General features: G+C 68.6%; 36 protein-coding genes (2 of these 36 running past the window's edge). 23 read left to right on the top strand and 13 right to left on the bottom strand.

Annotation, left to right across the window (positions count from 1 at the left end):
* Positions 1-2,755: the 3' portion of a BREX system serine/threonine kinase PglW gene (pglW, locus tag ACFXJL_RS16775; RefSeq protein ID WP_384693020.1), read on the top strand. The gene continues 1,907 nt to the left of window position 1, outside the view; 2,755 of the gene's 4,662 nt are visible here — the last part of the coding sequence; the start codon falls outside the window, past its left edge; it ends in the stop codon at positions 2,753-2,755.
* Between the two features lie 30 nt (positions 2,756-2,785).
* Positions 2,786-6,409 (top strand): BREX-2 system adenine-specific DNA-methyltransferase PglX, encoded by a 3,624-nt coding sequence (gene pglX, locus ACFXJL_RS16770; protein WP_384693017.1) that lies wholly within the window; start codon positions 2,786-2,788, stop codon positions 6,407-6,409.
* An 86-nt stretch (positions 6,410-6,495) separates the two neighbouring features.
* Here pglX and ACFXJL_RS16765 read toward each other — a convergent pair whose 3' ends face one another.
* Together ACFXJL_RS16765 and ACFXJL_RS16760 are read right to left on the bottom strand one after the other, a co-directional pair.
* Positions 6,496-6,705, bottom strand: a complete 210-nt coding sequence (locus ACFXJL_RS16765) for a DUF397 domain-containing protein (RefSeq protein ID WP_384693014.1) — start codon at positions 6,703-6,705, stop codon at positions 6,496-6,498.
* Positions 6,687-7,529, bottom strand: coding sequence for a helix-turn-helix domain-containing protein (locus tag ACFXJL_RS16760; RefSeq protein ID WP_384693011.1), 843 nt, complete (start codon positions 7,527-7,529; stop codon positions 6,687-6,689). Before ACFXJL_RS16760 ends, ACFXJL_RS16765 begins: the two co-directional genes overlap by 19 nt.
* Positions 7,530-7,717: 188 nt before the next feature.
* Between ACFXJL_RS16760 and ACFXJL_RS16755 the strand changes: the two genes are divergently transcribed.
* From ACFXJL_RS16755 to ACFXJL_RS16730, 6 genes are all read left to right on the top strand, one after another.
* A complete protein-coding gene (locus ACFXJL_RS16755; protein WP_384693008.1) occupies positions 7,718-7,984 on the top strand; it encodes a hypothetical protein in 267 nt (88 codons plus the stop codon).
* Positions 7,981-8,208: a hypothetical protein gene (locus ACFXJL_RS16750; protein WP_384693005.1), complete on the top strand. Its 228-nt coding sequence runs from the start codon at positions 7,981-7,983 to the stop codon at positions 8,206-8,208. Before ACFXJL_RS16755 ends, ACFXJL_RS16750 begins: the two co-directional genes overlap by 4 nt.
* A gap of 211 nt (positions 8,209-8,419) precedes the next feature.
* Positions 8,420-12,349, top strand: coding sequence for a phage resistance protein (locus ACFXJL_RS16745; RefSeq protein WP_384693002.1), 3,930 nt, complete (start codon positions 8,420-8,422; stop codon positions 12,347-12,349).
* Positions 12,346-15,333, top strand: a complete 2,988-nt coding sequence (gene pglZ / locus ACFXJL_RS16740) for a BREX-2 system phosphatase PglZ (RefSeq protein WP_384692999.1) — start codon at positions 12,346-12,348, stop codon at positions 15,331-15,333. Before ACFXJL_RS16745 ends, pglZ begins: the two co-directional genes overlap by 4 nt.
* Positions 15,334-15,457: 124 nt before the next feature.
* Positions 15,458-16,801: a BREX system ATP-binding protein BrxD gene (brxD, locus tag ACFXJL_RS16735; RefSeq protein ID WP_384692996.1), complete on the top strand. Its 1,344-nt coding sequence runs from the start codon at positions 15,458-15,460 to the stop codon at positions 16,799-16,801.
* Positions 16,802-16,911: 110 nt separating this feature from the next.
* Entirely contained in the window at positions 16,912-19,041 is a 2,130-nt protein-coding gene (locus tag ACFXJL_RS16730; RefSeq protein ID WP_384693275.1) for a DEAD/DEAH box helicase, read from the top strand.
* Between the two features lie 101 nt (positions 19,042-19,142).
* On the opposite strand, the gene ACFXJL_RS16725 is transcribed toward ACFXJL_RS16730, so the two are convergent.
* Positions 19,143-19,778: a DUF1772 domain-containing protein gene (locus ACFXJL_RS16725; protein ID WP_384692993.1), complete on the bottom strand. Its 636-nt coding sequence runs from the start codon at positions 19,776-19,778 to the stop codon at positions 19,143-19,145.
* Between the two features lie 1,205 nt (positions 19,779-20,983).
* Here ACFXJL_RS16725 and ACFXJL_RS16720 point away from each other — a divergent pair.
* The 7 genes from ACFXJL_RS16720 to ACFXJL_RS16690 are packed head-to-tail and all read left to right on the top strand — an operon-like array spanning position 20,984 to position 29,425.
* Positions 20,984-22,261 carry a YcaO-like family protein gene (locus ACFXJL_RS16720; RefSeq protein ID WP_384692990.1) on the top strand — a complete coding sequence of 426 codons (1,278 nt, stop codon included), beginning with the start codon at positions 20,984-20,986 and terminating at the stop codon, positions 22,259-22,261.
* Positions 22,240-22,980 carry a TOMM precursor leader peptide-binding protein gene (locus tag ACFXJL_RS16715; protein ID WP_384692987.1) on the top strand — a complete coding sequence of 247 codons (741 nt, stop codon included), beginning with the start codon at positions 22,240-22,242 and terminating at the stop codon, positions 22,978-22,980. Before ACFXJL_RS16720 ends, ACFXJL_RS16715 begins: the two co-directional genes overlap by 22 nt.
* Entirely contained in the window at positions 22,964-24,721 is a 1,758-nt protein-coding gene (locus ACFXJL_RS16710; RefSeq protein ID WP_384692984.1) for a hypothetical protein, read from the top strand. Before ACFXJL_RS16715 ends, ACFXJL_RS16710 begins: the two co-directional genes overlap by 17 nt.
* The gene (locus tag ACFXJL_RS16705; protein WP_384692981.1) at positions 24,705-25,478 is read left to right on the top strand and encodes a nitroreductase family protein; all 774 of its coding nucleotides are present in this window, start codon (positions 24,705-24,707) and stop codon (positions 25,476-25,478) included. Before ACFXJL_RS16710 ends, ACFXJL_RS16705 begins: the two co-directional genes overlap by 17 nt.
* Positions 25,471-27,237 carry an ABC transporter ATP-binding protein gene (locus ACFXJL_RS16700; protein ID WP_384692978.1) on the top strand — a complete coding sequence of 589 codons (1,767 nt, stop codon included), beginning with the start codon at positions 25,471-25,473 and terminating at the stop codon, positions 27,235-27,237. Before ACFXJL_RS16705 ends, ACFXJL_RS16700 begins: the two co-directional genes overlap by 8 nt.
* The gene (locus ACFXJL_RS16695; protein ID WP_384692975.1) at positions 27,234-28,358 is read left to right on the top strand and encodes a hypothetical protein; all 1,125 of its coding nucleotides are present in this window, start codon (positions 27,234-27,236) and stop codon (positions 28,356-28,358) included. The genes ACFXJL_RS16700 and ACFXJL_RS16695 overlap by 4 nt, the downstream gene beginning before the upstream one ends.
* Positions 28,359-28,372: 14 nt before the next feature.
* The gene (locus ACFXJL_RS16690; RefSeq protein ID WP_384692972.1) at positions 28,373-29,425 is read left to right on the top strand and encodes a glycosyl transferase; all 1,053 of its coding nucleotides are present in this window, start codon (positions 28,373-28,375) and stop codon (positions 29,423-29,425) included.
* 587 nt (positions 29,426-30,012) lie between these two features.
* Here ACFXJL_RS16690 and ACFXJL_RS16685 read toward each other — a convergent pair.
* From ACFXJL_RS16685 to ACFXJL_RS16670, 4 genes are read right to left on the bottom strand one after another with little or no spacing between them, the layout of a single operon-like run.
* Positions 30,013-32,778 (bottom strand): pPIWI_RE module domain-containing protein, encoded by a 2,766-nt coding sequence (locus ACFXJL_RS16685; protein ID WP_384692969.1) that lies wholly within the window; start codon positions 32,776-32,778, stop codon positions 30,013-30,015.
* A gap of 32 nt (positions 32,779-32,810) precedes the next feature.
* Positions 32,811-36,320: a hypothetical protein gene (locus tag ACFXJL_RS16680; RefSeq protein WP_384692966.1), complete on the bottom strand. Its 3,510-nt coding sequence runs from the start codon at positions 36,318-36,320 to the stop codon at positions 32,811-32,813.
* Positions 36,313-37,458 carry a hypothetical protein gene (locus tag ACFXJL_RS16675; RefSeq protein WP_384692963.1) on the bottom strand — a complete coding sequence of 382 codons (1,146 nt, stop codon included), beginning with the start codon at positions 37,456-37,458 and terminating at the stop codon, positions 36,313-36,315. The genes ACFXJL_RS16680 and ACFXJL_RS16675 overlap by 8 nt, the downstream gene beginning before the upstream one ends.
* Positions 37,455-39,020: a PD-(D/E)XK nuclease family protein gene (locus tag ACFXJL_RS16670; protein ID WP_384692960.1), complete on the bottom strand. Its 1,566-nt coding sequence runs from the start codon at positions 39,018-39,020 to the stop codon at positions 37,455-37,457. Before ACFXJL_RS16670 ends, ACFXJL_RS16675 begins: the two co-directional genes overlap by 4 nt.
* Here ACFXJL_RS16670 and ACFXJL_RS16665 point away from each other — a divergent pair.
* Positions 39,008-39,970 carry a serine/threonine protein kinase gene (locus ACFXJL_RS16665; protein WP_384692957.1) on the top strand — a complete coding sequence of 321 codons (963 nt, stop codon included), beginning with the start codon at positions 39,008-39,010 and terminating at the stop codon, positions 39,968-39,970. The two genes, ACFXJL_RS16670 and ACFXJL_RS16665, sit on opposite strands and share 13 nt — an antisense overlap.
* A 21-nt stretch (positions 39,971-39,991) precedes the next feature.
* Here the strand turns inward: ACFXJL_RS16665 and ACFXJL_RS16660 are convergent, their stop codons facing one another.
* Positions 39,992-42,571 (bottom strand): tetratricopeptide repeat protein, encoded by a 2,580-nt coding sequence (locus tag ACFXJL_RS16660; protein WP_384692954.1) that lies wholly within the window; start codon positions 42,569-42,571, stop codon positions 39,992-39,994.
* A gap of 416 nt (positions 42,572-42,987) precedes the next feature.
* On the opposite strand from ACFXJL_RS16660, the gene ACFXJL_RS16655 reads away from it, so the two are divergent.
* The 5 genes from ACFXJL_RS16655 (at position 42,988) to ACFXJL_RS16635 (ending at position 46,823) form a co-directional block, all read left to right on the top strand.
* Positions 42,988-43,146, top strand: a complete 159-nt coding sequence (locus ACFXJL_RS16655; RefSeq protein WP_384692951.1) for a hypothetical protein — start codon at positions 42,988-42,990, stop codon at positions 43,144-43,146.
* A 317-nt stretch (positions 43,147-43,463) separates the two neighbouring features.
* Entirely contained in the window at positions 43,464-44,195 is a 732-nt protein-coding gene (locus ACFXJL_RS16650) for a hypothetical protein (RefSeq protein ID WP_384692948.1), read from the top strand.
* Positions 44,192-44,461, top strand: coding sequence for a helix-turn-helix domain-containing protein (locus tag ACFXJL_RS16645; protein WP_384692945.1), 270 nt, complete (start codon positions 44,192-44,194; stop codon positions 44,459-44,461). Before ACFXJL_RS16650 ends, ACFXJL_RS16645 begins: the two co-directional genes overlap by 4 nt.
* Before the next feature lie 594 nt (positions 44,462-45,055).
* Entirely contained in the window at positions 45,056-46,294 is a 1,239-nt protein-coding gene (locus tag ACFXJL_RS16640) for a cytochrome P450 (RefSeq protein WP_358880349.1), read from the top strand.
* Between the two features lie 151 nt (positions 46,295-46,445).
* Positions 46,446-46,823: a glycerol-3-phosphate dehydrogenase C-terminal domain-containing protein gene (locus ACFXJL_RS16635; RefSeq protein WP_384693272.1), complete on the top strand. Its 378-nt coding sequence runs from the start codon at positions 46,446-46,448 to the stop codon at positions 46,821-46,823.
* 330 nt (positions 46,824-47,153) lie between these two features.
* Here the strand turns inward: ACFXJL_RS16635 and ACFXJL_RS16630 are convergent, their stop codons facing one another.
* A complete protein-coding gene (locus tag ACFXJL_RS16630) occupies positions 47,154-48,482 on the bottom strand; it encodes a class I SAM-dependent RNA methyltransferase (RefSeq protein ID WP_358880341.1) in 1,329 nt (442 codons plus the stop codon).
* Positions 48,483-48,611: 129 nt separating this feature from the next.
* The gene (locus ACFXJL_RS16625; RefSeq protein WP_358880340.1) at positions 48,612-50,669 is read right to left on the bottom strand and encodes an APC family permease; all 2,058 of its coding nucleotides are present in this window, start codon (positions 50,667-50,669) and stop codon (positions 48,612-48,614) included.
* 214 nt (positions 50,670-50,883) lie between these two features.
* On the opposite strand from ACFXJL_RS16625, the gene ACFXJL_RS16620 reads away from it, so the two are divergent.
* Both ACFXJL_RS16620 and ACFXJL_RS16615 read left to right on the top strand, forming a co-directional pair.
* Positions 50,884-51,552, top strand: coding sequence for a TrkA family potassium uptake protein (locus tag ACFXJL_RS16620; RefSeq protein WP_329024254.1), 669 nt, complete (start codon positions 50,884-50,886; stop codon positions 51,550-51,552).
* Positions 51,552-52,220, top strand: a complete 669-nt coding sequence (locus ACFXJL_RS16615; protein ID WP_329024256.1) for a TrkA family potassium uptake protein — start codon at positions 51,552-51,554, stop codon at positions 52,218-52,220. The genes ACFXJL_RS16620 and ACFXJL_RS16615 overlap by 1 nt, the downstream gene beginning before the upstream one ends.
* A 103-nt stretch (positions 52,221-52,323) precedes the next feature.
* Here ACFXJL_RS16615 and ACFXJL_RS16610 read toward each other — a convergent pair whose 3' ends face one another.
* From ACFXJL_RS16610 to ACFXJL_RS16600, 3 genes are all read right to left on the bottom strand, one after another.
* Positions 52,324-53,337, bottom strand: coding sequence for an ABC transporter ATP-binding protein (locus tag ACFXJL_RS16610; protein WP_384692940.1), 1,014 nt, complete (start codon positions 53,335-53,337; stop codon positions 52,324-52,326).
* Positions 53,334-56,039, bottom strand: a complete 2,706-nt coding sequence (locus ACFXJL_RS16605) for an FtsX-like permease family protein (protein ID WP_384692937.1) — start codon at positions 56,037-56,039, stop codon at positions 53,334-53,336. Before ACFXJL_RS16605 ends, ACFXJL_RS16610 begins: the two co-directional genes overlap by 4 nt.
* 262 nt (positions 56,040-56,301) lie before the next feature.
* Positions 56,302-57,671, bottom strand: partial view of an FtsX-like permease family protein gene (locus ACFXJL_RS16600; protein WP_384692935.1) — the end only. 1,996 nt of this gene lie beyond the right edge of the window; the window shows 1,370 of its 3,366 coding nt (coding positions 1,997-3,366); its start codon lies beyond the right edge, outside the window; the stop codon is at positions 56,302-56,304.

Raw genomic sequence — 57,671 nt, 5'->3', positions numbered from 1 at the left:
TGAGGAGACCGTCGCCAGGCAGCTCCGGGAGAGCGGGCGGCTCCAGATCGACCAACTGGAGGCGTACGGTGACTACCTCTTCGGCGCCGTCGACTTCCTGGAGGGCGAGAGCGTCTGGCACCGCGACATCAAGCCCGACAACATCGCGATACGCATCCGCCCCAACCGCACCCGCGAACTGGTCCTCATCGACTTCTCCCTCGCCGGATACCCGGCCAAGGACTACGAGGCGGGCACCGAGGGCTATCTCGACCCGTTCATCGGCACCCTCACCCGCACCGCGTACGACGCCCACGCCGAGCGGTACGCGGTCGCCGTCACCCTCCACCAGATGGCCTCGGGCGAACTGCCCAAGTGGGGCGACGGATCCGTCCTGCCCCGGATGACCGACCAGAAGAAGCACCCACACCCCACCCTCGCCGCGGACGCCTTCGAGCCCGCCGTACGGGACGGCCTGGTCGCCTTCTTCCGAAAGGCCCTCCACCGGGACGCAGCCCGACGCTTCCCCGAGCTCAAACCGATGCGGGACGCCTGGAAGCGAATATTCCTGGACGCCACGCAGATCGTGCCCTCCAGCCACCGGTCCCGACACCCGGAGACCACCGAGCCACTGAAGCCCGGCCAGCCTGGACAGTCAGGTCCTGCCGCCATCGCGGACGCCGAGCCCATCACCGCGGAGGAACAGCGCGAGCGGCTCGCCGCGGACGTCACCCGCGACACCCATCTGTCGGCCGCCGGACTCACCCCGGCCGCCGAAGCGTTCCTCTACGGACTAGGGATCACCGCTGTCGGAGGGCTCCTGGACTACAGCCGCCGCAAGCTCCTCAACGCACCCGGCCTGGGCGCGAAGACCCGTGGTGAGGTACAGCGCCGTCAACGTGAGTGGGGCGACCGCCTGCACGGCACACCGGTCTCGCCACTGACCGCGCGCGGCCGGGCAGAGGCGAAGGAGGAACTGGCCCAGCTCACCGCCACCGAATCCGCACTGCTCGGCAAGATCGCCACCGGCGTGGACCCGGGCCTGACCGCCTCCGCCCTGCGTTCGGTCAGCCTGGACACCCTCGCCACCATCTTCGTCCCGGAGCTCAACAACAACCGCTCCAACCACAACAAGGTCGAGATGGTCCGGCTGTTGCTGCGCCTCCCCGACGAGCGCGGTGAACTCCCCGGCATCGGCGTCTGGCCCAAGCAGAAGGACGTCGCCGATGCGCTCGCCCTGTCGGCCGGCCGTATCCCCCAGCTGCTGAAGGAGGAGCGCAAGCGCTGGAAGAAACACCCTGCCGTGCAGGCGCTGCGCGCGGAGATCGTGGATCTCCTGGTGGGCCTGGGCCGCGTCGCCTCCGCCGCCGAGATCGCCGACGCCCTCGCGGTTCGGCGCGGTACGCAGCTCTCCGAGCGCGAACAGCGGCGGGCGCTGGCGCTGGCCGCGGTACGGGCGGTGGTGGAGGTGGAGCAACTGGTGCCGGAGGAGGCCGAGCTGCGACACCAGCCCAACCGCAAGGCCACCGAAGAGGCCCTGGGCGCTGGGCTCCTCGCCCTGGACGTCCGCGAGGACGACGCCCCCGACACCCCGACCGCTCCCGGTCTGCTCGACTACGCGGTCCGGCTGGGGCGCCGGGCCGACCGTCTCGCCAAGCTGGACACCCTGCCCACCGCGACCACGGTCCTCGGCGAACTGAGCACGCTGACCCCGCCACCGGGCACGGTCGAGTGGGACGAACGCCGACTGGTGGAACTGGCCGCCGCCGCCTCCCTCAACGCGGCGGCGACCCCGCGCCTGGAGATCTACCCCCGTGATCTGCCGCTGGTACGGGCCCTGCGACTGACCCAGGCGGGGCTGGTGCGACTGATCCCGGGGGTGCCGGAGGGCAGGCAGCCAGGTGTGACCGGTGAGGACGTGCACGAGCGGGTACGAGCGCGCTTCCCCGAACTCGTCCTGCGCGACCCTCGCGGCACGGCCACCCATGAGCTGCCCACGGGCGGTCCGCTGACGAAGGCGCTGCGGGACGCGGGCTTCGACCTCACCCTCTCCACCCGTGAGGACACCCGGACCCTGCGCTATCTGCCCGCGCGGATGGACGGTGCGTCCAGCTATCTGACCACCGGAGCCTGGCGACAGGCCACCGAGGTGGGCTTGGTGACGCGCTACTCCGACGATCCGCTCATGGCGGGCGCGGTACGGGCCGAGGAACGACTGATCGCGTCCGCCCGACGCGACGGATACCGCATCCTGACGGTGCACCAGCACCGCTCGCGCCATGCCGTACGAGGGCTGTGCGACGCCCGTATCGGTGCGCAGGCGGTCTCGGTCACGGACCTCTTCCTGGACGCCCTGCACGCCCTGGTTCCCGAGGGCACGAAGCCCACTTGGGAGACCCTGCTCAAGGCGGACGCGGCCGAGCCCGGCACCCGGGGCGCGGTGAAGTTCGCCGAGTACGCGCGGACGGCGTGGGGCTCGGTGGAACCCCGGATACGTGAACTCCTCGGCACGGGTACGGGTCCGGTCCTGCTGACGGACGCCGCGGTGTTCGCCCGGTACGACGCCATGGGGGTCCTGGACCGGCTAGCTGAGGCTTCCCGACAGGGCGCCCGCGGCCTGTGGCTCCTGGTCCCCCAGGCGGACCCGTCACGCGAACCGCGGCTCGGTCAGGCGGCGGTGGCGTATCAGGCCGGGCTGGGGGAGTGGATCGAACTCCCTGATTCATGGGTGAACAACACCCACCGCGGCGCCAACCTTCGTGTGAACATGGGCTAAACGTCCGATAGCACCGAGGGGGGACCTCAAGTGGTCGACCGCACAGCCCTGTTGAATGACCTGAAGAAGCAGGTCAAGGCAGTTGAGACGGATCTGTCGCAGCAGGTGAAAGCGGTCGGGGAGGTCGGCGCGCGACTGCGCGCCGAGTACGACCAGGCACGCAAGCTCGGTCGTACGGGCGGCACATGGAACTCCTGGCTGGACGAGCGGGTCACCCAGGTCGCGGTGGCCTGGGTGCTGGGCACGGTGTTCGTCCGCTTCTGCGAGGACAACCGACTGATCCCGGACCCGTATGTGACGGCCCCGGAGCCCGATCGTCGGGACCTGGCGCTGGCCCGCTTCGAGGAGTACTTGTCGACGGCCGACGACCCGACGTTCCGCGGCTGGCTGGAGCAGGCGTTCGCGGAACTGGGCCAGGGGCAGGCGGGGCGGCTGCTGTTCAACCGCAAGCACAACCCGTTGTTCCAGATCCCGTTGTCACATGATGGTGCGCGGGAACTGGTGACGTTCTGGCGTGAGCGGGACGAGGCGGGCGTCCTGATCCATGACTTCACGGACCTCCTGAACGACGACGGCACGGAGGGCTGGGACACCCGCTTCTTGGGCGACCTGTACCAGGACCTGAGCGAGGCGGCCCGGAAGACGTATGCACTGCTCCAGACGCCCGAGTTCGTGGAGGAGTTCATCCTCGACCGGACGATGACTCCTGCGGTCCGGGAGTTCGGCTACGAGGGCCTGAAGATGATCGACCCGACGTGCGGGTCGGGGCACTTTGTGCTGGGGGCGTTCCGGCGGTTGGTGCGGCTGTGGGGGGAAGGGCAGCCCGGGCGGGATCTGCATGAGCGCGTGCGGGCCGCGCTGGACTCGGTCCACGGGGTGGACCTGAACCCGTTCGCGGTGGCGGTGGCGCGGTTCCGGCTGCTGGTGGCGGCGATGGCGGCTAGTGGGGTACGGACGCTGGGGGAGGCGGCGAGGTACGAGTGGCCGATTCATCTGGCGGTGGGGGATTCGCTGATCAAGCACCGGCACCGGCAGGGGAACCTGTTCGAGGGCTCGGAAGTCGAGGGCGCGGATGAGCTGGCTGAGTTCAAGTACGTGACGGAGGATGTGCACGAGTATCCGGATATTCTGAAGCAGGGGCAGTATCACGTGGTAGTAGGGAACCCGCCCTACATCACAGTGAAGGATAAAAAGCTCAACGAGTTGTATCGGGGACTTTATAGCGCTTGCGCGGGGAAGTATGCGCTGTCGGTTCCGTTCGCTCAGCGATTCTTTGAACTAGCTAGGACTGGGGATGAAGACGGGCACGGCTACGGAATGGTCGGCCAAATTACGGCAAACTCGTTCATGAAGCGAGAGTTCGGGACGCGACTAATCGAGGTGTACTTCGGCCACGAGGTGGAATTGACTGAAGTAATTGACACCTCAGGAGCATACATCCCTGGGCACGGGACACCGACGGTGATCCTCATCGGTAGGCCGTTTAATGGAAAAGGGCGTTCGCTAAGCATTCGCACAGTACGCAGTGTTCAGGGCGAGCCATCTGCGCCGGAACACGGCGAGGATGGCCTGGTTTGGTCCGCGATCGTGGACCAAATCGATAGGGTGGGCTCGGTAAGTCAATGGGTGTCAGTCGATGACCTTGATCGAATTCAGTACTTTGGCAAACAGCCGTGGATGCTAGCTGCGGGCGGTCAGGAGATGGTGGCGAAAATCGCCGAGGGTAATGTGGCGACTCTGTCTTCAATTGCGAGTTCGGTAGGGATTACCTGTTTCACTCTTGGGGATGATCTCTATCTTTTGCCTGCTCACAGCGCTCGGCGTCATGCTCTGCCCGATGCTTTCACGCGACCCATGGTTACGGGCGACACATTGCGTGACTGGCAAAAAGGTGAGATGGATTCGGCGGTATTTCCATACAGCTCAGAATTCGAGCCGATCAAGGTAGAAGATCACCGTGAAGTTCATGGCTATATGTGGCCTGGACGGGCAGAGATCTCTCGATCTGTCCTATTCGGGGGAAAGTCGAAAATTCAAGCTGGATTGCGTTGGGCGGAGTATGGGCGTCTCACGGCTGCCAAGCTTCGCGTGCCGCTCTCTATTGCTTTTGCTTTTGTTGGGACGCACAATCATTTTGTTCTCGATCGTGGGGGAAAGCTCTTTAATAGGACTGCGCCGGTCATAAAGCTGAGAGATGAGGCGAGCGAGGATGAACACCTGAGGTTGCTCGGATTGCTCAACAGTTCTACTGCGGGGTTCTGGCTCAAGATGGCCAGCCACAATAAGGGAGGAGGGGGAATTGGAGGGGGGATCGCGGAAGAGCATTGGGAGCAGTTCTATGAGTTCACCGGTACTAAGCTCCAGGATTTTCCTCTTCCTGCCATCTATTCTGCTGATCTGGCTGCCGCCCTGGATTCTCTCGCTAGTCAACTCAGTGCTACTACCCCCTCGGCTGTAGCTGCCGAATTCGCGCCAACCGCTGGCGCATTCCGTGCCGCAAAGGAAAAGTGGGATTCCGTTCGAGCCCGCATGGTTGCTCTTCAGGAGGAGCTGGACTGGCAGGTCTACTCCCTCTACAACCTGCACCCTGAGGACCTGCGAGTCTCCGACGACTCCGAATCACCCAACATCCCCGAACTAGCCCTCGGTGAGCGGGCCTTCGAAATCGTCCTAGCTCGCCGAGTCGCCGCAGGCGAAGCCAGCGGCGAGTGGTTCAAGCGGCACGGCTCCACGCCCATCACAGAGATCCCCACCCACTGGCCCGCCCCCTACCGCGAGATCGTCCAGAAGCGGATCGACGCCATCGAGTCATCCCGCGCCATCGGTATGGTCGAGCGGCCCGAGTACAAGCGGCGGTGGGCCACCGAAGGGTGGGACTCTCTCCAGGAGAAGGCCCTCCGGTCCTGGTTGCTCGACCGAATCGAGAACCGTGATCACTGGTTCGACGAGAACGACAAGCCCGCCCTCGCCACGCTCTCCCGGCTCACGGACGCACTCTCCCGCGACGATGACTTCGTCTCCGTCGCCAAGATCTACGCACCTCGCGAGGAACTCCACGCCGTCGTCGCCGAGCTGATGACCGGTGAGCACGTTCCCTTCCTCCCCGCACTGCGCTACAAGCCCTCCGGACTGAAGAAGCGTCTGGACTGGGAGGACGTCTGGGACCGCCAGCGGCAGGAGGATGCCGCGTCTGACGAGCTGGAGAAGCGGAAGATCCGGGACGCTATCCCCGTGCCGCCGAAGTACACCTTGGCCGACTTCCTGCGGCCTTCCTACTGGAAGGCACGTGGAAAGCTCGACGTGCCCAAGGAGCGGTTCATCTCGTATGGCCAGACCAACTCCGCGACGCCCGAGCTGTATGGCTGGGCCGGCTGGGATCATCAGGAGCAGGCGTATGCGCTCGATGTATACATCGCCGCAAACGAGGGGCTGACCTCCGAGGAGCTGACGCCGTTCCTCGCCGGGTTGTTGGAGCTTCAGCCATGGCTTGAGCAGTGGCACGACGAGTTCGACCCGGACTTCGGTGCTTCGCCGGCCGAGTTCTTCCGGGGGGATCGGCAGATGGTGCAGGGACAGCACGGCCTGACTGATGCCGATCTGCGTGCCTGGCGTCCGGTCCCCGCCACCCGTGGGCGTCGTACCACCAAGAAGTAGGCCCGCCTGGGACAAAAACGGCCCCCGTGAAGCGCAGGACGTAAGTCCCGCCCCGGGGGCCGTTCGCTGGGGCGCTCAAGCAGTGTTCAGGCGAGCAGCTGACCATCCTTCACAGCGGCCACGAAGGACGACCACTCACCCGCTGGGAAGACGAGAACGGGACCGTGCGGGTTCTTGCTGTCCCGTACTGGGATGGCGCTGGCGAAGTTGTCCGAGACCTCAACGCACGCGCCGCCATTCGAATTGCTGTGAGAGCTTTTGCGCCAGGTTGCGTCGGTCAGGTCGATGGGTCGCACGGTGCTTCCTCCAACATGCGCAGGATGAACTTCCGCGACTCGGCCGGGGACAGCGCTAGGTCGCGCACTACATCGTAGGCACGCTGCAATTGCTCCACCGACTGGCACTCCTCGATGAGTTCGCCCCGGTACGCGTTCTCCGTGTATGCCACCGTTCGGGCGTCCGGCAGCCGCAGAAACCACACGTCGGTACCGTCCAACCCGTGTGGCCCGGCGCTGAACGGCAGTACATGAATCGTCAGGTTCCAGCGCGCGGACATTTCCGCCAGGTGCTCCAACTGCTCTCGCCAAGCCGACCCATCCCGCAATGCCGTGCGTAACACCGTCTCCGACAGGATTGTCCGGAAGTGCGGTGCGTCCTTCCCCTCCAGCAGATCCTGCCGCCCTATCCGAGCGTCCACCTGCTGAGTGAGTTCCTCATCCTTCAGCCCGCCCGCGCTCAGCACCTCACGCGCGTACCCCGCCGTCTGAAGCAACCCAGGCAGCACGCTCACCGCAAAGTGCCACAAGCTCACCGCCTCCGCCTCCAGCGCCATGTACCGCCGATACCGCTCCCGGAACTGCGTGTGGTCCCTCGCCGCCAGTTCCCACAGGGCCAGCAGCATCCCGGATGTCCCGTAGTGCGTGTCGAGTGCCTGGACGACATCCGGGCTGCTCAGCGTCTCGCCCTTCTCCATCTTGCCGAACAGTGAGTAGTCCCAGCCCAGTCGTTCGCCGAGTTGGCGCAGGCTCGTTCCGCTGGCTGTCCGCAGTTTTCGTACCTCCTCCGCGAAGCGCTGTCGTGGCTCCTGGCTTCGGCCGCTGATCGCCCGACGTGGTGGCATGGTCGGCTCCCTTCCGTGACGGTCCGTGGAAGGTGTGGAAGCAACACCGCATAGCAGGGCAGCGGCGGCCCATCCGCGACATCGGCGGCCTTCTCCGGATACATCCTCGTAATGACCGGACTACGCACGGTAATCCACGGTGCGTGATCCGGTCAGGGAAGTCCGTAGAACGGCTGAAGGAGCCCCCCATGACCACGGAACAACGAACTGTCGACTCCATCCCCGCTATCCCCGCCACCCTTGTCCCCTTGGCCCCGCGCAAGATCCAAGAGGCCGTCGAAGCCCGGGACGCACTCGCCCGGGCCCTCAGCCGCGCCGGTATCCAACTGCCCGCCATGGACATCCGCAGCCCCTGGTCCGACGAGGCCCGGGGCGCCCTGGTTCATCTCGGCGTCTGCTCCGCGCCCGTGGCGCTCGCCCTGGCGGCCGTGATCGAGCAGGGCATCCCACAGTGACGGACGAACTCGACATCGGACAGGCCGTCCGGGACGTCCAGCGCAACCGCGTCGGCGTCGTGATGGCCCGCCTCGGCCCGTACGTACAACTCCGCCCCCTTGGCGGCGGTCGTGAGTGGGACGCCGATCCCGTGCACCTTGAGCGGTTGAACGACTTGGAGGAGTTGAGCGCACGCATCGCTGAGATCACCGCCCGGAGCCGTAGATGGCATCCGGACGAGTGAGCGGAGTCTGATCCTCCGGTAGGCCGCTCACGTGATGAGCAACAGATGGTCAGATGTTGCTGACATGCTGTGAGATAGGAGATCGACGTCAGGGGGTTGCAACCAACGACGTTGACGGACAATGTCCGTTAATACGGTCCTTGGTACGTCGGCCAGAGCCCGGCGCGGACAGCGGGCGGCGGGTGCCGTCAGAAGGTGAGCGACACAGACAATGGCCCAGCAGCCGCCCCTGCTCCGCGATGTCATCGACATCAGGGAGTCGATCTCCACGTCCGACTTCGTTCTCCAGCTCTCCGAGGCGACGACCCCGGAAGGTGCCGAACGCGCGCTCAGGGACTATGTGGTCACGGAACGTCTGCTGGAGAACTACGACGAGGCGCTCGGCCTGATCAAGGCGTCGCTCGACGGACGGGCGTCGAAGGCCGCGTACCTACACGGATCGTTCGGTTCCGGTAAGTCGCACTTCATGGCGGTGCTGCACGCGCTCCTCAGCGGCAGTCCGGCCGCCCATGGGCGCGAGGACTTCGACCCCGTACTGACCAAGCATCAGTGGCTGAGCACCGATGGGAAGAAGTTCCTGCTCGTGCCGTACCACATGCTCGGGGCGAAGGCCCTGGAACAGCGGGTCCTCGGGACATACGTCAGCCATGTCAAGAAGCTCCACCCCGATGCCCCCACCCCGCAGGTCTACCGGACCGACGCGCTCTTCGCCGACATCCGGGCCATGCGCGCCCGGATGGGCGATGAGTCCGTCATCAAGGGGCTCGCGACACTCACCCCGCTCGACGAGTCCGCTATCGAGGTCGCCGACGAGGACGACGAGTGGGGCGAGCCCTTCGCCTGGACCCCCGCTCTCCTCGACACCGCCCTCGCTGCCGAGGAGAACCATGAGGTGGTGGAGGGGTTCAACACCGTCCACCCCACCACCCCCATGGAGTTGCGGGCGCGCCTCGTCCAGGACGCCATCACCAACCTCCGCCCCGGCTTCGCCCAGCACGCCACCGAGAGCGAGAACGGATTCATCTCGCTCGACGCGGGTCTCTCCGTCATCGCCGCCCACGCCAAGGAACTCGGCTACGACGGCCTGATCCTCTTCCTCGACGAACTGATCCTCTGGCTCGCCACCCTCATCCACGAGACGAAGACGGTGGGGCGCGAGGCAGGCAAGATCACCAACTTTGTGGAGGGCGCGGACGCCCGCCGGGCCATCCCCATCGTCTCCTTCATCGCACGGCAGCGCGATCTTCGTGAACTGGTCGGCGAGGAACTGTCCGGGGCGGCCGAGTCCGCCATCCAGGACACCCTCAATCAGGCGTCCGGCCGCTTCGACAAGATCACGCTGGAGGACCGCAACCTCCCCCAGATCGCCCAGGCCCGCCTTCTGCGGCCCAAGAGCCCCGAGGCCGCCGCCCTCGTCAACAGCGAGTTCGAGAAGACCCGCAAGGTCCGCCAGGAGGTATGGGACACCCTCCTCGGCTCCGACAGGGGCAGCGGCGGTGTCGGAGCCGACGAAGACAGCTTCCGGCTCACCTACCCCTTCTCGCCGGCGTTCATGGACACCCTCGTCCATGTCTCCTCCGCGCTCCAGCGCAACCGGACCGGCATGAAGCTCATGGGTCAACTCCTCGCCGATCACCGCGACCAACTGCGCTTGGGCGATCTGATTCCGGTCGGCGAGTTGTACCCGCTGATAACCGCGGGTGGCGACAAGCCGTTCAGCGACAGCATGCGCGTCGTCTTCGAGGCCGCCGACAAGCTCTACCGGACCAAGCTGCGCCCGTACCTCCTCGCCACGTACAACGTGTCCGAGGAGGACGTCGAGCAGTACACCCACCGCCCCGACAGCATCACCGACCGGAGTCTGAAGGGCCGGGTGAAGACCTTCACCGGTGACAACCGGATCATCGGCACCCTGCTGCTCTCCGCGCTCGCCCCCAGCGTGCCCGCCCTCGCCGATCTAACGATCCGACGGCTCTCCGCGCTGAACTACGGCTCCGTGGTCGCCCCGATCCCCGGCCGCGAGTACGGCATCCTCAAGAACAAGGTCGCCGAGTGGGCCGGCCGCTTCCCGGAGATCAAGGAGACCGGCACCGACGCCAACCCGGGTGTCCGACTGGAGCTTTCCGGTGTCGACGTCGACTCGGTCATCGCCAACGCCAACGTCAACGACAACCCGGGCAACCGCCTGGCGCTCGCCAAACGGCTGCTCGCCGCCGAACTCGGCATCGAACAGGGCCGGCTGACCGATGAGCTGAACCTCGTCTGGCGGGGCACGGAACGCACCGTCGAGGTGATCTTCGGGAACATCGCGGACGAGGACGAACTCCCCGACCACGACCTGATACCCCAGGAGGAGGGCCGCTGGCGCCTCGCCATCGACCTGCCCTTCGACGACGGCGAGTACGGACCCGTCGAGGACGCCAACCGCGTACGTCGGCTCCGCGAGAAGCAGCAGGGCGAACGGTCCCGTACCGTCGCCTGGCTCCCCACCCACCTCGCCGCCCAGCGGTACGGGGACTTCCGCAGGCTCGTCGTGATCGACCGCGCACTCGCGGACGGCCAGCGCTTCGACACCCAGTACGCAGCCCATCTCAACGCCGACAACCGAGCCCGGGCCAAGGGCCTCCTGGAGACCCAGCGCGAATCCCTGCTGAAGAACGTCAAGGCGGCCTTCAAGCAGGCGTACGGACTCGCCGAGAAGAAGCCCGCCGACGTCGAGGTCGGCTTTAGCGACCACCTTGAATCGCTCCGCGAGGTCGACGGCCTCACCCTCTCCATCGGCCAGACCCTGCACGACGGAATCCGGCACATCGCGGGCAAGCTCCTCGCCTCCCAGTACCCCGACCATCCGGAACTCGACCCCGAGAACAGCGGGACGGCCGTCAAGACCGGTGACGCCCGCAAGGTGTTCACCCATGTCCGGGCCGCCGCCGAGGCCCGCGACGGCCGTACCGAAGTCCCGGCCGGTGACCGGGCGCTGATGCGGCGCATCGCCGGGCCGCTGGGGCTGGGGCGGCAGAAGGAGGCGTACTTCGAGCTCTCCACCTACTGGGCCGACCACTTCCGGCAACTCGCCCGTGAGAAGGGCGTCACCGGGGACCTCACCCTGATCACGCTCACCGACTGGACGGACCGGCCCAGCCCGCGTGGACTGCCCGAGCACCTGGCCCGGCTCGTCGTCGCGTCCTTCGCCGAGATGGACGACCGGGTGTGGGTGCGGGCGGGCATGCCGCTCGACCCGGCACCCGAGCTGTCGCAGGTCAAGGACCGTGATGCGTTGCGCAGCCAGCCGCTGCCCGGCGAGGAGGAGTGGGAGACGGCCCGCCAGCGCTATATGGCGATCTTCGGCGAGCCGGCGCCCGCCCTGCGGCGAGGGCGCATGGTCAACCAGTTCGCCCGGCAGATAGCCCAGCAGGCGGGCGCCCACCAGGAGTCCGCCGCAGAACTGGTCGCGAAGCTGGAGGAGCACGCCGGATTCCTCCAACTCGACGAGACGGACGAGACCGGACGACTCGCCCTCGCCCGCAGGTCAGCCGCCCTGCTGAAGGAGCTCACCCAGGGCGCGGGCCAAGGCGCGGCCGGAGCGAAGAAGAGGGTGGAGGCCCTGGCGGGGTTCGATCTCGGCCAGGTCGGCGCGGACCGCTACGGGGTGTCGGTCAAGCAGGCGGGCAGGGTGGTCCAGGCGCTGGACGCGGCCTCCTGGACCACCCTCGACCTTGCCTCGGCCGAAGGACCCGAAGGGCAGGCCCTCCTCGACTCCCTGCGTGAGGTGGCCCGCCGCGACCAGCGGACCAGTGATCTGAAGGAAGCCCTGGCCCGCACCCAGCGGGAGGTTCTCGCGCTGGTGAAGCGCAACCGGGCGGCAGCCACCCCACCGCCCGTGACTGTGACCCCCGAACCGGTCGCCCCCACTCCCGGGGCCGGGACGGTGTCGCTGAACACGGGCACCAGCGACCCCCGTATCGGCGGGCCCCTGTCGCTGCCCTCCGACCCCTCCCCGCTGAAGCGGACCCCCCGCTCGGGCGGCGGACGCACCACCGCAGCCCGAGCGGCGGCCGAACTCCAGGCCGAGCTCGCCGAACTGGCCGCCAGGGAACCGGGAGCCACCATCGAAATCACCTGGAAGGTGGTCGAGCGATGAGCGCACAAGCCACCACATCGGCTGCCGTACGGCTGAACCTCGCGACCGTCACCCAGTACCTGTCGTCCCAGCGCTCCCTCGCCGAGTCCCTCACCCGGCCTCCTGCCGGAACTCGGGATGGGTCGTCGACGGTCTCTCCGGCCGAAACCCCGGCGGGAGAGGGCAAGCGCAGGGCGGTACTGTTGCGGTCCGCCCCACAGTGGGACGGCCCCGCGGAACCCGTATGGGGGGACGGGCTCACCGCCCGGATCGTGGCCGCGCCCTCCCCGCTCGCCATCCATGAACTGCTCCTCGGCCACCTGGGCAGCGGACCGGCCGAAGCCACCGGTCCCGCGGTGCTCGTCATCCTCACCGACCGCGAACAGAGCGAACTCGACCCGGCGATCCTCGCCCGCGCACACAAACCCCGCATCGAGAACGTCGACAGCTGGGACGTGGTCCGCGAGGCGTTCGGCGCCGAACAGGTCGACCCACGCCTCAAGGACGTCAACTGGGCCGCCGAAGCCCTCCTCGGCGCCACCCCGCCCGGTGGCTGGCCCCCGCTGGCGGGCGGCATGCTCTCCCGACGCACCGCACTCTCCGCCCTGGCACTGCGCCGCTTGCGCCTCGGCCGCTACAACACCGACACCGACACCGCTGGCACGGGCCGCGCCCCCGCGGGCGACAGCCTCGACACCCACGCCCTGCTCGCCTGGTCCCTGGCCCCCGGTGGTCCGGAACGCCTGCTGGAACTGCGCGGCCCCGAACGCTCGGGGCTCGCCGCCTTCCTCGGCGAGGAGGACCAGGCCGGTCCGGCCGGACGGGCCCTGCTCGCCCTGGTCGACGCCGAACACGGGCCAGAGGCCGTGGCCTTCGGCCTCGTCTGCGCGGCCCTGTGGCTGCACGGCGAGCCGGATGCCGACGGCTACCGTGCTCGGGGCCGCGCCGAACGCTGGTTCGGCGAACGGCCCCCAGCATCCGGCGAGGAACTCGACGCCCTGGTGACCCGTTTCGCATCGGCCACCGAGGAGTACGTGTCCACCCTGCTCGCCACCGCCGCCCGCGGCACGGCAGGGGACAGGGAAGAAGCCCGGCAGGCCAGACGAACCGGCGAAACCGTCCTGGACCGGGCGTCCGCACTCGTCCGCCAGTTCGGTGCCGAAGCCGCCGCCGCGGCCAGCCCTCTCCTCGCAGCCGGTCTGGAGGCCCGGTTCGCCACCGTCGGACGTTCACTTGCCTCTGGAGGGCCCGAAGCGATCTCGGAGGCCGTACGCGCACTCGGCGACCACCTCCGCGCCGACGGGCCCGAGACCCGGGCCCGGCTGGAACGGGCCCGGATGGGCCAGCGGCTCGCCCAGTGGCTGGCCGGCGAACCGGACATCTGCTCCGAGACGGTGGCCGCTGCCATGGACCGTCAGATCGCCGAGACCGGCTGGGTGGATCGGGCACTGGAGCACATCGAGGCGGGCGGCGACCCGGACCCGGTCCTCAAGTCCGCGTACGACGTGCTCGGCACCCGGGTACGCCGTAAGCGCCATGAGATCGACCGCTCCTTCGCCGCAGACCTCGCGAACTGGACCTCCGACGGGACCGGGCCCGGAGCGATGCTGACAGTGGAGACCTTCCTCGAACGGGTCGTCAAGCCCGTCGTCAGGGACGGGAGCGGACGCCGTGTCCTGCTGCTCGTGCTCGACGGGATGAGCTCGGCCATCGCCACCGAACTCGGCGAGGAACTGCGTGCCTCCTGGGCCGAGTTCGACCCGCTCACCCCGGACCGGGGCGGAGCGCCGGGCCGACGGGCGATGGCTGCCGCCCTGCCCACACTGACGGCGGTCTGCCGCACCTCCCTCTTCGCGGGACGCCTGATGAAGGGGAACCAGGCCGATGAGAAGCGGCTCTTCGCCACTCATGCGTTCTGGGGCGGTGCACCGGCTGCCGTCTTCCACAAGGACGATCTGCGAGCCGAGGGCTCCGGCGACATCTTCGGCCCGGCCCTCACCGAAGCACTCGGCGACGATCGGACCCATGTCGCTGTCGTCCTCAACACCATCGACGACCGTCTCGGCAAGGAACAGAAACTCGGCGACGGCGCCTGGCGCATCGACGAGATAGGGCGGCTGCGCGATCTGCTCCGGGTGGCCGCCGCCCAGGGCATGGCGGTCATCCTCACCAGCGACCACGGGCACGTCGTCGACCGGCACGGCGTCCGGGTGGAGACGGCAATGCCGGAATCCGCTCGCCACCGGGTCCCCGGTGGGCCACTGGCCGCCTCGGAGGTCGCGCTCTCCGGCCCGCGTGTCGTCTGGCCCGAGCCCGGTGCCGCGATCGTCGCTCTGTGGGACACGGACTCGCGGTACACCGCCCTCAAGGCGGGCTACCACGGTGGTTCGTCCCTCCGTGAGTTCACCATCCCCGTCCTCGCCTTCCTCCCCTTCGGTGCCACCCCGCCCGCGAATTGGCGCGAGTTGGGCGATCCGAGTCCGCCTTGGTGGTCCTCGGACGGCCGGTCCCGGCCGCCGACCGCTGTCGCTCCCGTACGGGCGACGGCTCCCGCCGCACCCGAGAAGCCGGGACGGGCGAAACCGACCAAGGCACAGGCCCAGCTCGCCCAGACGCACGACTCGCTCTTCGACGTCGCCCTGGTGCCGTCCGACGAGGACGGACAGAGCCTCGTCACACCCGTCCTGGTCTCACCGGACGACGCGCTGATCGAGGGGCTCCTCGCCTCGGCCACCCTCCGGGACCAGGTTGACGTCCTCGCCCGCAAACCACCCATGGACAAGGTGGAGAAGGCGGTCCGCGCACTCCTCGACGCCGGGGGCACCCTGCCCGTCACCGCCCTGGCGCAGCGAGTCGACTACCCGGTCGGGCGGGCGGACGGCTTCGCCGCCGTACTGCGCCAACTCCTCAACTACGACGGCGTACAGGTCCTGGAGACCCTTCCCGACGGGCGAACCCTTCGGCTACACGCGTCCTTGCTGCGCACCCAGTTCGGACTTGGATGACGCACTGTCACACCCTCGGGTACGGATGGGCCGTGCGGCCCATCCGTACCCCTGCCGGACCGACTGAGGGGAAACGGAACACTTGGACGACGCCGCAATCCGGCACGGATGGGAGACTGGCCGGGTGATCGCGCCCCGTCCCACCACCGCCACCGGCACGTCCGTATCCGCCGGCCGCCGCCGAACCGTCCTGGACGCGCTGCGGCGTGGTGCCGTACCCGAAAGCGGACTGGACCTGCTGGCCACCGGCCTGGACCGGTACGAGGCCGCTCTCAACTCCGAACTGGACGCGGTCGCCTCCGGGGCATCCGTGTTCAAGGCCGTACGCGGCGAATACGGATCGGGCAAGACGTTCTTCACCCGCTGGCTGGGGGAGCGGGCCAAGCGGCGGGGCCTCGCCGTGGCCGAGATCCAGGTCTCGGAGACCGAGACACCGCTGCACCGACTGGAGACCGTTTACCGGCGACTCACCGAGCGCCTGGCCACCGCGAGCTTCCCGCCGAGCGCGCTACGCCCCGTCGTGGATGCCTGGTTCTACGCGCTGGAGGAGGACTCCCTCGCGGCCGGGGCCAGCGAGGACGAACTCCCTGCCGAGGTCGAGAAGCTGCTGACCGCCCGGCTGGCCGAGGTCTCCCGGCACGCCCCGTCCTTCGCGACCGCACTCCGCGGTTACCGGGCTGCCCTCGCCGCGGGCGACGAGACCACGGCCGCTGCCGTCCTCGCCTGGCTCGGCGGCCAACCCCATGTGGCCGCGGCGGCACGACGCTCCGCCGGGGTGCGCGGCGAACTCGACCACTTCGGCGCCCTTGGTTTCCTCCAGGGGCTGTTGACCGTCCTGCGCGACTCCGGGCACCGGGGACTGTTCGTCGTGCTGGACGAGGTGGAGACCCTTCAGCGCGTCCGCTCGGACGCCCGCGACAAGGCACTGAACGCGCTGCGGCAACTCATCGACGAGGTCCACTCCGGACGCTTCCCCGGGCTCTATCTGGTGATCACCGGCACCCCGGCGTTCTACGACGGCCCGCAGGGCGTCCAACGCCTCGCCCCACTCGCCCAGCGCCTCGCCACCGACTTCACCACCGACCCGCGCTTTGACAACCCGCGCGCCGTCCAACTGCGCCTGCCCGGCTTCACCCAGGAGTCACTGATCGGCCTCGGCGCGACCATCCGGGACCTGTACGCGGAAGGGGCCGGCGCCCCCGACCGGATCAAGGCACTCGTGGACGACGCGTACGTTGCCGACCTCGCCCGCGCGGTCGGCGGAGCCCTCGGCGGGAAGACCGGAGTCGCACCCCGCCTCTTCCTGAAGAAGCTCGTCGGCGATGTCCTGGACCGGGTCGACCAGTTCGACGATTTCGACCCCCGCCTCCACTACCGCCTCACGGTCACCAGCAGCGAACTCACCGACGTAGAACGGAACCTCGCCACCGCTGTGACGGCCGGCGACATCGACCTGGACGATGTGTGACGGCCGGCCCCGGAGCGAACGACAACCACCCCAGGGACGACTTCGACAAGCCAGCAGGAACGCCCCCGAGCGACCCCGTCGACCGGCTCGATCCCGTCGTACTCCACCATGTGGTGAACACCCTCGGCTGGCCGGACCTACGCCCACTCCAGCGAGCCGCGATCCAGCCGCTGATGGACGGCGAGGACGCGGTACTGCTCGCACCCACCGCGGGCGGCAAGACCGAGGCGGCCTGTCTGCCGATCCTCTCAGCGATGTCCGAACAGCGCTGGTCCGGCACCTCCGTGCTCTATCTGTGCCCCCTCAAGGCGCTCCTCAACAACCTGGTGACCCGTGTCGACTCCTATGCCCAGTGGCTCGGTCGCCGCGCGGAACTGTGGCACGGGGACACGAAGGAATCACAGCGGCAGCGCATCCGTACCAACGGGCCCGACATCCTCCTCACCACCCCCGAGTCCCTGGAAGCCATGCTCATCGGGGTGAAGACCGACCACGCTCGGCTGCTCGGCGGGGTCCGGGCGGTCGTCGTCGACGAGGTGCACGCCTTCGCGGGTGATGACCGCGGCTGGCATTTGCTCGCCGTACTGGAACGACTGGAACAGGTCACCGGACGTCCCATCCAGCGCATCGGCCTCTCGGCGACCGTCGGAAATCCACAGCAGCTCCTCAACTGGCTCCAGGGAGCGAGTGTGGGGAAGCGTCCGGCCCGCGTTGTTGCCCCGGACCTCGACCCGGGCCGTTCCAAGGCTCCGGGCGCGGCTCCTGCCTCTCCTGCCTCTCCCGCCTTGGTGAGCACACCGCCACCAGGCCGGGTGGAACTGGACTACGTGGGTTCCCTCGGCAACGCGGCCAAACTCATAGCCGCCCTGCACCGGGGCGAGAAGCGGCTGGTGTTCTGCGAATCGAGACGCCAGGTCGAAGAACTCGGTGCGGCACTGCGGGCCCGCGAGGTGACGGCCTTCCTCTCCCACGCCTCGCTCTCCACCGACGAGAGGGCCAGATCCGAGCAGGCGTTCGCCGAGGCGCGCGACTGCGTCATCGTCTCCACGTCCACTCTGGAACTCGGCATCGACGTCGGAGACCTGGACCGCGTGATCCAGATCGACTCGCCCCGTACCGTGGCCTCCTTCCTCCAGCGCATCGGCCGCACCGGGCGACGGCCGGGCAGCACCCGCAACTGCCTCCTTCTCGCCGCCCGCAAGGACACCCTGCTCCAGGCCGCAGCGCTGCTGCTGCTCTGGGGGAGGGGGTGGGTCGAAGCGGTCACCCCACCGCCGGAGCCCCGTCACCTCGTGGCACAGCAACTCCTCGCCGCCACCCTCCAACAGCACAAGGTGGGAGACCGGTTGTGGCCGGAGTTGTGGAACGGCCTCGCGCCCTTCGACCGCTCGGCGACTCCCATCCTTCGGCATCTGGTCGGCGAGGGCTTCCTCGACGAGGACGGTGGAATGCTGTTCATCGGCCCCGAGGCGGAACGCCGCTTCGGTCGCCGCCACTTCATCGAACTGACCGCCTCGTTCACCGCGCCCCCGCAGTTCACCGTCCTGTCGGGACGCACGGAGATCGGACAGACCGACCCTTCCGTACTGACCGAGGAACGGCCGGGACCACGCCGGCTGCTCCTCGGCGGGCGCAGTTGGCAAGTGACGTTCATCGACTGGGGCCGCCGACGGGTCTTCGTCGAGCCCGCCGACGGTGGCGGCGTCGCCAAGTGGACGGGCAGCGGCATCGCCGGACTCTCCCACACCCTGACCCGGGCGATGCGAGAGGTGCTCCTCGGCGCCGATCCGCCGGTAGCGCTCACCACCCGGGCACAGGCATGTCTGGCGGAGTGGCGGCAGGACGAAGCCCCGGACATGGTCCACCCCGGTGGCACCCTGGTGACCCGCCTGGGCAGTGATGTCCTCTGGTGGACCTGGGCGGGATACCGTGCCAACGCGACCCTCGGCGCCACCCTCCCGTCGATCGCGGACCCTGTCCAACACCCGACCGACTGCTGTCTGAGACTGCGTGAGGACCTGACGCACGACCTCTGGCGTTCGGCCCTCGAAGGAGCCGGCGCAGGCGCCGCCCTCGTACTCCCGGATGTCGACCACCGTGCGGTGAGGGGGCTGAAGTTCTCGGCCGCCCTGCCGCAGCGCCTCGCGGTGGCCACCCTCGCCGCGCGCATGGCCGACTTCGAGGGAGCACGCGCGGCGCTGGAGGAACCGGTGCGTTTCCAGGTCGGACGGTCCATCTGACGTTGATCGCTGGTTCGCTTCTCTGGAGGGCTCCGCGGGGGCGTGGCCCGGCACCGGTCGAGAGAAGATGCACCTGGACCCGTGGTGGAGAACAAGTCCGGTCAGCTGGTCGGGGACGGGTCAGCGCCGACCGTTGCGGCCGTGCTTCTGCCGTGCAGCACCAAGGCGCGGGTCAGACAGCCGAGAGCCACCGCGCAGAGCGCCGCGCGTAGCGCGTTGGCCGCCACCCAGGAGGTCTTGAACCTGTCCACGATGGCGAAGTCCGTCATCGTGGAGGGGCTTCCGGCCGCAGCGAGGTCGCTGTTCATGGGGATGTTGAAGCCGGCAGTGACCAGGAGGGCGACCAGATAGAGGACGGCTGCGTACGCGGCCCATCGGGCGGCGGCGCCACGGCCGCTGCGATGGTCCAGGACCGCCGCGGCCACGGTGGCCGGCAGCACCCCGACGAAGAGCGCGGCGAGAGCCCAATTGCTCTGGATGGTGTCGTTGAAGCTCTGCATTGCGGTCACATAGGTGTGGTCGTCGGTCGCCGCCAGCCCAGGCATCACGGCCATGCCGAAGGTGAAGAGCAGCCCCGCCGTCAGCCCCAGCGCGACCGTGGAGATCATCAACAGCATCCCCGCGACCGCACCGCCCGGAAGAGTGCGCTTCGCCGGGGAGACCTGCCCCTCGGGTGGTTCGGGGTGTGCGCCGGAGGTCGGAAGCTCGTTGCGACGGCCGGACGAGTCGGTTCTCATGCCGGTTCCTTCCCAGTTCATCGGAGTGAGGCGAGCACGGGCCCGACCCGTGCGTTGCGCACGACCAGCCAAACTCACCGGGATGGGCCGGGCCATGGCCGAGGAACTCAGGCGCATACTCCTGCGTCCATCCGATGCGCGACCGAGCGCTGCGCCCCCACCCTGACGATCGTGTGTTCACCCCGAGGGTTCTCCGGAGCCGCCCGGGTTCTGACGTCCCATCGCGGCGGTCACCAGCACGGATACCTGGAGTGCGCCCGCGGAACGACGAAGCCGGACCGGGCTCCGTCCAGTCGGCCGACCACGGCCGGATCGCCGCCCGTCCGCGTGGGTCAAGGGCAGCCGAACCCGTGCGGCCCGCCCTGGCGAGCGCCCGGAATGAATGCATTGGCGCGAGCTGATGGTTTGTCAAAAACCTTACGAATTTGATGAGTTGATGAGCACATCATGCACGTACACGCAATTTCTTAACACTTACTTGAGCTTTCGAAGTGATCGGCGACCTTAGGTTGAGCCTGACTCCGGGACAGTGATGGTTTAGGCCATCTAAGTGTCTGGAATGGCTTGTTTTCGCCTAAGAGGGGAACGAAGATGATTGACACCGATCTCACGTCACGAGTAGCGGTCGACCTGGTGGTCGATGATGCCGAGGCGTCCTGGGAGGACCTGGTCCTCGATCTGATCGCGGGCCCCTCGGACCCCTCGCGCATCCTCACGGACTGCGGCGCTTGCCAGAGCCTGTGTGGCGGTAGCCCCGGTTGTCTCAGCGGCGGCGGTTGCGGCCTGAGCTGCAACACCGGCGGCTGGAGGTGTTCCCCCTGTGACTCTGCATGCCGGTAGTCATGGCCGGCACATCCCGTCCGGCATGTGACGCCCTGCACCCCTCTCCTCTGCCTAGCGGTATGGGAGGTACCCGCCTGCGCTGCGTGGTCGGGAGTCACCCGCGTACATCCGGTACGAGGGTGAGTCTCCGTATCGCGATCTGAGAGGGCGCCCTCCCAGGTCGCAGCCGATGGGGAGCACCGGCCGCCGCAGACCCCGCCCTTCGGGCGGACGACGCCAGTCAGCACGTCCTAGTGCCACTCCCGGCGAACACCGCCGGTCGAGGCAGTGGGTAGCGAATCGGCCCGCCGGCGGTCGCCCCGCCGGCGGGTTCCGCCCGGACAAGGAACCGGTGTTCTTTGCCTGACCTGAATGACGTGAACATGAAACAGCTTGATCCGCTGCTCTCGCGCTACGGCGTGGTCGGGGACGTCTTCTCCCTTTCCCGCTATCGCGGTCTGCCGGGGCTGAGCTCCTACGGGGTCGATCTCGGCAGCGCGTTCCCGGGCGTTGCGGTACCCCAGGACAACCGGGTGGTGGCAGGAGGGCATGCACTGGAGGACCAGGACAAGGCACGCCTGCTCGCGATCGCCGAGGGATGCGAGCGCTACTCGGGGGCGCAGTTCGGTACGGACGGCGTCGTGACCGCCGCCGCGCACGATCTCGACGGCAGGGTGCTCGACTGGTCGCGCATTCCACGGCTGTCGGACGCGGAGTACGCGCATCCGCGGTGCCCCCTCGTTCCGTTCGATCCGGCCGCGCCGATCAGATGGGTGTCCGGGGTGGATCTCCGGGACGGAGAACCCATCTGGTTGCCGCTCGCCATGGCGGCCTACCGGTCAGGGCACCTTGCACCGGCGGAGCGCTTCGTGGCAGGCATTTCGACGGGCTACGCCGTGCACACCGATCCCGCGAGTGCTGTCTTCGGCGCCTTGAGCGAGGTCGTCGAGCGGGACGTGATCGCCGTCCTGTGGCTACAGAAGCTCCCGCTGCCGCACATCCCCTTCGACTTTCTGGATGAGCGCGAGATCACCCTGATCGAGTGGGCGCACGATCACTTCCTCGAAACCGTACTGCTGGATGCCACCAGCGACATCGGTCTGCCCACGGTGTACTGCCTTCAGACCGCTCCGCACGACTCGACGATACGCACCATGGTCGGGTGCGGCACCGGGCTCACCATCCAGGACGCCGCGTACAAGGCGCTGTTGGAGGCCACCTGCTTCCGCGACTCCCTGCACATGGAATGGGAGGAACCCGAGTCCTTCGCCGACTACACCGATATCTCGGACGGCGCGAAGTACATGGGCAAGCCGGAGAACGCCGGGCACTTCGCCTTCCTCATCGATGACCACCCCGATCGGCCCTCCTTCCAGGACCGGGGCCGTTTTGCCACCGATACCGCTGAGGGATTGATCCGGGCAGTCCGGAGGTTCGCCGAACTGGACATGCCGGTGATCGCCGTGGACCGGACCACGACGGAGCTGGCTTCGGTCGGACTGCACTCGGTGAATGTGGTCATCCCCGACCTCCAGCCCATGTCCCTGGTGCCGCTCGCCCAGTACCACGCGCACCCTCGGCTCTACTCCGCGCCCGCGGCAATGGGCTATCGCGTACTGCCTGTTGAGGAGTTGAACCCGTGTCCGCAACCCTTCGCCTGACCCGTCTGGCACGTCTGTCCCGCGTGTCCGTCTTCGGTACCGGGGCGTTCGGTGCTCGGGTGTCCGAACTGCTCCCGAAGTCCTCGGGCCTGGACGTCACCCGCGTCGGCCCTGAGATCACCGACGGCCTGCTTGCCGATGCCGATGCCGATGCCGCGGTGCTGGTACTGGACCGTCCCGCCCGACCGTTGGCACGCCGATTCCGGCAGGCGGCCTCCGATGCGGGAAAGCCCTGGCTCCTGGTGGAGTTCGACCACCCCGTCATCAGAGTGGGACCGTACTTCGATCCGGTGGGCGGGCCGTGCCTGGACTGTTTCTACGCACGGGAGGACCAGCACGCCGACAAGCCGGCGCCCGTACGGAACCACGGCCACGGCCACGGCCACGAGCGCGAGCACGGTCACCGGCACGGCGCCGACTGTTCGCATGCGCCGGTGCCAGCGGCCGAGCAGGAGCAACCCGGTATTGCGGCGGCAGCCGGAGTCCTGCCGCATCAGGCCCGTATCGCGGTGGGACTGCTGAGCCTGTCGCTGGCCGAACCGGTACGTGGACGGGTGGTCACCGTGGACCTCCGCACGGCGGCGATTCGCTCGGACCAGGTGATCGGCTGCCACGGCTGCCCGCACTGCGGCGACGAGACGGAACGCCTGAACCAGTCGCGACAGCTCGATCACCTGTTCCGCACCGTGGGAGGCGTCACTCATGACGAGCACAACTAGTTTTCCCGCCGATGGGCTCCGGCCCCGGTTGCGCGGTGGGGTGGCGGTCTCGGCCGTCGACGGTCAGGTCGTGTTCTCCGCCGGCCAGATCCGCAAGCGGATCGGCGGAGGAGACGCCCTTCGGCTCCTGCTGCCGGTCGCGTCGGCGATGGACGGACGCCGCACGGTCGGCGATCTGGCCGAGGAGACGGACCTACCGTACGAGGCAGTGGCCCAGGCCGTGGCACTGCTGGTGAAGCAGGGACTCGTCCTCTCCGGCGAGGTCTCGTCGACGAGGCCGCTGGCAGCCGGCGTCATGGACTACCTCGAACTGACCGCAGGCACTTCGGCGTCCTACCGCAATGCCTCCGCGGTACTGGAACGACTGTCTCGGTGCGCGGTGCTGATCGTCGCCCCACCGGAGCATGCGGAAGGGATCCGCGACGACCTGGTGATGAGCGGCGTCGGAGCCGTTCACAGCGCGCCCACCCCGGCCGGGGTAGGGAACGAACTGCTCGACAGCCTGCGGGAGGCGGCGGGCAGTCTCGTCGTACTGCACGGACCGCCCCGCCTCGACGACGGCACGGACAGCCTCACCGAAGCCTGCGTGGCCCGTGACATCGCGGTGCTGCACTTTGCGGCGCACCAGGAGCAGATTGACCTCGGCCCGCTGATGCATCCGCGGGCGACGCTGTGCTGGGGGTGTTTCACCAGCGGCTACCTCGCGGAGTTCGGGAACGAACAGCCGGCCCCGGCCGGCGCCGCGATGGGAACGGTCGCCGCCGGACTGGTGGTGGGCGAAGTGCTCGCCTATCTGGCCGACATCGACAGCATGCGCACCAACCAGGCCCTCGTCCGCTGGAACCTGCCGGACTCCACCGCGGTGCGGTACGGGGTGACCGCCGAGGCCGGCTGTACCTCGTGTGCCACAGGCGAGATTGTCGAGGTACTGGAGGCGTACGAGGACACCGTCGCCGCGTATCCCCTTGCCGACCGGCCCCAGCCGCCGATCACCTCCAGCCGGGAGAAGCACCTGACGGCGTTGGGCAAGGGGCGTGAGTCGTTCGCCACCGCACCGGTGATACCCCTGCCTCCCGTAGCGGCGACCGCGTCCGGCACCCCGACCGGTGCCGAGGCGCTGGCCGGGTCCGATACCGCGGGCGCACCCGATGCGGCATTCGTCGCCGGTCTGGCGGCGATGGTGGCGGGGCTCCGCGGGGACGGCTCACACCGCAGGTGGACCGCGTCCGGGGGAGACCTCGCATCGGTCGAGCTCTACTTGATGTGCGCGGACACCGTCTCCGGCCTGCCCGCGCACACCCTGCTGAAGTACGACGACATCGGACACCGGCTCCTCGTCACCCGCCGCACCCACGGGCCCGGCATATGGCAGTCCATGCTCGACGCGACCGGTACCGCGATCGCGACTGGTACCGCGATCGCGACCGGTACCGCGACCCGAACCGCGACCGCGACCGGTACCGCCACCACGGGCAGTCCGGACCTCGTTGTGGTCCTCGTCGGCGCGCTCTGGAGGCTGAAGCTCAAGTACGGCACGTTCGCGCTCCGGTTGGGGCACCTCGACGCGGGATGCGCCCTCGCGCAACTACACGCGGTGGCCACCGATCAAGGAGTGCGCGTCACCCTGAACGACCGCTGGCAGCCGACGCTGCCGAAGCTGCTGGAACTCAAGGAAGACGAACAGGTCATGGCCGTGGCCGGCCTGTGGACCCCGGGAGCGCGCAATGCCACTGATCAATGAGACCGACCTGTGGCCACGGACGAAGCGTGCTCTCGTCCCCGCCGACAGCCCCGACGAGCGCACCACTCCTGACCGGCCGTCGGCCCAGGACACCTCCCGGACCGCACAGAGGTCGCCGATCCCCGAGAACACACCGATACCGCAGAGCACACCGATCCCTGAGAACGCAGCGATCTCCCAGAGCAGGGCGCTCCACGCTGTGCTGACGGCCCGTCGTTCGGTCCGCCGGTTCCGCGCGGACTCGGTCCCCGACACGGACCTCGCCGGCATCCTGAGTCTTGCCACGTCGACCGATCGGCAGATGTGGCCTCACGGTACGGCCGAATCCACCCCGCAGGCATGGCTGGTCAGCGGTCTGACGGGCACCTCGGAAGTACGACTGCGCCGGTACGCCCCGGGGCAGTCCACGGCGGGGGAGCACCCCGCGGGGGAGTTCACCGACCACGGAGACCGTGCCGAGCTCGCCCCACTCGCCAAGCGGTACGTTCCGGCCCCGGTCGCGGTGCTGATCTGCGCGGAGATCACCGACGGCAGCGGCGCCAACTACACCCAGGCGCTCCTTCGGGCATCCGCGTTCGGATACAACGCTTGGCTGGCGGCGGTGGCCGCGGGTCTCGGCGGCAGTGTGCACGGCCGTTCATCGTCCGAGGTGACCCGCATCGTGCGCCGACACACCAGCACACCGGCGAGGCACCTGTTCACCCTGGTGCTGGGGCACCCGGCCGAAGCCCCGGACAGAGGTCCGGACCGTGCGTGACACCGAACGGACGCAGGTACGCGCTCTCGGCCAGCGTGTACTGCGGCGGTTCGCCGAGCACAAGGCGGGCTTCGCCCTGTCCCTGCTGACCGTCGTACTGTCCACGGGACTCGGGATCACCGGGCCGCTGTTCCTCCGCGTCATCGTCGATGAGGCCGTGCCCCAGGGCGACCGGACGCTGCTGATGTGGATGTGTCTGGGCATGCTCGCCGTAGGCATCGCCCAGAGCGGCTTCTTCTACCTCCAGAGCAGGCTGACGAACTCGATCGGTCTCGGGGTGGTCCACGGTCTGCGGGTGGACGTGTACCAACGGGTGCAGTCGATGCCGATCACCTTCCACGCCGGCCGGTCCGGATCCGAGGTGCAGACGAGGCTGGCCAGTGACATCGGCGGCATCTCCGATGTGATCACCTTCACCGCTCAGCACGCCCTCGGGTCACTGACGATGGTCATCACCATCGGAACGGCCATGCTCATCCTCAGTTGGCCCATCGCCGTGGTGGCGATCGGTCTCACGCTGGGGCTGGTCATCATGAACCAGCGCTACGCCGAACGGCAACGGCTCCTGGCCGTCGAGGCGCAGGAGCACACATCGGAGATGATGCGCCTGGCCGGCGAGCACCTCTCCCTGCCCGGTGTCCTCATGGGACGTACGATGCGCTGCTGGGACGGCCAGCGAGACCGGTTCAGGGCGTCGTCGTCGGCCATCGCCGATCTGACGATCCGTGAGCGTTCCATGGCGACCAGCGCGGAGTCGATCATCGGCGTCTCCTTCGCGGTGATCCCGCCGGTCGTCTACTGGATGGCGGGTGGCGGCTTCACCAGCCTGTCGATCGGCACCGCGATCGTGCTGGTCGTGCTGCAACTCCAGCTCGCACAACCGATCCAGGCACTGCTCGGCCTGAGCACGTCCGTACGGCGCTCCCTCGCCCACTTCGATCGGATCTTCGAGTACATCGACCTCGGACCGACGTCGGCCCTGCCGGCGCCGCGCACGCCCGACACCGGAACCCGGGGACCAGCGGTCGGCATCACACTGAGCGAGGTCTCCTACCGCTATCCGGAGAGCGGCAAAAGCACCCTGCGCGGGATCGACCTGGACTTCCCCGCCGGCTCCACCACCATGATCGTGGGCTCCACCGGCTCCGGGAAGAGCACGCTGGGCTACCTCGTGGCGGGACTGCTGGAGCCCGGAGCCGGTACGGTCCGGGTGCTCGGCGGCGATGAGAAGCCGTCCGAAACGGTCCTGCTGGTGCCCCAGGAGCCGGGCATCTTCAACGCCTCCTTCCGGGACAACCTCCTCCTCGCCCGGCCCGGTGCCACCGAGGCCGAACTGCGCCAGGTGCTCTCCCGGTTGGCCCTCGACGATCTCGTCTCCTCCTTCCCCGAAGGACTGGACACCTCGGTCGGTGAGAGGGGCTACCAACTCTCCGGCGGTGAACGCCAGCGACTCGGGCTGGCCCGCGCCCTGCTGTCGGACGCCCCCGTCGTCGTGCTCGACGAGGTGACGAGCGCGCTGGACTGGGCGACGGCACGAACGGTGCAGGCGGCGTTGGAGGAACTGCGCGGCAACCGGACCACGGTCGTCATCAGCCACCGGCTATCCGGAGTCAAGGACACCGACCGTGTCGTCGTTCTCGCGGGAGGGGTCGTCGCCGAGAAGGGCACCCACGGCGAACTCCGAACGGCGGCCGGCCGGTACTCGGACCTCCTCCGCATGCGCGACGAGGACCTGTCCGAGGCGGGTGCGGCACCGTGAGCCCTCCCGTCAGACTCTCCGCAGCGATCATGACCCATCCCGCCCGCAGGGCGAGAGCCCTCGCACTCAGGGACAGCCTTCCGGAGTTGAGCCTCCAGGTCGTCGAGGATCCCAACCCCTACGGCCCCGGCTCCTGTTCGGCGCGGACCGCAGTGCTCGCGTGGGGGGCGATGGCACCCGAGGCGACACACCACCTGGTCCTTCAGGATGACGCCGTCACCGTTCCGGACCTGCGGGAACGTGTGTTGCGCGCGGTCGGGGAGCGGCCGGCCGCCGCGATCAGCCTCTACACGGAATGGGCTTCGGCCACGTCGTCCGCCGTCCACCTGGCGGCCTGGCTCGGACAGCCTTTCGCTGAGGTGTGCGACCCGTACACCCCCTGTATCGGACTCGTCCTACCGGCGGAGGCAGCCCGTGAACTCGCGAGGACGACGCCGGAGGTTCCGCAGGACGACGTCATGATCGCCGATGTGCTGCGCCGGCTCGGGGTACCCGCGTACGTCACCGTTCCGCATCTGGTCCAGCACGCGACCGAGATGAGCCTCACCGGCAATACCCCGATGGGGCTGCGGCTGGCCGCCTGCTACACCACCGAGCCCCACGGTGACACCTCGCCGGTCGTGGACGCCCGGGTGGACCTGTTGCCGTGCTTCTCACGCTCGTACGGCAGGCCGTACTACCTGGAGCGGAACCCCGACAGTGCCTTCGGCTGGTCGCAGAGCGGTCTGCTCGACGTCATGCGCCGCCGAGATGTCGATGTGCCCGCCCTACAGCGCACGGCGGCCCGCCGGGCAGCGGGTCTGCACCGCGCCGAACCGGATCTGCGGCCCGACATCGTCATCAGCCTGTGGATCACCGCATGGCTGGCGGGTGTCGAACTGCGCCGGCTCCTCGACGACCATGCCGTGGTCCCGGCCCAGGTGCTCGACCGGAGACTGGGGCAGATCGCCCTGGCCAACATCGGCCCCGGGATCTTCGACCAGTACCTGTTGCCGGAACGACTCCTGGAACTGTCACCCGTCCTGGAGACCTTCGCCCGCGAGGCGTTCGCCGAGGGCGTCACCCCGTCCGGAAGCCGCGAGACGCAACTACTCCCCGACGCCCGGTCGTCCAGCAGTTGAAGAGGAACCCACCGATGAGAGTCAACTTCGTCTCCCGCGGACACGGCTACGGCCACGCCGCCCGAGACCTGAGGATCATGGCCGCCATGCGCCGGGTGAACCCCGGCATACAGATCAGACTGGCCTCGGCGGGAAGCGGAGCGGACTACTACCGCTCCCGCGGTGTCGAGGCAGTCGACCTCGGTTTCGACGACGCCGACGACATGGGCGAGGCGGCGAGTTGGCGCGTCTGGCGATTCCTGTACGAACATGCCGACGCCGATCTGGTGGTGAGCGACGAGTTCCTGACCGTGCCCGGTTTCTGCCGCAATGTACTTGGCATTCCGAACGTGCTGATCACCGACTGGTTCTTCGCCGAGCTCGGCCGGCCGGAGTTCGACGCGCGCTTGAACGACACACGGGAAGTCGTGGTCCCCGACTTTCCCGAGGCGCATCCGCTCGCTCCGGCCACCACCGCGCCGATCTGGTACTGCGGCCCCCTGGTGGACTCCTTCACCCCACAACGGGCCGAGGCGCGGAAGACCCTCGGCATCGACGGGGACGCGCTCGTCCTGACGGTGGCGGCGGGAGGCCGCCCGGACCGCATCGACGCGCTGCGGATCCAGTTGCAGGCACTCCAGGCATGGAGCGGACACGCCGCGCCCGGGGACCAACTGCTCCTCATGGCAGACCCCCCGCCCACCCGGGGGCGGGTCCCGACCGCCCCCAACATCCACTGGGTCGGGCGCAGCGACCGGCCCGAGCTGTACTACCGGGCTGCGGATGTCGTGCTGGCCAATGCCCTGGGCTTCACCAGCTGCGAACTCGTGGCCAACGGCGTACCGGTCATTGCCGCCGTCACCCCGGACCCCGACCAGGAGACGCGCATCGGATTCACCGAGCGCATGGACACACTGGAACGCATCGGCCTGCTGACCCGCACCAGCACCGACGAGGACCCCGCAACATTGTGGGCCCTGGTGCAGGAGATGCGCCGACGGGCCGACAACGATCCGGTGTCCGAGGACATCTGGGCCGACCCCCTGGAAGTCGCCACCCGAATACTGGGCCACGGCCGGGTGGGATGAGCCTCTTCCCCCAGCCCTGACGGGTGGGGTGTCCAACAGACACCCCACCCCGCGAGATTGATCACCGACCGCCCGAGGAAACCGCTCGCAACCGAGGCAATGGCTGACATTCCCGCTCAGCTGGATGCCGGGGAAGCCGCCACCCACGCGCGTACCAGGGCTGAAGCGAGAGGGACGCTGCTCCGGTTCCTCCTCCTCGGACAGGAGGAGGAACCGGAGCGACGATCGCCGTCTCGCCGCGTCTCCCACGGTCTGGCCTTCTGGGCTCCGCTCGTCCTCGTGGTGACGGCACCGACCTCAAGGAACAGCGGGCGGGCAAGCCTCCGATGCTTGGGCGCGATGATTGTCTCGGCGACGACCTTGAGCCGCCCTCCCCAGGCCGACTGCCGCCCGTAGTCTCGGTCCGGCAGGTTGCCACCGACCTCCATGAGAGCGCGCGCCGCGAACGTCCCGGGCCAGCTTGTGGATTCCTCGTGTTCCCGGCCGCACTCCACACACGTCTACCACTCGCCACGTGGCCCTCCGCGACAACCGCCGAGTAATGCCCAACAGTGTTGTCCGTTGGGACGCCCCTGGCGGCGCTTCGCTCATGGAGCGGATGAGATGCTCCCTTCCTCCCCCCTCGTTCTTGCGACCGGAAGCACGTACTGACCGGCGAGACGCGCCAAGTGCAGCGGAAGGGGTCGGGCGAGCGGCGGGTAGTCGTCGTGGTAGCGCAGCTGGTGGGTGAGCGTCGCCCACTCCGCAGGGCGGTCGGCCAGGTCCCCTTCACGCCCCGAATCCGCCAGCGCCTTCTCCGACAGGCAGCCGAGCACAGTGATCTGTAGCTGTCCGGGGTTCCAAGCAGTCTTCCCCGGTGCTGTCTTACCCTGCGCCGTCGGCGCCAACTTCATAAGTCCCCGCGGGAGTTTCGCCACTGTGTGTGGTGTCGCGGCCGTACTTGCGAAAACGCGATTGTCCGTCTCTGCCGTGCCCCACACCCCCTCGGCAAAGCCGACCCGGTCATTGGCCTCGTGGGCGTACCACTCCGCCACCTCCTCCCGAGCGTTCGTGTCCCGTACGAGCACCACTCGCAGGTCGTCGCCGTAGAGTGTGTGACGCTGGGCGGGTTCGGTGCCGAAGCTGAGCATGTCGCGGTCCAGTACACCGTTGCGCAGGCCGGGCCAGCACTGGCGCAGATTGCCTGCGTCCGCAAGCAGGAGCGTTGGGCGATCGCGGAGTTGGAAGAGCAGCGCGCGGATCTGCCGCTCGGTCTCCTGTTGCCTGTGCTGCTCCACGCCCGGCCGGGCGGCGGGTAGGAGCCTCCCTGGGGCCGCCGTGTCATCGCCATTCTCCCGCGCACCCGGACCCTTCCTCTCCACCGGTTCCACTGTCTGGGAGAGCAGCAGCAACAGCTTCGGGTACGGCACCCATTCGGCCCGCTCGGCGTCCCATCCGTCGATGGCGCCCGGCCCGTCCTCGGGTCGGACCCGCACTGCGACCAGCTGGCGGACGGGGCATCGCGTGGGGCCCTTCCTGGTGTGGCGCACGAGCCAGAGCGCCGCGTACTGAAGATTGCCGGGCACCCCGGCTCCCACCCGGTGGGCGGGCGGGCTGATGGCGCCGAGTTGGCGGAAGGTGTCCAGCCAAGTCCACCTGGCCCGGTGCTCCAGGCTGCTGTCGTTGTCCTCGGGAAGGTTGATGAACTGGCTCAGCCGTCCCTGCCGCGCCCAGGCAATGCGTAGGGCGTGCTTGGGATCGGAGTCGGGGACAGCCGCGAAGCGATCCTTGCCAGCGATCTCCGCAATCACGACTCCGACGCCGTCGGGCCGCGGGACCGCCCGGTCCATCACGAGCCGACAACGCCCTTCGATGGCTTCGGACAGCCGGACGGCCCTGGAGTGCCTGCGCTCCCGGGAGACCGGCAGGGCGTCGGCCAAGGGGCCCGCGGGTCGCGCCCGTACGTGGATCTCGACTTCCTCGCCCTGCCACCGCCAGGTGTCCTCTCCTGCCGGGCCCACCCTCTCGCCGGGAGGAAGGCCGATGAGCTTCGGTAGTTCCGTGAGCAGTGCGGCACGGGTCTCCGGCGACTGCCAGAGGACCTCGATCTCCAAGGGACGGCCATTCAGCGAGCGGGCCAGTGCCGCCCGCCGGTGCAGGGTCAGCTGTGCGTCCCGTACGCGAGGATCGCTTCCGGCGCCTGAGCGCGGAAGCAGTGAGGGGGTGTTACTCCGGGTGACCCGTGTGAGATCGGGGACCCGGGTCAGGATGGGGTGCAGTCCTTCCTCGACCCAGGCGTCCAGATCCGCCCGCTCCCGCGGCATCAGCCCGGGGCCGACCTTGTGCGGGCCGATCGACGGGTGGTAGACGATGCCCGCCGCCACATCCCCGGACCCGTTGATCCAGCGTTCCGGATGGGTGAAGAGATCCGCCGGCTGCGGGTAGTTGCGCACGATGTCCAGTTCGGGCACGAGCGGCGCTGGGCTGTGCTGGCGCCAGATCAGTCCCTTGAGTCGCCGGTCGTATCCGAGGGTGTTCATCATCAGCCGGTGACCGCGGTCCGGCCCTCCGGGCCACGGCAGCGGAGCATCGAGCAGGACGGTCGTGCCGCCCAGTTGATGGGGGCGTACGTCCATGCGAGTGGCCCATCGGCGTACTTGGGCGGACACGTGGACGCGGAACCGTGGGGCGAACGGCTCGGTGTGCACGTTGATGTTGAGACAGGCCGAGTAGTACCAGCATTGCCCACGGCTCCTGTACTGCTGGGGCGGCCAGGAGACGAGCCGTGCGCCGTTGCCTGAGCTCTCGACGCGGAAGTGGAGTGTGGTGTCCCCGGTGCGGAACGTTCGGGCGGCCAATCGGAAGGCGACCCACTCAGGTAGCAGGCTGTAGAGCCGTGCGGCGGGTTCTGCGGTTCCGCCCGCCGAGGTCACGGTTTCGGTGAGGTCAACCGATTCGGTCTCCCAATGTGGCAGCGGCACGGCCTCGGCAGGGTCGTCGGAGCGGAGTCTCTCCTCAAGATCGGTGCCTTCGGGTTCTTCCTCCTCCTGGTACATGCCCGCCGCCCAGGTGCCGAGCACCGGAGCCAGCACCTCCGGCGGGACGGCTTCCCGCGCGTAGAGCCACGGCAGACGGCCGTCCGTTCCGGCGTTGCGACCGGTCGCGATGACACCGGGAGCCATCGCCTGGAGCAGGGAGTTGAGCCTGCGTACGGGGAGTCGGTCGGGGCGAACGGAGCCCTTGTTGGCCTCGGTGTGCATCCTCGTGAGTTCGGAGTGCAACTCTTCGCCGAGGCGCAGCACCCTCATCTCCTCCCGCCACGATCCGTTGAGCGGGTCAGGTTCGTAGGCCGCGACGCGAATGGTGCGATACACGAAATTGCCTCCTGGAAGCTGGAGTTCGGCACTTACGAATGGACCAGGGTGGGAGCAGGCGCGAGTAGCCGGGTGAGCATGCGCCAGAATGGTCCGTACAGGGCGCGGGCGATAAACTGGTCTTCGGCGTCATTCGTGGCGCCTTCGAAGTACGGGTCCAGCACGGCGAGCATGCTGTGTAGAAGGCTGGACTCGGGGGTGTCGGTTCGCGGTGGTACGGCTCCGCGATTCGGGGCGAAGGCGGCGTCGACGAAGACCACCCGGGCCGGTACGCCGCCACGCACCAGCCGCCCGATCACCTGCCACACCAGTACCAGCATGTCCCAGGTGACCTGCGCCCTCGCCTCTTTGTCCAGGCGACTCCACGCCATCGAGCGGTTGAGCACCTTGTACCAGTAGGAACGGGCGAGGCGGCGGAACTCGTCGGCGCAGTCCTCGACCGTCGCCTGTGTCTGCGCCCAAGTGTCGAAGTCACCGCCGGTGACCGCGCGGACGATCCAGTCGTTGACGGCATGGACGGCCAGGGACAGGTCCTCGGGGTGCGGATTGGGCCGTGCCAGGAAGTAGACCGTTCCGATGGCCGCCTCGGCGTCGTCGTTGAGGATGTTGTGGCCCCGTTCCACGGCCAGTAGGGGCGCCACGAGGATGTTCGCGTCAAGGTCCTTCAGGTGTTCGACGTCGCCCCGACGCAGTGAACGGGCGCGGTAGGCGGACGGGGTCTCGTCCTCCGGGGCGATCTCCTCGTCGTCTGAGACCAAGCACAGCACGCTCCCGCGCCAACGGGAGTTGAGGTTGTGCAGAGTGTCGGCCACGATGCGAGCCTCGGCGTAACTGCCGACCAACAGGAGGATCTGGTCGCGTCCCGGAGGCAGGGAGAGCAACTCGCGCTCCAGCGGGCCGCCTTCGAGGGCTTCAAGGTCTGCGGCGCCGAGGTGGGTGGCGATGCGGCGCAGCTTCTCCGGGCGGTCATCCGGGTGGGTTCCCGACAGGCGCAGCTTCTCGTCTCCGTCGTCGATGAACTCGAAGCGCATCAGGCTCTCGTTCGCGATGCGTTCAGTCACTTCAGACGGTGGCTCGATGATCACGCCGACCGGGACACAGACGTGGTAGCGGCTGGACGCGCCCGCCCAACTGCTGCCGGACATGAGCAGCAGATGTGCGCCGGGCCTGCCGTCGACGGAGGCGAGGTGGGGCATCGCCCGCAGCAGCTCGCGTCCAACACCGCTGCAACGGAAGAACGTGAGCTCGCCGCTGCGAACCCCGCCTTCGTCCTTGCCCGGCACCCGGAACTGGAAGCCGAGTACGTTCCCCATCGGGGCTTCGGGAACCATCGGCCCGTAGTCGAGCGGCCGACGGTACATGGTGTTGTAGCCGAGGCTGAGAGCGGCTTCGACGCGGGGCCACATGGCGTTGATCATGGCGAGCCTGGGTTCGAGGGCGCTGAGCAGCAGGGTGAACTCGAAGCGTTCGGCAAGCTTCCGACGCCACTGCTCGGGGCTCTGGGGCGGTGGCTTGGGCTTCCGGAGGTGCCCGCGTCCTTTCTGTCGCTCTGCCTCCTCGCGCTGCCATTCTTCGTACTTCTCCTCGTACTCCTGCTGACGGGTGGCCATGTACTGCTGGTCGATGTGGAAGGTCTCGTCCATGACCTCGATCAGGCGGTGCCGGGTGTTCTCCGGGTTTCCGGTGTGGAGCAGTTCGTTGAGGAGGGCGGTCAGCTGGTTGAAGTCTTCCTCCGTCCTGCGGTGGCGGTCGCCGAAGGGGTTGTCGCGGAAGGCGTCGAGAAGCTTGCCGAGTGCCTCTCTGGGAGCGTGGTTCCGGTGTTCTGGGCCGCTGTCCTCGGGCAGTTCGTAGCGTTCGTCGAGCAGCCCGAGCTGGAGCCTCCAAGCGCTGAAATAGCCGGTTCGCACCCAGTTGCGTAGCTCATACCCGGCGACGAGCATTGCGTACAGTCGGTCGGTGGCCAATCCGGCGGTGCTGAGTGCGGCGGCGAAGGTCTCCACGTCCCGTTCGGAGAGCTGGGTGCGCCCGCTCGCTGCGAGTTCCCTGATCTTGTGCCGGCTCAGCTGGTCGATGAGGCCCTCGTCCTCGTCGCTGGCGAGGACGACCGCGGGGGCGAAGGTGTGGTCGAGCTGCATCTGCACGCGGTCGGCCTCGTCGATGATCACGAGATCGCTGCGGCGGCAGGCCAGTTCGAGGTAGCGGATGCGCTCGCCGTTCTGGGGGCGGGGTGGTGACGCGTCGATCAGTCCGGCCGGGGTGGCCACCCAGATCAGGGCGCCGACCAAGGCCCGGGCTCCGTGGTGCCGGGGGCAGGCGGACCAGTAGGGGCAGCTCGTCGAACTCCTCTGCCATTCGGAAGCATGCCCGCCGCCCTTGGCGCGCCGCGGGCCTGACGGCGGCCGGAGCCTGGAGCAGGGCGCCTCACCGAAGGCAAGCGACTCCGTGGAGGAAGTGGCGCCCTGGCGAATGGCGTTGAGTACGCAGGAGGTCCCGAGGTACGCGAAGGCGGGGTCGTCGTGAGCGAGTAGCCGGTGCTCTCCGCGGCCCGCCAACCGGCGGTGAAGTCGTTGCGCGTGCCGCTCCCGTCCGGAGGAGCCGAGCACCGGTGCGGCGGCGCCGTCGGTGTAGAGACCGTACTGCTGGACGAGCTTCAGCACCTCCGCGACGTCGGTGACCACGATGGTGGTGCGCTTGCCGAGCTTGGCGAGGTGGACGGCGATGATGTCGCGGAGCGTGCTCTTGCCCGCACCGACGATGCCGAGCAGATGCTGGATCCCGTCAACCGTGAACCTGAAGTCCTCGTTCTTGCCGGCCTTGTGGAAGGTGCCGTTCTCCTTGGTGGACAGGTCGAAGGCGCGGAGACGCTCCAGCCATCGCGGCGGCCTCGTGCCGCCGGTGCGTGCGTACGTTGCGTCCATCTCCGCCGCGGTGCGCTCCAAGCTCTTCCTGGTGAAGACCAGAGGGTCTCCGCCCCCGGTGGGTTCTAGGTCCATGTCGTGGGCGACGAGTGGGGTACGAGGGACCGATGGTAGGTCGACGACGGCCATGGTGCGGCTGACGGGGAAGGCGTGCGGGCCCTCGCCCGCGACCGGCATGCGTTTGCCCGCAAGCGGCGGTGCGGCGCGTAGTAGTTGCTCGTAGACGGGGAAGCGGTCGCTGGCGACGGAGAGTTCGCGGCGTGTGGCGGGCGACTCGGTGTCCGGTACGTCGTAGCCGCGTACCGTTGGGTCGAACAGCTGATAGCTCTCCAGCGCGTCTCGCCAGGTACGGCTCCTGCGCAGGGTCCACAGTGAGTACCGGGCGATGCGCAGTGTCTGCGCGGTGTCCGGTGGCAGCGGAGCTCCGTGCGCCTCGGCGAACCCGTAACCGCTGAACAGAACCCAGGCGCTGCCCGCAGGGCTCCCTGGCATTAGTTTCTGCTGGAGGTACAGGCCGAGCTCCACCTGGCAAAGGGTTTCCAGAGCCGATTTGGCGGCGGACGGCCCCAAGTACGCCTGGAGAGAGCGAAGTACGTCGTTCAGGGGAGGGGTGATGCTACGCATCGTCTTTCTCCTTGCTCCGTGTCCGTCCCGAATCGGGCACGAGGTCCACGGGTGTGGTGAGCACCAGTCGGTCCCGCAGCAGCGAGGGAACCGCGTCAGTGAAGGCGTCCCTGTAGCCGTTCCGCGCTGCGAGCGCGCCGGGGACCACAACGAGGGTGCGGTCCGCGAGGGGGGCGGTGTGAGTGAGGTGTGCGGCCAGGAGAGATGGCTGCAGGCGGTCGTACGCCCGGACATCCACGATTTCGGAACTGATGTCCTTCAGCCGGTAGGCGGACAGATGGCCCGGCAGGGCTTCGTAGTCGATCCCGGAGCGATCCAGTGCGTCCAGGGCGGCCTCTTCGGTCCGGTACGGCAGAGCGAGGAACGCCCGCAGTGGACGCCGCAGGATCCACGCCTGACCGGGTTCGCGGATCAGGTGTGGAGGTTCGTCGCGTGGACATTCCTCGCCCTCGCACCAGAGGTCCGTATCGGTGGTTAACTGCCCCGGTAGGGGCACGGCTGGGTCCCGGTGCAGCGCGGGGAGCCGGCACGAGGAGCAGTACAGAAGGACGTCGTCGACGAGCAGGGATTCTGGCAGCGGCCCGTAGAGGTCCTTGACCCGGCTCCAGACAGCCTTGCTCCAGCCGGGCCCGAAGCGGTCCTGCTGGTGGACCACCGGGTGGCGGGCCAGGAACTTCCGGCACTGCCGATAGCGCTCGTCCGTTCCACACCGTGCTTCCAGGTCGCACAGAAGCGCGCGTGCGTGCGCCGCAACGCCTCCGCCGGCCCCGTGCGAGGCGACTTCGAGGCACGACCGGGTCGGCATCCGGCCGACTGGGTGCACCAGCGTCGTGCCCGCAGTGACCAGGGAGGGGGGAACCGCGAAGAGCGGATCGCCTGCCGGCCTGGTCCGGCACCACTCCCATAGCTCCGGAAGGCTCCTCGGCGGCGTCTCCCCGATGTCGAAACAGTGGTTCACCGTGCGGTCCAGCGCACGCTGGGTGAGATCGGGGTAGGGCAGTGTGAACGAGCGGAGTCCCTCGACATCGGCGACGGCCGCCACCATGCGGGCGAGCTCTCGGAAGAGTTCGCTGCCCGCGCCCTCGGGTGCTTCCCAAGCGTCCGGGCTGCCGGCCCGCTGAGTCGCTCCGGCACTCATGCTGCGGCCTTGGTGGCGGACGAGGCCGAGCACCAGCGGGCCACTTCGCACCGTTCGCAGGAGCGTCCGGGAGTTGCCTCGTAGAGGTCGTCCGCGTGCCAGTCGGTCACCATAGCTCGCAGGATCCCCTCCGCGGCAGTCCGGTTGGCCGAGGCGGACGGATCGATGATCTCCAGGTCAGCACCGCCGGGGCGCAGCACCTCCAACTCGACCCGGGCGCGGGCAGGAACGCCGCCCAGGTCACCGCGGGACATGAGCACGACCGCCAAGGCCAATTGGGGGTAGTGCTCCAACAGGGAGCGGTTGGACCGGCGGTCGGTGGCGGAAGTCTTGGTCTCGCGCCACACCCATGAGTCGGCGTCCCGGTAGATGAGGTCGGGTGCGGCGATGACCACAACGTTGGCGGCGGTGTCGTACCGCACCACCCGAGGTTCGGTCCGCACGTCTGTGCCGTTCCCGACGTACCGCAGCGGGCAGACCGCGGCATGACGCCGCAACAGGATCGCGCCGAGAGCGCGTTCGTGGTCGGGCAGGTCGAATCCGTCCGGTACCCACTCTTCGGTGACCTCGACCGTGCACGGTCGAGGCGATCCGTGACCGTGTCGAGCGGCGAGGTAGGAGTGCAGGGCCCGGCCGCGCTCGGAGGTTACCTCGCGCTCGACGGAGTCCGCCGTGGGCAGGTGCAGCCGACGCATGTGGTCGCGGGCTGGGCAGGTCCGGTAGTTGCGTCCGTTGGTCACCGACCAGGTGCGGCGGGGACGGTCCTTCTCCGCGACGCCCAGCAGTCCGGGCGCCGGGCGCAGGGCAGGGCAGACTGACAGGTAGGGACATCCGCCACAAGCAGAGCCGGGGCGGTACTCCCGTCCGTCCAGCACGCCGGCCAGGGCGTCGGGGCCGTGCTTGCGGTACCTGGCGAGAGCCTGCTCCCGGCTGCCGGCGAAAAGCTCCCGCGTGTTGCCGTCGAACAGCGCGAACTCCACGATCCGTACGCTCTTCGGCAGCGGCCCCGGGGTGCCCTCGGCCAACACCAGGGCGACGGCGGCGATGAATCCCTCGGGCGGTAGCTCCCGGTTCAGACGGTGTACGGGTAGGCGGAGTTCACGATGGGCACCGTCGGCGGAGGCCAGGCAGCGGCCCCACACGGTGAAGCGGTACTCCTGGGCGTTCCGTGGGTCGGGGCCGGGCGGTCGATAGCGGTACGTCCACGGCTCGGGGACTTCGTTCAACGGGCGTTCGGGCTCGGTGGGGAACGCCGTTTCGTACCCCTTCACACCGTGGTCTGACCAGGTCTTCAGGCCGTCGTGCAAGGGCGCGCTACGTGTCCGGGGCGGGCCGCCGGCGGGATGGGAGCGTGTGTCGCAGGCGGCCATGAAGGGGCCGAGTGTGCGGTGTTCCAACCGCTCGCGGCGCCTCGGTACGGGGTCGGCGGTGTGATACCCGCGGGTCTTGAGGGCGTCGGCGGCGGGGCACCGGAATTCTCCTCCCTTGAACATCCCGGCCGATACCGTGATGACTTCGGAGGTGCGGGTCACTCCGTCGGGAGGCAGCCATGGCTGTGACATTCCTGTTCCATTTCTGTACGAAGGAAAGAGAGGAAAGAAGAGTGACTATGAAAGAGATCGAAGAGATTGGTGATGTGGAGAAGCGCTACGAAGTGCTGGACATGGTCGGTGATGGCGGTCAGGGCGACCTTTTTCTCGGTCGGGACCTCAGAAGTGGGGAGAGGGTGGCGCTGAAGCTTCAGAAGGCGCGGGACCTCGGCCCAGAGAGTGGCTTCCACAGCGCTGCGAGGCACCTTCTCGAAGAGGGAGCCCGGATGAGCATGTTGACGGGAATTCAGGGGATCCCCGAGATTTTCGCCAAGGGGACATACCGGCGACGTCAATGTCTGGTCATGGAATTCGTTGAGGGGTACCAGCTATATGATGTTCTGTTGGCGAAACGGCCCGTCAGGCACCCTGAGAACATTGCGTCCGTCATTGGCCAGTTGTGTGAAATTCTCCAGGAAGTGCACGACCGTAACTTGGTGCACTGTGATCTCAAGTCCGAGAACGTCATCGTGCAACCAGACGGCCGTCTCCGTCTCATCGACATGGGGTTGGCGATCGCTGAGGGCGCGCGGACCGACTATGAGCGTGGAACACGTGGCTGGGCGTCCCCCGAGCAGTCCGATGCGTGCCCCTCGGGCCTGACACGGCGGGCGGACATCTTCGGGCTCGGCTGCATCCTGCTGGAAATGACCGTCATGCGGTTGCCCTACGGCGGGCTGGACGAGCGGGCGGAACCGGGTGGTCCGGTGCTCCCGGCCGAACGGCTCGCCCTGCTTCCCCCGGAGTTCGCCTCCCTCGCGCTGTGGATGGTGCGATGGGAGGCGGAGGAGCGCCCCGCGGATGTCCGTGAGGTGTTCGATCGGCTCCGTCCGTACCTCCCCCGGCAGGGCTCACGGCGACCATCGAGGCGGCTGCACCCCGATCCGACCGAGTACTACCGCACGCATCCGCCCCGACTCTGACGGTGCCGGCGAACGCCTGGGTCACCTCAATCCTTCCAGCAACTCCCGGACCGCACCTACGCCTGCGCCACCCATCAGCTCCCGCAATACGATGACTCTTTCCAGTTCCCGAACTGCTCCATCGGCCTCGCCGGCGGAGACCAGGACGTCCGCAAAGAGCAGCCGAGTCTTGTCTTCGTTGGGCCAGTCCTCCTGTTCGCGGTAGAGGTCGCAAGCCTGCCGGTACAGGGAGACGGCTTCGTCCCGCTCGGACCGGGCCAGATGCACCTTGGCCAAGGTGAACAGCACGTCGGCCAGGCCGCTGCGCTCTGCCGTGCGTTCCACCACCCTCAGGGCGTCAGCACAACAGCGGATCGCCTGCTCATGATCGCCCCGGTCGTAATGGAGCGCACCGACGGCGGTCAAGACGGCCGCCTCCCCAACCCGATCGGACACCTCCCGGAACAACTCCAGTGCACGGCCCAGCGCTTCCTCTGCCCCCGTCCGGTCGTCCTGCTTGCGCAGGGTGAGCCCGAGCCGGTGCAACGACCGGGCCAGACTCTGTCGGCCCGCGGCGCTGTGGTCCTCCTCGCTGAGCCGGACGGCCCGGCGGAGGTGGCCCACGGCAGAGTCGTACTTGCCGAGACGCCACAATGTCCCCGCCAGCATTCGGTGGACCATGGCGCGATCCGCTGGGGCGGCGGATTCTGCAGCTTCGGCGGCGTACTGGAGGTTTCTCAGCGCGTCGTCGAGGAGGCTACGTTTCCATTGGTAGGTGACCAGGGCCATCGCAAGCAGCCATTTGTACCTGTTGATGTCCTGGTCGATGGCGAGACGGATGCCTCGCTGGACGGCGGGGTACTCCTCGTCCAGGAACGCCATCGCTTGCCTGGGTTCCGCGGGGTCGGTGACCATGACCCCGTTGGGCTCGCCGATGGGCAGGGTGCGCTCGCGGTCGAGTACCCGGTCGCATACACGCACGTTGTGCAGCTGATGTTCCAGCACCTGCCGTACGGTCGCCTCCTCGATGTTCGCCCCCTCCCCGTCCGGCCTTGGCTGCATGTGCTGGCGAGCGAAGGCCCGCACGAGGTCGTGCAGCCCGTAGCGGTCGCCCTGGCGTTCCACCAGGTTCGCCGTCACGAGTTCACCCAGGGCCCGTTCGCTGCGCGCCCCCTCGCCTGCCACCCTCCCGAGATCCATCACCGCTTCCCAGGAGGCACTGGGGCCGGGATGGACGGCGAGCTGCCACAAGAGCAGTTGGGCATCCTCACCGAGCACGCGCACGGAACAGTTCAGCGCGGCACGGACTGACAGTTCGTGCTCCGGCAGATCCAGAGTGTCCAGCCTCGCCCGGTCCCGCTCCTCCTCCATCTCCCGCACCAGGGCGTGGATGGTGCGCAGCGGACGCCCACCGCTTTCCAGGAGTCTGGCCACCACGATGAGGGCCAGGGGCAGCCGGCCACAGAGACGGACCAGATCTCTGAAGGCTTGGTCATAGATCACCCGATCCTTGGCCGACACCTTCTCCTGGAGCACTGCGAGAGCGTCCTTCTCTTGCAGCGGCTCCATTTTGCGGAACAGCACCTTTCTCTCGGACTGAAGCCGCAACAGATCATTGCGGCTGGTGATGATCACGGCGCAGGTGCCGTCTCCGGGAAGCAGCGGCAACACCTGCTGGGCGTTGAGCGCGTCATCGAGGACGATGAGTACCGAGCGGTGAGCCAGTGCCGACCGAAGTGCGTTGCTCTTGCTCTCTGACCCGGTCACCGTGGAGTAGGGCGGCAGCACGGCCAGGAACCCGTTCAGAACCTCATCCGGTTCGGCGGGATGCGCGTCTCCGACCGCGAATCCGTTCAGTTCGGTGTGGAGCACCCCGTCAGGGAAGCGCTCCTGCAGTCGACGGGCGAGGTGGTGGGCCACCGTGGTCTTCCCGACCCCCGCCATGCCGCTGATGAGGACCAGAGCCAGGTTGCCGGCGTCCTGTTCCTCACATATGGCCTCGGCCAGGTCCCGGACCAGTTCGTCCTGCCCGACAGGATGACGTTTGCTGCCGGGCAACTGGTTGGGTACGGGTGGTAGGAGCGTCCCACCCGACCGACGGGCGACGCCCCGGACCAGGTCAATGGCGCTCTGCACGTCGGCGTCCGGATCTCCATGGCGTTGCCTCCATTCCGCGATGAACTGTTCACGTTCGCGCTCCGGCAGGTCATCGTGGGCAAGCAGATAGAACTTGAAGACCTGGGGCAGCTCCGGTGCACGCCTGTACCACTTCTCCGTTTCCTCGCAGAGCCACATCACCTCTCGGGATCTCCAAGCGGCGTCCATGCGGGCGTACACGGCAGCCATCAACTCGGTCCGCAGCGCTTCCCGACGCACTTGGAAGCCGCTCTCAGTCAGCTCGCGCAGCGGTTCGCCCTCGTCCCACTCCTCCAGGGCAGCACTCAGTTGTTTGAACCGCTCCGAGTGGTGCAACCCCGCAGCCCTCGCCACCCGGTCACGGAAGCGGAGCAGGTCGACTTCGTCCTTCGACGGGCGGAGCGTGCAGTAGCCCGACTTGCCGGCATGGGGCACGACCTTCGCGCCCAGTTTTCTCCGCAGGTCGCAGACGGTGCGGTCTACCATGCCGCGGGCATCCTCCTTGCCCTCCCAGAGGACTTCAGCGATCTCCGTCCTGGAACACCGATAGTCCTGTGAGGTCACCAGAAGTGCGAACAGCGCGGCCGCCTTCGAACTTCCTGAGACTTTTCCGCCGTCGTCTCCTTTGGCTTTGACCGGGCCCAGTACCTGCCCCTGCATCGCCCTTCCCTTCTCCGCACCGGAAGTAGTGGTCCGGCTCCTCGATCACCCCTCTCATCTGTGCGCTGCAGTGAGTGGCTTCACACGCGCATGCTCCTTCACGCCCCCAAGCCTCAGTTATCCCTCAGTTCTCGCTCTGCGGGCGCCTCCCGCCCCCGGGCACGATGGCATCAGCCGCTCGCGGAAGAGCGAGATGGCTCCGTAGTCACCCATCGACCCATCAGAAAGGCGCCGCCAACCTCATGAACAACCGCCAGCGAAGCCGTCGCGCGAGCCGACTGCGTCAGTCGCCCGGCTGGCCGCCGAGCCGCCGTCGTCGCGCGGCCGACCAGACCGAGGACACCACCCCGGCGACCCCGCGCGCCGAGGTGCCGGACACCTCGCCTTCCGAAACCGTCTGAGCTCCACAACTTGTGGGTGCCCGCTTCGGGCGGGCGCCCACCTACCAAGGCCCCCACACCCTTCGAACTCATCCACCTGCCGTCCGTGACCCTTCCGAGTCTGTAGCCGCTCGTGGTCAAAGGTGGCGATTCCCGGTCGACAAGACCAACGCCGCATACGTACGCATCAAAGTGGGGCGCCTGGGGCTTCTTCCCGTTCCATCCGCATGTGGGGTGATGTGGCTACCCCGTAGCGCCTCAGCCCGTCAAGCACCTCAACACCCTCAGAAGAAGGATTTTTCCCTATGTACCCATCGCCCAAAGGTATGTTCGCCTCGGTGAGGCGGCACTTCGACGAACCTCGGGTCAGCGATGCGGTCCTCGTGACCGTTAGTACGGACACCGAGGGGGCGGAGCCGGTTCGGCTGACTGCCGCCGAGACACACGAGGCCCTCTACGGGCCGGACTCCGACCCGCAGTTTGCCGCCGCTGTATGGAAGGGGGTACTTCACACCGCGTTGAGTGACTGCGATCCCCGTGCCACTGGGAAGCTCTTGGTGATCTGGCTGGCCATGCCCCGGTTGACGGGGACGGTCCACCGCATCTGTACGCGTCTACGTGCCGATCGGCTGGATGTGGAGGCTGAGATGGTCCTGGCCCTTCTGGAGGAGTTGGCGGCCCCGGACGTCGCGAGCGGTCTCTCCGACTCCTCCCTGATCCACGCGGCGCGCACCAGGGCATGGCGCTTCGCTCGCGGTGGCCTGCGGGAGCTCCCTTCAACCCAGGTCGAGGGAATCGTCCAGGACCGCGCGGTCGCCACGTTCGACAGGGACGCGGACGCTCCGGCCGAGGAGGGACTGGAAGTGCAGGTCGACCGTCCGGACAGCCCGGACGGGCTGCGTGCCCCGCTGCGGTTCCGGGTGCGTCCGGAGCATCTGCGCAAGAGTGCTCTCGCCGACACCGACGGCCGGACGCGGGGGCGTTCGACACATCCCGGTCCCCGGAACCAGCAACGGTCCAAGCCCCGCAAGGGCGCCCGGCCGGTTCGCCCTGCGGGGAGGCGAGGATGAAGGACCCAGCGCAGGGCCGACTCAGTTTCACCGAGATGTTCGCCCTGCCCGTCGCAGTGGACTTGAGGACGGCCGCCCGAGCCCTTGGGATCTGCTCGACGACCGCATATCGATTGATCCGCAAGGGTGAGTTTCCCTGCTCCGTCCTCCGTGTCGGACGCGGGTACAGGATTCCGACTAGCGAGCTGCTGCGTGCCCTGGGGATCGAGGACCGTCCGCTGTACAGCGTGGACCTGGATGCGGACCATCCGGGGGCCGGCTTCTGAGCAGCAAGAAGAAGAGAGGGGTACCTCGTGTCCCTCGCGACCGTGGGGTCCGTGGCTTCAGCTGCGGGCCCCACGGCCCGTGCGGTGAGTTCTGAGACTTGGGTGCCATGTGAGCGTCAGGCGAAAGAAGCCTCTGGCGAGTGCCTAGGCGTGGTGTCGGTCGCCGGCCAGGCTGGCGAGTTCTCGCGCTTGAGATCCCAGGCGGGTGACGCCCGCAAGGTGCCCCAACCCCATATCTGATGCATAGGGCCCGAGAGGGGCGTACACGGTCAATCCAGACCAGGGGCATGATGTCGAACACTGTGCGGGCACTGCGTTCCCCGAAGGTGGCTCTCCCCACACCGTCTCCGCGAACCGCGCCCATCGGTGGGCGTGCACATGTTCGAGCAATCCTGAAATCGGCCCAGAAACCAGACAAGGGGCTGATTTCCATCTTTGCGATCCTGCGCTGGCGCAGCACAATCCCGATACCGATTCCCCGTCGGTGCCGCGAAGTTCATCCATCCACGCACCGGCGCGACCCGCCGCCCGGGAGACCGCACCGTCGTGGCCGCTCCCGCCGAAGGGCCGCCCCCGCGTGACCGGAGGTGTTCCATGACCACCAACCACGAGGTTGCCATCCCGGTCCTCGACAGCGACGGAGGTGACCGGCTGTACGAGCAGATCGAGGAACTCCGCGCCACCGGGCCCGCCGTGCGGGTCCGGCTGCCCCAGAACGTCATCGCCTGGTCCGTCACGCGCGGCGATGTCATCAGGCGGCTGGTCACCCATCCCGATGTCACCAGGGACGCCCGTGACACCTGGACCGGCTACCAGCCGGGCGCCGTCCCCTGGCTCTCCCCCTGGGTCGACGTCCGCTCCATGGCCACCTCCGAGGGGGCCGAGCACACCCGGTTACGGAGGCTGATCGGCCCCGCTTTCACACCGCGGCGCATGGAGTCCCTGCGGCCCTCGATCGAGTCCACCGTCACCGACCTCCTGGACGGTCTGGAGGCTCTGGAGGACGGCGCGCCAGTGGATCTGCGGGCGCACTTTGCGCACGGGGTGCCGACCCGTGTGATCTGCGATCTCTTCGGAGTCCCCGAGGACCAGCGCCCCGCCATGCTCGCCGCCGTCGACGCGATCCTGGCCACCGATGTCCCCCAGGAGGAGTCGGCACGGATCACGGGCGAGCTGATCACCGTCATGAACCGTCTCGTGGAGGCGAAGCGGCGGGAGCCCGGCGATGACATGACCAGTCTGCTGCTCACCGCCCATGAGGGGGACCGGCTCACCGAGACGGAGCTGATCTCCACCCTGGTCCTGATGATCGGCGCCGGAAGCCAGACCACGATCGCGCTGATCGGGAACGCCGTCCGGGCGCTTCTCACCCACCGTCAGCAGCTGAGCGCGACCCTGGCCGAGCCCGCCCGCTGGGCCGAAGTCGTCGAGGAGACCCTGCGGCTCCATCCGCCGGTCGTCCATCTTCCGCTGCGGTTCGCGATCCGTGACATCGATCTCGGCGAGGGCGTCACCATAACGGCCGGGGAGGCCATTCTCATCGGGTTCGGGGCGCACGGTCGGGACCCGGCGTTCCATGACGCCGCGCACGGCTTCGAGATCGACCGAGTGGACAGGGACCATATGGCCTTCGGGCACGGCATCCACTACTGTCTCGGCGCCCCGCTCGCCCGGCTTGAAGCCGCCATAGCGCTGCCCGCCCTCTTCGACCGATTCCCGGACATCGCGCTCGCGGACGAGGGGAACGCTCCGGACCCCCAGCCGTCGTTCATCGGCAATGATGTCCTCGCCCTGCCCGTTCTACTGCGCCCGCCGGGCCGCGCGGCACGGTGAGCCGACCGTTCCAGTGAACGCGGACCGCCCATCCGTGCGGGCGGTTCGCCGGGTCATGTGTGCGGCCGTCGACGACGCGGCCCCGCTGCTTCGACAGCGACGGTGACGAGCAACGCGTACCCCACTATCCGCCCCACTCCATGCGTCACAGCTGCGCCGGCAGCTTGCCTCGACCTCCGTCGCACCACGGACCGGAGAACGGTGGTTGCGCCGCTACGGCGGCAACGCCACCGCGCTCTGCGATGCCGTGGCCCGGGACCACGAGGACGGGATCACCATCGGCGACTCCGTCCTCACACGGGCGGAGATCGAGCACTCCGTGCACCGCGAGATGGCCATGACCGTCGCGGACGTCCTGGTGCGCCGCACCGGCTCCTTCTTCTGGTCCGCCGACGGTGACACCTCCGTGATCGACCAGGTGTCGGACGCACTCGATGCCGCTCACGGCTACACACCACAACAACGGGCAGCGCAGCAAGCCGACTACACACGCTGGGTCGAACGAAACCGGGGAACGCGAGCCCCCTGATGGCCCGGACGCCGAGCCAGGACCTGTAGCCGCCGCGGCGGGTGCGGGGATGACGCCGCCCCAGGGCCATTGCGGGCGGCCCTTTCGCGGCGCGACGCGTAGGAGGTCCCACGAAGGCGAACCGGAAGGTGGTTGCCGGCCGTGAAAGACCGCCCGGCGAAGCTGTTTCACCAAGGTCGCACTCACCCTTGGTGGCGGAAACCCGCAGCTCGAAGCCGTGCCAGACCATGATCAATGAGCGTCAAATGAGCGTCACGATCGCTAAATCAGCGTCACGATATCGCCCGTATCGCCCACACCGCACATTATGCGCACCCGTAAAACCCCAGCTCAGGCGTCCTTCTTCACCGGCTCCAGAATCGCCACGCACTCCACGTGGTGCGTCATCGGAAAGAGATCGAACGCCCGCAGCGTCCGCGGCTTGTATCCCGCCTCGCTGAAGTACTTCAGGTCCCGGGCCAGGGCTGCCGGGTCGCAGGCCACATAGGCGATGCGGCGGGCGCCCAGGGCGGCCAGGCGGCGGACCGTCTGCTTGCCGGCGCCCGCGCGGGGCGGGTCCAGGACGATCAGGTCGGCTTCGGTGATGCCGGTGCGGGGGAGCACCTGGTCGACCTTGCCCTGTTCGATGCGGACGCGTTCCAGGTCGCGGAGGTTGTGTCGGGCGTCCTCGACCGCGCGCTTGGAGGACTCGATGCCCAGCACCGCGCCGCGTTCGCCGAGGCGCTCCGCGATCGCGCCGGCGAACAGGCCGACCCCGCAGTACAGGTCCAGTGCCGTTTCGCCCTTGCGGGGCATCAGGCCCTGCATTACGGCCTTCACCAGGACGTCGGCCGCCTGCGGGTGGACCTGCCAGAAGCCGCCCGCGCCGACGCGGTAGGTGCGGCCGTCCGCGCGTTCGCGGACGAAGGCGCGGCCGTGGACCCGGTGCACCCCGCCGTCGCGTTCGTCGACCCGCATCACCGATACGGGCTTGTCCAGCTCGACCAGGGGAAGACGGCCGCCGGGTGCCGGGGTGAGGATGACCTGGCGGTCGTGGGAACCCGTCGCGGCGATCGCCTCGACCGACTCCATCTGCGGCCAGCTGCGCTTCTCGATGCCCAGTTCCGTGACCCCGGGGGCTGCAATCGCGCAGTGGTCGATCGGCTCCACGTCATGGGAGCGGTGGCGACGCAGGCCGGCGCGACCGTCCGCGTCCACGGCGTACTGCACTCGGGTGCGCCAGGCGGGGACCTCGCCCGGGGGGAGCTTGTCGCCCGGGGCGGGGGCCACGGTGCCGTCCCAGCCGGCTTCCTCGGGGGTCAGGCCCGCGAGCCTCAGCAGCTGCTCCGCGATCACCTCGCCCTTGAACCGTCGCTGGGCGCCCGGCTTCGCGTGCTGCCAGTCGCAGCCGCCGCACTTGCCGGGCCCCGAGAACGGGCAGGGCGCCTCCACCCGGTCCTTGGCGGCCTCGATGATCCGGACCGCGTCGGCCCGCAGGAAACGCGAGTCCTCCTCGCCCTCGGTGACCTTGGCGATCACCCGTTCGCCCGGCAGCGTGTGCCGGACGAACAACACCCGGCCGTCCTCGGTGCGGGCGATGCAGTGGCCGCCGTGGGCCACGGGACCGATCTCGACCTCGTACTCGTCCCCGACCAGCGAAGAATCGGATGCGTTCTGCATGGTGGGGTGACTCCAGAGTTCGATGTGGTGCGAGGTGCGGACCGGCGCGGCCGGTGCGCGCGGGGGCGGATGGCCCTGCGAAGGGCGGGGCAGCCCACCAGTCTACGCCGGTGAGCCGGGCCTTCTGCCTCACTCGTCTCCGTGGTGGGGGGCGGGTGCCTTCGGGCGGTCGTCCACGATGCCCCGGCGTACGGCGCCCGGCGCGCTCCACTCCTGCCGCTTGCGCGCCCGCTTGCGGGCCGCCTCCGACGACACCAGCTGGAACGGCACCGACGTCACCATGACCCCGGGGGTGAAGAGCAGCCGCCCCTTGAGCCGCAGGGCGCTCTGGTTGTGCAGGAGGTGTTCGTACCAGTGGCCCACCACGTACTCCGGGATGACCACGCTGACCACGTCCCGCGGGCTCTCCTTCCGCAGCCCCTTGACGTATTCGATCACCGGGCGGGTGATCTCCCGGTAGGGGGAGTCGAGGATCTTCAGCGGCACATTGATGTTGCGGCGCTCCCACTCCGCCAGGAGGGCCCGGGTCTCGGTCGTGTCCACGTTGATGCTGACGGCCTCCAGCTTGTCCACGCGCATCAGCTTGGCGTAGGCGAGGGCTCGCAGGGTGGGCTTGTGGACCTTCGAGACGAGCACGATGGCGTGCACCCGCGACGGCCGCACGCTGTCGTCGCTCGGCTCGTCGGATGCCGCGAGCTCGGCCGAAACGCGGTCGTAGTGCCGTCGGACCGCGCTCATCACCGCGTAGAAGATCACCATGCCGAGGAGCGCCACCCAGGCGCCGTGGGTGAACTTGGTCGCGAGCACCACGACGAGGACCAGACCGGTGAAGAAGGCGCCGAAGCCGTTGATGGCCCGGGAGCGGACCATATGGCGGCGCTTGGCCGGATTGCGTTCGGTGCGCAGATGGCGGTTCCAGTGTCGGACCATGCCGATCTGGCTGAGCGTGAAGGAGACGAAGACACCGACGATGTACAGCTGGATCAGCCGGGTCGAGTCGGCGCCGTAGATGACGACGAGCATGGCCGCGGCGCCTGCGAGCATCACGATGCCGTTGGAGAACGCGAGCCGGTCGCCGCGGGTGTGTAGTTGGCGGGGGAGATAGCGGTCCTGCGCCAGTATCGAGCCGAGCAGCGGGAAACCGTTGTACGCGGTGTTCGCGGCCAGGAACAGGACGAGCGCGGTCGCCGCGGCCAGCAGGACGAAGAGGAAGGTCCCGTCACCGAACACCGCCGCCGCGACCTGGGAGATCACCGGATCCTGCACGAAGCCGTCCCCGACCGCCACGCCGTTGCGCAGCAGATCCACGGCCGGGTTCTCGGCCATCTTGACGTCCGTGGCCATCGCCAGCCCGATGATCCCGCAGAACATGGTGACCGCCAGGGCGCCCATCAGGGCGAGGGTGCTGGCTGCGTTGCGTGACTTCGGCTTTCGGAAGGCCGGTACGCCATTGCTGATGGCCTCGACACCGGTGAGCGCCGCACAGCCGGAGGAGAAGGCCCTCAGCAGCAGGAAGACCAGGGCGAATCCGGCCAACCCCTCGTCCTCGGCCTTGATCTCCAGTCCCGCGGTCGGCGCACGCATGGTGTCGTCGAGGACCAGCCCCTTGTACGCCCCCCACGCGATCATGATGAAGACGCCGGTGACGAAGACGTACGTCGGAATCGCGAAGAGCTTTCCGGACTCCCGCACGCCGCGCAGGTTCATGACCGTCAGCAGCCCGATGACGATCACGGCGCACAGGACCTTGTTCTCCACCACGAACGGGATCGCGGAGCCCAGGTTCTCCACACCCGACGAGATGGAGACCGCCACGGTGAGGACGTAGTCGACGAGCAGCGCACTCGCCACCGTCAGTCCGGCCCTGCGCCCGAGGTTCGTGGTGGCCACCTCGTAGTCGCCGCCGCCGCTGGGGTAGGCGTGCACGTTCTGTCGGTAGGACGCGACCACCGTGAACATCAGCACCACGACCGCGAGGGCGATCCAGGGGCTGAAGTGGTAGGCGGAGAAACCTGCGACCGAGAGCACCAGGAGCACCTCACCAGGTGCATAGGCCACTGATGACAGCGGGTCGGAGGCGAAGACCGGGAGCGCGATGCGCTTGGGAAGGAGCGTTTCCCCGAGGCGGTCGCTCCGCAGCGCCCTGCCAATCAGAATCCGCTTGGGCAGGTCGGTCAGTTTGGACACGGAGAGGATCGTAAGCGTTCGATATGGGCCAGGCCCACCCACCACCCCAGTCCCCCCATGGAATGCATCCTTCCCCCCGGATACCTGGTGCCCCAGGGCTTACGGTGCGTGTGTAGCTTGAGCCAAGGTCTGAGACCCTTTAAGCCACAGCACTGCTTCAACCGTTAAATACTGAGCAAAGAACGCCACTGAGGTGGCAGCCGGAAGGACGGTCGTGCACATCGTCATCATGGGGTGCGGGCGAGTGGGAGCCGCTCTTGCCCAAACCCTGGAGAAGCAGGGGCACACGGTCGCCGTCATCGACCGGGACCCCACGGCCTTCCGCCGTCTCGGCTCCGGATTCGGCGGCCGGCGCGTCACCGGAGTCGGGTTCGACCAGGACACCCTGCGTGAGGCGGGCATCGAGGACGCGGGAGCCTTCGCCGCCGTCAGCAGTGGCGACAACTCCAACATCATCGCCGCCCGGGTGGCGCGCGAGATGTTCGGCATCGACCATGTCGCCGCCCGTATCTACGACCCGCGCCGGGCCGAGGTGTACCAGCGCCTCGGCATTCCCACCGTCGCCACGGTCCGTTGGACCGCCGACCAGATGCTGCGCCGACTCCTGCCGTCCGGCGCCGAGCCCCTGTGGCGTGACCCCAGCGGCGGGGTGCAACTCGCCGAGGTCCACACCGCACCCTCCTGGATCGGACAGAAGGTCAGCCGGCTCCAGGACGAGACGGGTGTGCGGGTGGCCTTTCTCACCCGGCTGGGGGAGGCGGTCCTGCCGACCTCGCAGACGGTGATCCAGGAAGGCGACCTCGTCCACGTCATGATGCGCACGGACGAGATCGAGAAGGTCGAGGCGGCCTTCGCCGAAGGCCCCGAGGAGGGCGAACACTGATGCGGGTCGCTATCGCGGGCGCAGGTGCGGTGGGGCGTTCCATCGCCGGGGAGTTGCTGGAGAACGGCCACGAGGTGCTGCTCGTCGACAAGGCACCCACGGCGATCTCCGTGGAGCGGGTGCCGCAGGCCGAATGGCTGCTGGCCGACGCGTGCGAGATCACCTCACTCGATGAGGCCGCGCTCCAGCGGTGCAACGTCGTGATCGCGGCCACCGGCGACGACAAGGTCAATCTGGTCGTGTCGCTGTTGGCGAAGACCGAGTACGCAGTCCCGCGGGTGGTCGCCCGGGTCAACAACCCCAAGAACGAGTGGCTGTTCAACGAGTCCTGGGGCGTGGACGTGGCCGTTTCGACGCCACGGTTGATGTCGGCACTGGTGGAGGAGGCGGTGAGCGTCGGCGATCTGGTCCGGCTGCTGCGCTTCAGCCACGGTGACGCCAACCTGGTGGAGTTGACCCTGCCGCCCGAGTCGGCCGTGGCGGGAACCCAGGTCGGCGATGTGGACTGGCCAGAGGACACCTCGCTGGTGACGATCATCCGTGGCTCACGGGTGCTCACCCCCAGCCCGGAAGAGACCCTCGAAGCCGGTGACGAACTGTTGTTCGTGGCCGCGCAGGCGCGCGAGGAGCAGTTGGAGGACCTGCTCCAGGTCCGCCGCGAGATGTAGTCGCTGAATCGGTGATGGTTTGCCTTTCTTACGGAAGGCGAACCATCACCGTCTACGCGGGGTAGCCGATCGAGCCCCCTGGCACTTCGATCCCCCGCGTACGTCACTCCTCCCGAGGACCGTCCGGCCAGATCTGGATGTGGTCCGGCTCCAGCTCCAGCAGCACCCGGTCCCGCATGCCCAATGCCTGTGTGTACTCCGCGGGGAGCTGGAGCCGGCCGGCCCGGTCCAACATGGCGTACTCCCTGGCCACCACCGACTCCTCGCCGGTCGCCCCGTCCACCTCGGTGTGCCGCAGGATCTCGGTGGAGGTCCGCCCGTCGCGGATGGCCACCGTCCGCTTGACCTCGCTGGCGACGGCCTGGTCATGGGTGACGATCACGATCGTCGTCCCCAGCTCCTCGTTGGCCGTGCGGAACGCGGCGAAGATCTGCTCCGCGGTCTGGGAGTCCAGCTCGCCCGTGGGCTCGTCCGCCAGCAGCACGGACGGCTCGTTCGCCAGGGCCACCGCGATCGCCACCCGTTGTTGTTGACCACCCGACATCTGCTGGGGGCGCCGATCGCGACAGTCGGCGACGTCGAGCAGTGCGAGCAGCGCCTCGGCCCGCTCGGCCTTCTTCTTCGTACGACCCCGCAGCTGCATCGGCAGGACCACGTTCTGCGCCGCCGTGAGATACGGGAGCAGATTGCGGGCCGTCTGCTGCCAGACGAAGCCCACCACCTCGCGCCGGTAGCGCAGCCGCTCCTTGGCGCTCATCCCGAGCAGATCGCTGCCGGCGACCTTCGCCGCCCCCGCGGTCGGCTCGTCGAGCCCCGCGAGGATGTTCATCAAGGTCGACTTGCCGCTTCCCGACGCACCGACCAGGGCCATCAGTTCGCCCTCGCGCACCAGCAGGTCAAGGCCCTGGAGGGCCTGCACCTCGACCCCGTCGGTGGCGAAGACCCGTACCAGGCGGTCGCAGGCGATCAGCGCGTCATGGCCGAACCCGGGGCTCTCGCGACGGGCCGCCGCTCGACGCTCCAGCTCCTGTAGCGCGGAAGCAGCAGAAGCACCGGAAGCAGCAGAAGGAGCAGAAGCACCGGAAGCAGTGCATGTAGGGGAAGCAGCTTCGGTCATCGTGTGTCTCCCACCCTGAGTTCGGTCGTCGTCGTACGCCGCGTCGCCACCCATGCCTGCACCGCGCAGACGCCGACCGCGATCACCACCACGGCGAACGCGGGCAGCAGCAGACTCGCCGGGTCGGGGGCCAGCCGCACCGCCCCCAAGGTGGCGAACCCGCTCTGCGACCCCAGTGAGAGGCGCCCGAGGTCGATCCCGGGGGCCAGTAGCTGGATCGCACCCCAGCCCACCAGAGCGCCACCGGACGCGGCCAGGAGGGTCTGCGGCAGGCTCTCCAGCACCAACAGTCGTCTGCTCTGCCCACGGGTCAGCCCCATGGTGCGCAACCGGGCGAGCAGGGCGGTGCGTTCGGGCGCCGCCTGGAGCAGCGACAGCAGCAGGGCAAGCACGGCGTACCCCGCTCCGGTCGCGGCAGCCACCACATAGATCCGTTCGGCCCCACTCTGGACGGGCGACTCGGTCAGGCCCGCCCGCACTTCGGAACGCAGCGCGACGACCGGATCGCCGCCGGCTGCCCGCACGGCGGACCTCAGCCCGGCCGGCGAGATGTCCTGGCCCGTCAGCAGCAGCGCCGTCGTGGCCCGGTTCGGCACCCGTGAGGCGTCGACGAGGACGAAGTCGCCCACGGGCACGGCCGGTGTCGTCTCCAGCACTCCGACGGTACGGACCGTGAACATCGCCCCGGCCGGTCCGATCAGGGCCTCGGTGTCCCCGAGCCGCTCGGCGACCGCGGGTGTCACCAGGGCCGGCACCGCATCCGATCCGCCGCGCAGCCGGCCCGCGCCGAACTCACCCAACTGCGTGGCCCGGGCCAGTCGGGCATAGGCGTCCGGCTCGACGGCCACCAGCGTCACATTGCGCGTCCCGGTGTCCCGGAGGTCCAACTCGGTCTCCAGGAAGATCGGCACGACCTCCTGGACGCCCGGGACCTTCCGCACCTGCTGGGCCAGCGAGTCCGGCAGGCCGTCCAGCGCGGCGATCCGGGCGTCGGCCCCGACCGTGACCAGGGCGGCCCGATCGCGCGCCCCGTCCACACCGGAGAGCACCGAGCCCCCGAAGGCGGCCGTCGTGAGTGCCACCAGCAGTGCCAGCAGCGGTAGGACCGTGGTCGCCGGGGACCGGCCGGCGCGGGCCAGCGAGAGGAATCCGACCACTCCTCGCCGACGGGCCATCGGCAGCGTCAGCAGCCGCAGGGGAAGCGGATAGAGCCGGACGAGGAGGAGTGCCGCCACCACGGCCACCAGCACCGGTGCGGCGCTGACCAGTTCGTCCGCCGCGCCCGGCGCGGTGCCCCGGCGGCGCAGCGCGACCACCGCGCCCACCGCCAACGTCAGCAGGGTCACCTCGGCCACCACCCGGCGGCGTGATGGCCTGTGGTGGGTCACGTCGTCCCGTCCGCCGTCGAGCCGCGCCCTACGGTGCGCGAAGGCGGCCCGTGCGGGCAGCGCGGTGCAGGCGACGAGGGCGACGACGCCCGAAGCCAGCAGAGAGGGCAGCAACGCTCCGTGCGGTACGGCGACCAGCGCCAGGGCACATCCGCCCGCGGCTGCGGGCAGCGCCACCACCGCGGTCTCCCGCAGCAGCCTTGAGAAGAGACCGGGCAGCGAGCCACCACGAGCCCGTACGAGGGCGAGTTCCCGGTTCCGTCGGGCGACGGCCAGCCCTCCGGCCATCAGGAGGACGACGAAGGCGACGCTGCCGGCACCGAACGCCGCGACCGCGACCACCGGCCCGATGGCGGCCCGGATGTCGTCGAATCCCAGCAGGAGTTCGTCCAGGGTCGTTCCGGCGTCCAACTCGGGCGAGACGGAATCACGCAGTTCGGTACGGAGGGGGCCGCCCTCGGCGCTGGCGACGGAATCCCTCAGCTCCGACAGGTCGGCGATGTCAAGGCCCGAGGGGTCCGGGGCGATCCGCCAGTAGGGCTCGGGCGCGTTCGGCAGGGCCAACAACGCTTCGGCCGAACCGGGGTCGAGCAGGAGCGCACCGTGCCAGTAGGGCATGGGCACCGGCTGTCCGACGTAGAGGAGGGTCGGGGTGCGCAGCACCGGCTCGGTGGACCAGTAGCCCAGTTGGGGGTTGCGTGGCGTGACGATTCCGGTCACCCGGACCGTTATGGGACCGGCGTGCACGGTCGCCCCCACCGTGATCCGCAGGGCCGCCGCGGTGGCCGCGGTGACCGCGCCCTCCACCGTGCCCGAGCCCTTCCCCGCCCTCGGGAGCCGCCCCTTCAGCAGTGTTGAGTGATCGCCGAGCCCGGCCTGCGTACTGAAGGTGAAGGCGGGACGGCCGCCGTCGAGTTCCGGCAGCCAGGCATCGCCGGCCCGCTCCGGCTCCACGCTCCGCACTCCGTACGCCGACTGGTCGACATTGGCGCGCAGTGGTCCGGGGAGGGCGGACAGGATCGCCCGGTACGCCTTCGTCAGCCGTTCCGGCCGCAGCCGGTAGGCCGCATCGGCCTCCGGATCGTCGGAGGTGTCGGTGAACTCCTCGGCCGGGCCCTCGGTGAACTGGATGACGCTGCGGTCCGGTGATGCCGCGCTGATCTCCTGGCGCAGCCCGTCGCTCTCGTACCCGTCCACCGCACGGGGAAAGGCCGCGGCGAGGAACGAGGTGACGAGGACGAGCACCAACAGCGCGACGGCCGCACCGGGCGAGGTGCGCAACCGGGTACGGACCCACGGGGCGACGGCCCTCACTCCATGCCTCCTCGGGCGGATGAACCGATGAACGCCACGAGCGGGCGGTGCGACGGGGGAGGGGCGCAGTTCGCCGCCCCCGACCCGAGTCGGCTCCATGACTCCCCAGCGGGGTGCGGTCTGCTCCGGTTCCTCGACCCGGAGCAGACCGTCGTGCAACCGATGGCCGGTCGTACGGACCGATCGGCCGGCCGTTCTCGTCTGCGCATCGGCGGCATCCGATGCATCGGAGCCCCCGGATCACTGCTCACGCGCGACACCGTCATTCGCCTCCTTGCGTGCGCAGCACCACGGTCGACTCACCGCGCCGCAGCGACAGTGCCACCACGATGGCGACGGGCGCGGCGGCCACGGCGGCCAGGAGCAACCACACCCGGTCGGCCGGCAGTTCCACGATCACCGACGGAATCGGCTGGGTGGCCTGACCCGTCAGGACGATCAGCGGAACGACCGCACGGGTCAGCGCCGCTCCCAGCGCGGTCCCGATCACCAGCGCGATGCCGAGGAGGAGTGACTGCTCCAGGGCCAGCAGTCTGGCCAACTGGCGTCGTGGCGCACCCAGCGCCCGGAGGACGGCGAACTCACGGGAGCGCTCGCGCACCGCCCCCGCCGCGGACACCGCGAAGCCGACGGCGGCGAGTGCGGCGGCGGCGAGGGTCGCCGCCAGGAGCGCCGACTGGGGGCCCGCGCCGAGCGGATCGTCATGCAGGGCCGCGGCCACCTCGTCCCGCACCTGGACCTGACTCGGTTCCAGATCGGCGCGTTCGCGCACCTGTGCGGCGACCTCGGCCGCCTGCCCCTGCCGAGGGAACAACCACCACTCGGAAGGCGGCATCGCGGCGTCGGGACGGGTGGCCAGCGCCCGGTTGACGGCCCGCAGATCGATCAACATCGCGCCCCCGTCCGCCTTCGCTGTCGATGCGGCGTCCGCGCCCCCGTCCGTGCTCACGGCGACCTTGTCCTGTCCGGTCGTCGGTATGGCACCCAGCACCCCGGCGAGCCGCACCTTGACCTGGCCGCCGGCCAACGGCAGTTCGACCGTCGCGCCGATCTTGGCGCCGCTGGCCCGGAGGAAGCCCTCGGTCACCAGGGCGGGGACCACCTCCGGCGCCTCCCGTTTGACGGTGATCCGCAAGGTGGCCGTCATATCCGAGCCCCAGGGGTCGTAGGCCGCGATCTTCCCCGTGTGGTAGCGGATGTCGAGCGGTTGCCGAGACGTCGAACGCACCGAGGTGACGGCGGGCGCTGCCTCCGCGTCGTTCGCCGGGTCGACCTCCACGCTGGGGACCGCACGGACCGACCACACGGGCCCCGACGGCAGGGCGACAGGGCGGGACACGCCATCCGCGGTGACCGCGTGGAACGCACCGAACGTCAACCGCTTGGGGACGATCCGGGTCAGCGCCCCGGGTTCGAAGACCTCGATGTCGGTCAGCGCCAAGGGCGCGGCCGGCTTCCCCGACGGAGCCCCCGCCGCCATGGCGAGGTCGAGGGAGACCCGGTGCGCCTTGCCGTCGGCCGGGGGAGCGGTGAGCGGCAGGCGGTACGACACTCCGTAGCGGTCCTCGACGGTGAAGGTGAGGGCCGGCTCCTCGTGCTGCTCCTCGGGCCCGCCCTTCGACGGCCGGTGCA

The organism is Streptomyces sp. NPDC059256 (genome assembly GCF_042753785.1).
In the GTDB taxonomy this organism is placed as follows: domain Bacteria; phylum Actinomycetota; class Actinomycetes; order Streptomycetales; family Streptomycetaceae; genus Streptomyces.
The sequence above is the reverse complement of the archived record's forward strand: the minus strand, read 5'-3'. Positions and strand labels throughout refer to the sequence as shown.

Bases quoted from the DNA above. Each gene is read 5' to 3' on its own strand.
- pglZ (WP_384692999.1), top strand. From the start codon at position 12,346: ATGAGCGCACAAGCCACCACATCGGCTGCCGTACGGCTGAACCTCGCG.
- ACFXJL_RS16610 (WP_384692940.1), bottom strand. From the start codon at position 53,337: ATGACCGAAGCTGCTTCCCCTACATGCACTGCTTCCGGTGCTTCTGCT.
- ACFXJL_RS16675 (WP_384692963.1), bottom strand. From the start codon at position 37,458: ATGAGTGCCGGAGCGACTCAGCGGGCCGGCAGCCCGGACGCTTGGGAA.
- ACFXJL_RS16615 (WP_329024256.1), top strand. From the start codon at position 51,552: ATGCGGGTCGCTATCGCGGGCGCAGGTGCGGTGGGGCGTTCCATCGCC.
- ACFXJL_RS16655 (WP_384692951.1), top strand. From the start codon at position 42,988: ATGAACAACCGCCAGCGAAGCCGTCGCGCGAGCCGACTGCGTCAGTCG.
- ACFXJL_RS16705 (WP_384692981.1), top strand. From the start codon at position 24,705: ATGCCACTGATCAATGAGACCGACCTGTGGCCACGGACGAAGCGTGCT.
- ACFXJL_RS16690 (WP_384692972.1), top strand. From the start codon at position 28,373: ATGAGAGTCAACTTCGTCTCCCGCGGACACGGCTACGGCCACGCCGCC.
- ACFXJL_RS16645 (WP_384692945.1), top strand. From the start codon at position 44,192: ATGAAGGACCCAGCGCAGGGCCGACTCAGTTTCACCGAGATGTTCGCC.
- ACFXJL_RS16665 (WP_384692957.1), top strand. From the start codon at position 39,008: ATGGCTGTGACATTCCTGTTCCATTTCTGTACGAAGGAAAGAGAGGAA.
- ACFXJL_RS16760 (WP_384693011.1), bottom strand. From the start codon at position 7,529: ATGCCACCACGTCGGGCGATCAGCGGCCGAAGCCAGGAGCCACGACAG.
- ACFXJL_RS16725 (WP_384692993.1), bottom strand. From the start codon at position 19,778: ATGAGAACCGACTCGTCCGGCCGTCGCAACGAGCTTCCGACCTCCGGC.
- ACFXJL_RS16640 (WP_358880349.1), top strand. From the start codon at position 45,056: ATGACCACCAACCACGAGGTTGCCATCCCGGTCCTCGACAGCGACGGA.
- ACFXJL_RS16670 (WP_384692960.1), bottom strand. From the start codon at position 39,020: ATGTCACAGCCATGGCTGCCTCCCGACGGAGTGACCCGCACCTCCGAA.
- ACFXJL_RS16720 (WP_384692990.1), top strand. From the start codon at position 20,984: ATGAAACAGCTTGATCCGCTGCTCTCGCGCTACGGCGTGGTCGGGGAC.
- ACFXJL_RS16630 (WP_358880341.1), bottom strand. From the start codon at position 48,482: ATGCAGAACGCATCCGATTCTTCGCTGGTCGGGGACGAGTACGAGGTC.
- ACFXJL_RS16755 (WP_384693008.1), top strand. From the start codon at position 7,718: ATGACCACGGAACAACGAACTGTCGACTCCATCCCCGCTATCCCCGCC.
- ACFXJL_RS16680 (WP_384692966.1), bottom strand. From the start codon at position 36,320: ATGCGTAGCATCACCCCTCCCCTGAACGACGTACTTCGCTCTCTCCAG.
- ACFXJL_RS16745 (WP_384693002.1), top strand. From the start codon at position 8,420: ATGGCCCAGCAGCCGCCCCTGCTCCGCGATGTCATCGACATCAGGGAG.
- ACFXJL_RS16710 (WP_384692984.1), top strand. From the start codon at position 22,964: ATGACGAGCACAACTAGTTTTCCCGCCGATGGGCTCCGGCCCCGGTTG.
- ACFXJL_RS16660 (WP_384692954.1), bottom strand. From the start codon at position 42,571: ATGGTAGACCGCACCGTCTGCGACCTGCGGAGAAAACTGGGCGCGAAG.